Raw genomic sequence first — 43,099 nt, 5'->3', positions numbered from 1 at the left:
CCATTTTACAAGGTCTCAGGCTATGAGTCTTCTTTTATATTCTAAAACTGATGTTGCACTTCAATTGTAAATTCGTCATACATAACTAAAGGAAGGTGCAACAAATGTTAAAGAGATTACCTGCAACAAAAGATGATTATCATGAGCTATCAAATATTTGGCTCAAATCAGTAAAAGCTACTCACAACTTTTTATCCTCCAAGGATCAAAAAGATATCCAAGAAAATTTGCCAGAATACTTTAAGCAAGTTAAATTATCAAAATGGAAAATCGGGAATAATATCATCGGATTTTCAGGAACATCAGATTCAGATCTAAGTATGCTATTCTTAGATCCAGAATACTTTAGACATGGCTATGGGAAAGAAATAATTAGTGAATTAATTAAAAGTGATAACATAAAGACAGTCACGGTCAATGAACAAAACATAAATGCTCTTTCATTTTATCAACATCAAGGATTCGAAATAGTCTCCAAATCCGAGACAGACGACGATGGCCGTCCATATCCAATACTAAATTTGAAATTAAAATAAAAAAGATGATTCTAAAATTCTATTGAACTTTAGAGTCATCTTTTTGCTTTGTATTTGTTTTTTTCTTTTTTGAACGTAATTTTGCTTTTTCTTCAGAATCATTTTCTTCTGATGAATCTTGCAATAGTGGTAATTCAATCCTAAATACAGTACCTGAACCCACTACACTTTCAACTTCTAGCGTACCATGATATATCTCTATCAATCTTTTTGCGATAGAAAGCCCTAGACCGTTTCCTCCACGCTTTCTAGAACGTGCCTTATCAACTCTGTAAAAACGATTAAAAATTCGTTTAACGTCATTTTTAGCAATTCCAAGGCCATAATCCTGAACAGCTATTTCTAGTACTTCAGAATTAGTAGATGCAGATAAACTTATTTCCTTCCTATCTGCAGAATACTTAAAGGCATTATCAAGAAGAATCACCAATACTTGCTCTAAGTGATTACGGTATATTTTTACAATACTACCTTCTCTGATATCGTCATCAAAATTGATAACAAAATCAGAATGCAGCATTTTAAAATCATTATAAACCTGCGTAAACAATGGTTTTACTTCAGTTGTCTGGTCAAGATAATCACTATCAATTTGCTCAACTCTTGTAAGATCAAGCATTTCTTGAATCAAGGATTGCATACGTTTCAATTCTTGCAGTGAAGAATTGATCGAATCATTCAAAACCTCTGGATCATCTTTACCCCAGCGTTGTAACATACTCAAATGACCTTCAAGTACCGCAACTGGGGTTCTCAACTCATGTGATACGTCTTCCACAAATTCTTTTTGTTGATTAGTATAAGCCTGCATTCTATCAAGCATCTTATTGATATTAACGGTCAAATCATAAATTTCATCATTTCTCTTACGAATCTTTATTCGAGAATCTGAATCTGGCTTTTTATTCAACGCATCAATTGTTTTATTAACAACTTTTATATTGTTTAATACTTGAGTTACAGCGAAATAACTAACAGCAACTCCAACCAAAAATACCACGACACCTGCCAGAACCAATCTGGTATTGAAAGCACGAATGATCTCAGGAGTTGCTACTTTGTCGACTGTATGCATTGCAAGTGTAGCAACAACAATATATGCAGCCAAAATAACGATTGAAATCATGGCAGTCCATTTAAAACGTATAGATATCCTCATCGACGCATCACGTATCCTTTACCACGGACAGTTGAAATATAGCTAGGAGCTCCACCACGATCAATCTTATTTCTCAAATACTTAATATAAACATCAACAACATTTGTTTCCGTGCTGCTGCCTGTTCCCCAGACACGTTCAAGTAAATCATCACGGCTGAGAACAGTACCAACATTCTCCATCAATGCACTTAACAAATCATATTCACGTCTGGTTAAGTCAATAACCTCACCATTACGCTTCAAAGTTTGAGTAGTTTTATCAATAACTAAATTCTTATACTTTAAAACCTGATCATTATTACGTGTCACATCAATATCCAAATCAATACGTCTTAACAACGCACGAATGCGAGCAAGTAATTCTTCAATTGCAAAAGGTTTGACAATATAATCATCAGCACCATGATCCAATCCAGATACGCGATCAATAATTGAATCACGTGCCGTCATCATAATAATCGGTGTATTCTTCTCTTGACGGATTCGACGGCAAACTTCGATTCCATTAAGTTCTGGAAGCATAAGATCAAGCAAAATCAAATCCCATTCTTCACCCAAAGCAGCATCAAGACCTGTTCGGCCATCCCGTTCAACAGTTACGTCATAATTTTCATGTTGAAGTTCGAGTTGAACAAACTTGGCCATGTTTTCTTCGTCTTCAATAACAAGTATCTTAGCCATACTATTCTCCCATATATTAAATTTTTTTAATTATCACTTAATTCATTAAGTGGACTGTGCCCTCTCAAGGCAATGCACTAATGATTTTAACATATAGCAAAAATTAAAAGAAGACAAGTTTTTTATTTCAAATTTATAAATTATACAAATTACACTAAAAATCACTGTAAATTAAAGAACAATTTACGAAATAAATCATTCTCTAATTATGAAAAATATAAATAAAAAAATAGGACTAATGAATTAATTCAATAGTCCCATCCTAAAAATATTATTGTTCTTCATACCATGTATAGTGGAAAATACCTGGTTTATCGGTTCTCTCATATGTGTGAGCACCGAAGTAATCTCTTTGTGCTTGTACTAAGTTAGCTGGTAATACTTCTGAACGATATTGATCATAATAAGTTACAGCTGACATGAATCCTGCAACAGGTATGCCCGCTTTAACAGCATAGCTTACAACATCACGAACTGCAGATTGATATTTATCAACAATATCCTTGAAGTAGTCATTCAATAACAAATTATCAAGCTTAGCATCTTTATCATATGCATCTGTAATCTTTTGTAGAAATTGTGCACGAATGATACAACCAGCACGCCAAATTTGTGCTATTTCACCATATTGCAAATTCCAATCATAGTGATCTGATGCTGCCTTCATTTGTGCAAATCCTTGAGCGTAACTCATAATCTTACTAAAGTATAATGCTTTACGAATCTTCTCAACTAATTCTTCTACATTTGCATCCGGCTTACTTGTTGGTCCAGCCAATACTTTACTTGCCTTAACACGTTCATCTTTATATGCAGAAATATAACGTGAATATACAGCCTCAGTAATAAGTGATTGTGGAACACCAAGTTCTAGTGCACTTTGTGAACTCCACTTACCAGTACCTTTGTTACCAGCCTTATCCATAATCTTATTTACAATAAAGTCGTCACTGCCCTCATCATCTTTTCTTGTAAGAATATCAGCAGTAATTTCAATTAAATAACTTGAAAGTTCACCCTTGTTCCAATCCTCAAAGACATCGGCAACTTTATTCAAATCATTATTGTACAAATGTTTAAGTAGATTAAAACTTTCAGAAATTAATTCCATATCACCATATTCAATACCATTATGAACCATTTTTACATAGTGACCGGCACCATTAGGTCCAATATATGATACACATGGGGCACCATCTTCATCGGCCTTAGCTGAAATTTGTTCCAAAATTGGAGCAACTAAATCATAAGCTTCCTTTTGACCACCGGGCATCAAAGAAGGCCCCTTCAAAGCACCTAGTTCACCACCAGATACACCCATTCCGATGAAATTAATACCTGATTCATCTAGTCGCTTATTTCTTGCAATAGTATCCTCAAAGAATGTGTTTCCACCATCGATCAAAACATCACCCTTATCGAGCAAAGGAATAAGTTGGTTGATAACTGCATCAGTACCAGCACCGGCCTTCACCATCATAAGAATACGACGTGGTTTCTCTAATGAATCGACGAAATCGTCAATTGTATAACTTGGATATAATTTCTTATCAGGATGTTCCTTAACAACCGCTTCAGTCTTTGAGCCAGTTCTGTTAAAAATCGCAACATCATAACCACGACTCTCAATATTTAGGGCCAAATTTTTACCCATAACAGCCATTCCAATAACACCAATTTGTGGTTTTGCCATACTTTTACCTCCAACTTTTATTACATAACAATTTAATCATAACAAAAAAATAAAAAAGGAGTATATAAAAGCTACTCCTTTTCCTCATTATCTTTAAATAAATTTTTTAATTTAGCAAATTCTGGATTAACTTGTTTATCCTCTTCTTTTTGCTTCTGATAATCATCTTCTGAAATAACTTCCCAGTTTTTACCTGACGGCATATTCTTACCATTAGCTTCATCTTCAGTCAAAATTTGACTAGGAATATTTAACAATATATTATCCAAAACAGACTCATAAATATTAATTGTTGGATTTTCATCATCAATTGGAATAATAACAGTATTCTCATCCAACTCTTCAGTATCAATGTTATCAATATTGTATGCTTCATTAATTCTAATCTTCATAGGAACTTGAACAGGTTCCAAACTTCTAGTTGATGGCAGCGTGATTACTGTTTCTACTTTAATATCGGAAATAACTAAGCCATTATCATTAAACAATTGCCCATCTACCTTAGCAGCTCCAACATTAATAATATCCTCTGAGCGTTCCTTCAATTCTTTTTCTATGTTTAAACTTTCGTTAAAAGCAAAGGGTTTGTCTTTGTACTTGCGTACATCTTGAACATCCCAATTTAACATTAACTTTCCCCTTTCATAATCGGTATTCTACCGAAATCTTGTTCTTCATTATTAACTAGTTCTCTAATTCTATCAGCTTTTAGCTCCAGTGACAAAAGTTCAGATTCTTTTTTTCCTACGCGAGTTATCAATGGTATTTCAACGTTTTTTTTCAGTGTTTTTAAATATTGTTTTCCTATTTCATCGAATCCTAAAATCCGTAAATATGGATTTTGATAAACAAAATCTATTTCAGATTTCTTAACATTCATTAAGGTATACAAGGTCAACCTTCTCAATCTAGCTCTTGTATAACGCTTTGACTTTATATTATTCAAAAAATCATCAAAGTTATCACTATGATTAATTTCTTTTATAAATTTATATTCCAATCCTTCAACCATCTGATATATTTGGTGTAATTCCAAAGCAGTACTACTTTGAATTTTATACTTTAAATAGTCAAAATAATCATTCCAAAACACACTTTTAGATGTATTAAACTGACTGCTCATTATATCAGGAATAGAATTACTAATATCTTCACCATTATTAATTTTATTACGAATTTCAGTTGCGCTAGTACCATTACTATCTCGTAAGATTGTTTTAACATCAATATTGTAGTCATTTAATAAAATATCTTGTACATAGTTCAACCCCAGTAACTGGTTAGGATTATCGAAAACATCCAAACTCGTATTCTTATACAAGTTATTAAGATTACTAGCATAAGAGTGACTGTAATCTTGATCAAACTCCGAACTAGTTTGAAGTAATTGATTTGCAACGGATTTAAAATTCAAATCTGTTTCAGTACCAAACACAAGACTATTAATTCCTAGCTCATTCAATAAGCGAATGCCACCCTTAGCAAATAAATTTGCTGGTTCAACCGCATATGCAAATGGAAGTTCTACTACAAGATCCACTCCACTTGAAATTGCCGCACTAGTACGACTCCATTTGTCGACAATGGCAAAATCACCCCGCTGTACAAAGTTGCCAGATACTACAGCAATTAAGACGTCAGGGTGATATTTTTTTTTAATTTCATCAATAAAAAGTTTATGACCATTGTGAAATGGATTAAATTCAGCTATAAATCCATAAATTTTTGTCATGAGAACCTCTATTTTTCGGCTTCAAAAAACCAACGGTTAGAATTTTGTTTTGGCTCTGATTTACCAAAATCCGCGCTTACCTTAATATTCTTGAATCCAATATCTTCAAGAATTGAAACAAATGTTTTAATTGGATATGTCCTCTCGCGATGAATTTCGGTATTAGATTTATATCCACCAATATCATCATCCCAATTAAAGAAGGTTAATTCATGTTCTATACTATGTGGATTATCACCTTCGTAACTATTCCACATGAAGGCTGAATCTTCTTCCTTATAATTAAACATATATCCTGGAAATACTTCATCCATTTGATATAAAGAGTGAGCATCGAACAGGTACTTTCCGTTAGAGTTAAGATGTTGATATGCTTGATTAAATGCTATTGCCAGCTCATCTTCATCTTTCAAGTAACAGATGGAATCATCGAAACAAGTAATTAAATCATAGTTATCAAGTTCAAAAAGATCCAACATATTACTTTGAATAAATGGGATTGTTACATTAGCAGATTTTGATTTTTCTTCAGCAATTTTTAACATTTCTTCAGACAAATCAGTACCATTAACATTATATTTATTTGCTAACAGAATCGTTAGATCACCTGTACCACAGGCAACATCAAGCAACGTTTCTTTTTCCGATGAACGTTGTTCAACATAATCAGCCCAATCATTGTACAAATCATCATCCATTAATTCACTATACACGCGAGCAAATGAATTATAAATCATTCTTCAGTAACCAAATTTGAAATATCAACTTCTGGTGCATCTGACCATAATTTTTCTAGATTATAAAAATCACGTTCTTCAGAAACAAATACATGAACAACAACATCGTGTAGGTCAATTAAAATCCATTTAGAATCACGTTTACCTTCAACGTGACCGACATCAACATTGTTCTTACCCATTTCATCCAAGATTTCTTGGACAATAGCATCAACTTGTCGTTGAGAACTAGCATCCATAATGACGAAGTAATCCGCCATAATACTTACTTCACTAATATTTAAAACATTAATATCATTAGCATGTTTACTGTCTGCAGCTTTTACAGCTGTTTCCATTATTTCCTTTGAGTTCAATTAAAGTTCTCCTTTTGAAATCCAATAATTATAGCTAGCAAATGTAGCTGGATAAATTTCTCGATTTTTATCAACTAAATGTTCTATTGAGTGCTTCAATTCGTATGCAACTGCAGAATCTATCGATTTATTTGCATACTCACGTGCAGCATCTATTCCAGGAAAATCACGCTTTGGTTCAATGAAATCTGCTACAAAAACGCACTTATCAACTTGCGTCATATTTGGCGCACCAACAGTATGACGTCGAATAGCATTTAATACATCTTCATCCGCAATCTTTAATTCATCCTTGATGATTTCAGCACCGACAATACCATGCCAAATTGCATTATTATAATTCAACAAGTCTGAATCGAGATGTTTAGATTTAATCTCATCAATAAACTCTTGATCAGATCTTTCTTTAGCGTAATCATGTAAAAGTCCTGCTAGACCGGCTTTTTCAACATCTGCACCATATTTATTTGCCAAATCACGTGAAACTTGTTCCACTCGAATACAATGAGTAAAACGAAAATCACTCATTTGATCTTTCATTCTTTTAACAACCGCTTCACGATCGAATCCATATTTTACTTCGTTATAGTTAAAATTAGTCAAGAAATAGCCCCCTATCTTTTATATACTCTTCTACTTCATCGGGAACCAAATACTTAATTGATTGGCCCTTCCTGACACGACTACGAATCATACTTGAACTAATTTCTAGTTCAGGAGTATTTACCCAAAGTATAGGATACTTCGATTTTTTCTCAAAACCTTTTCGGCAAACCCCAACAAAATGAACCATATTAATTAAATCATCAATATGAGACCAATCAGGTAAATTTTCAACCATATCTCCACCAATAATAAAGTAATACTCTGTATCAGGATTATATTCCTTCAAAAGCTTAATGGTTTCATAAGTATAACTTACCCCACCGCGATTAATATCAGTCAAGTCGAGATCAAAATGTATATTATCTCGTATGGCCATCTTAATCATCTCAATACGATCATTACTACTAATTGAGGGATGCTCTTTTTTGACATTCTTATGAGGTGGAATCTTGTCAGGTAAAAACAATACCTTATTCAAGCACAATTGTTCATATACTTGTTCAGCGATAACCAAATGTCCCATATGAATAGGGTTAAATGTTCCACCTAATATTCCAACATGACGTCTAGGGCGATTAGTATTAAATTGTGGTTTTACTTTAGTTAATAATTTACTTTTTGTATTCATTATTTTTCACTGCGTTCACTAAAACTAAATTTTTTCTAACTCAATAGATATCTTACGATTTTTAATTTTTGGTGCTTTTTTATAAATTACGACTTTTGAACCTATCACTTGGATTGGGACAATTTGATCATCAAATTCAGCCAATGCTTCAATTAAATCATGAGCTTCAACCATTGTATTTTGCAACAATGAAATTTTAATAAGTTCATTTTTATTTATTTGTAACTCAATTTGATCTAAGAGATTATCACTTAATCCCTCACGTCCAATTTGAATTAGTGGTTTAATAGTTTGAGCTTTTCCTCTCAAAAAACTATTCTTTTTTCCTTTAATTATCATATGTTCTCCTTAAATAATGGCATCACGTATGGATACGCTGACACCGTCTGGTACATAAACGCGCACTTTACTATTTGCAGGAATAGTAACCCATCCCAAACCATAAACCACAATATCAGACTTGGCATGAGCCGTGAATTCATGCTTCTTTAGTTCTGGAAATTCACTGATATCGGTTGGAGGAGTTAAATCTTTACCAACGTGCCTTTCGTAAAATTCTTCAGCGTTGATAGTCTTAGTACGATGTAATAACAAATTTTGATTTACATAAAAAACAACGTTAGTTTTTTCGTCTAGAAAATCAAATCTTGCTAATCCAGAAACAAATATTGATTGTCCGTCACGTAACTGGAATGTTGCCGGACGTAACGGTTTCTTTGGTGTGATAGTTTTCAAATCTTGATCATTTAAGAAATGAGCCAATTGATATTTATGAATAATTCCCGGTGTATCAACCAAATTATGACCATCATCCAGTGGAATATCAATTCTATCTAGAGTAGTACCAGGAAAACGGGAGGTAGTGATTAAGTTCTTAACATCTGAACTTTGAGCAATAATGCGATTAATCAAAGTTGACTTACCAGTATTAGTTGTTCCAACCACATAAACATCCTTGCCTTTACGATATTTATCTATCATTGTCATCAACTTATCAATATTGATCCCCTTTTCAGCCGATACCATTAATTGATCAACTGACTTAATTCCATTTTCCTTACTCTTCTGTTGCAACCAATTCAATAAGCGATTCTGATTAACTGATCTAGGCAATAGGTCAACTTTGTTTCCTACTACCAATATATCCTTATCACCAACGAATCTTTGCAAGCCTGGAATAACACTACCTTCATAGTCGAAAATATCGATAACATTGACTATAAGCCCGTCTTTTTGTGCGATTGAATCTAATAATCTCAAAAAATCGTCATCATCAACACTTACATCAGTAATTTCATTGTAATTACGAAGTCGGAAACATCTTTTACACAATAGCTCTCTAGAATCGTCATCCGATTCCATATACTTCTTTAATGTAGAATTTTGAATAAAACCTGGCTTTGTGGAATCTTCTGTTTGGAGCTCAGCTCCACAACCAATACAATACAATTCTTCACTAGTCTCTGTCATTTAATGAATCCTTCCAATACATATTCGAATCGTGTTTCTGTATAAATTTTAAAATAGGACGCTCAAAAAATCTATTAACTCGGGTTTTCTTTGCATCTGTTTTTACTATGGGTTTCACTAACACGGTTTGAAGCTTAGCCATGTTACCTGCTAAAACATCAGTCATAACTTGGTCACCAACAAATAAAACATTTGACGGATTAATCCCTTGTTCTTTTAAATGATGTTTAATTGCAAATGGCAGTGGCTTGGCAGCACGAGCAACGATTGTTACTGGCAAATCAGTCACTGCCTTTTCAACACGTTCATAGCTATTATTGGATACTATCATAACTTCAATATTAGCTCTATTCATTTGATTAAGCCACTTGCGTAATGTCAGTTCATATCTGTTACTATTCCATGGCAAAAGTGTATTGTCCAAATCTGTCATTATGGTGGTAATATTCATTCTCTTTAAATCACTAGCATCTAAATCAGTAATTTTATTGAGCATAACATTTGGTTTAAACATTTTTAGTCCTCTTTATTTACCTTAGTAAAAAAACGCAATTTGGAATATCCAAATTACGTTTTCATCATTAAGCTAAAGCTTTTTTAGCTGTATCTACTAAACTTGTGAATGCTTTTGGATCTTCAATAGCTAATTGTGCTAACATCTTACGGTTGATATCAACATTAGCTAACTTCAAACCATGCATTAATTTGCTGTAGCTGATTTCGTTCATTCTTGCAGCAGCATTGATTCTTGCAATCCATAACTTACGGAAATCGCGTTTTCTTTGGCGACGATCACGGAATGCATAACGGTATGAAACCATTACTTGTGTATGTGCAGCTTTAAAAGTGATATGTTTTGAACCACGATATCCTTTAGCTAATTTTAATACTTTCTTACGACGTTTACGAGTTACTGTTCCACCTTTTACACGTGGCATAATGACTCCTCCTTTAAATTACAAATAAATAATTAGTATGTAGCTAGCATTTGTTTGATACGTTTCATATCACTTGCATTAACCATTCCTGGTTTAGCCAATTGACGACGTTGCTTCTTTGTCTTACCGTGGAAACGGTGACTTGTATAAGCATGGCTTCTCTTCCAACCACCATTAGCAGTTTTCTTGAATCTCTTTGCTGATGCACGGTGTGTTTTTTGTTTAGGCATTAGAAACCCCTCCACTATTTTTTCTTATTGTCTTTGGAACTAATTGGATCAAGCATCAAGAACATGTTACGGCCGTCCATCTTAGGCTTAGTTGTTACAGTTGCAACATCCTTAGTCTCTTCAGCTACACGGTCTAAAACTTCTTTACCTATCTCTTTATGAGTAATTGCTCTACCCTTAAAACGAAGAGATACTTTGACCTTATCACCTTTAGCTAAGAACTTACGAGCATTATTGACCTTAGTGTTGAAGTCATTGGCTTCAATAGTAGGACTTAGTCGAACTTCCTTTAAACTAACGGTTTTTTGTTTCTTACGTGCTTCACGATTTTTCTTTTGAAGTTCAAACTTATATTTTCCATAATCCATAATTCTGGCTACAGGTGGTTTTGCACCTGGGGACATAAGGACAAGGTCCATATTAGCTGCATCAGCCAAACGTTGGGCTTCTGCTGTTGGCTTAACACCAACTTGATCTCCTGTTTCTGAAATTAATCGTACTTCTTTAGCACGGATTTGATCGTTTATTAATAGATCTCTTGCTATGAGTAGTCACCTCCGAAAAATCTGATCCCACAAAAAAAGTGGGCGCATACGCACGCCCACTATTATCTACATAATCGTATTAACCTAGAGGCCATAAAGCTTAGGTGAGAAGCGGGCGCTTCTGCTTAATCTCAACAGTTAAATACTATAAACCATCCGTAATTGAATGTCAACTACTTATAATGGCTTTTGTCATTAACCATTACTACGACTGAAGTTGTTAATATCTGAAACAACTGAGCCGACAAACATTGGTAAGTTTTCTGATTCTGAATCTTCTTCTCCATACTTTCTAACTGAAACTGTTGCATCAGCCATCTCTTGGTCACCAACAACGGCTGTGTATGGAATCTTCATTGTTTGAGCATCACGGATCTTGTAACCCATCTTTTCATCACGTGTATCGATTTCAGCACGGATATTCTTAGCACGCAATTCCTTAAGTAAGTTTTCTGCATATGCACCATGAAGTTTTTGGTTAACAGCAATAATACGTACTTGTGTTGGAGCTAACCATGTTGGGAAGGCACCCTTGTACATTTCAATTAAGTAAGCAATAAATCTTTCCATTGTTGAAACAATACCACGGTGAATCATAACTGGTCTATGTTCTTCACCATCTGAACCTGTATATGTTAGTTGGAATTTCTCTGGTTGCATGAAGTCTAATTGAATTGTTGATAATGTTTCATCATTACCCAAAGCTGTCTTTGTTTGAACGTCTAGCTTTGGACCATAGAATGCAGCTTCTCCTTCTGCTTCATAGTAATCAAGACCTAATTCATCCATAGCACCTTTAAGCATTGATTGTGACTTGTTCCACATTTCATCGTCATCAAAGTATTTTTCTGTATTAGCAGGATCTCTATAACTTAGACGGAATGAATAGTCAGTAATATCAAAGTCTTTGTATACTTCAACCATCAATTGAAGTGTACGTTTGAATTCAGCTTGAATTTGGTCAAGAGCAACAAATGTGTGACCATCATTAAGTGTCATTTCACGAACACGTTGTAGACCAGTCAAAGCACCTGATTTTTCATATCTGTGCATCATTCCTAGTTCAGCAATACGGACTGGCAATTCACGGTATGAACGTTTGTGGTGGTTATAAATTTGAATATGTGAAGGACAGTTCATAGGACGTAATTCAAGCATTTCGCCATCACCCATGTCCATTGGTGGGAACATGTCTTCACGGTAGTGTTCCCAGTGACCTGAAGTCTTATAAGCATTTAAGTTCATAAGGATTGGTGTATAAACGTGTTGATAACCCCATGCAACTTCCTTATCAATAATATATCTCTCAATTACACGACGAATTGTTGCACCGTTTGGCATCCAATATGGAAGTCCTGCACCAACTTCTGGATCAACGAAGAATAAGTCAAGATCACGACCAATTGTTCTGTGATCACGTTCTTTAATCTCAGCACGACGTTTTGCATCGGCTTCAAGGTCAGCTTCTTTATAGAAAGCTGTACCATAAATTCTTTGTAACATTGGGTTACTTGACTTACCTTGCCAATATGCACCAGCAACTGATAGCAAGCTAAAGTGCTTTAAGTTCTTCATACTTGGAAGAATTGCATCATAACCAAAATCAACGAATCCATCCAATTTGTAAACAGGAATTTGAACTGATTCAATAGCACCAATCAATGATGACTTGTAAGGATCATCTTTGAACATTTCAACAAGTTCTGACTTGTCCATCATGACACGTTCAACTTTGTCATTGTTCTTGATAATCTTGTGCATTATAGCTGAAATTTCTTCCAACTCATCAACACTGATTTGACCTTCTTTATCATCTGTATCAACGAAGAAACCATCATCGTTTGATTCTTTTTCACCAAAGTGAAGGTTCTTCTTAAATTGACTAGCAGCAGCACCAAATACTAAGCTAGCAGTATTTCTCAAAACCTTAAGTGAATCTTCATCATCTTCACCGGCAATAATCTCAATCTTACCATCTTGGCTGATTGGACGTTCTACATCGATCAAAGTGTCGTTAAGTTTACCAGCAACAGCTTTTTTGCCTAGTGATGTACTAATTGACTTAGCAACATCTTGGACAGTTGTGCCTTCATCAAACTCTCTAACAGAATCATCTGGAAATGTTAATTTGATTTTTGACATACAGTTTCCTCCTAAAATTTGGGCAACAAAAATGCGTCCCTGAAGTATATATACATATTAAATACATACATACTTCAGGGACGCATCTCTACGCGGTTCCACCCACTTTAAAACTGCACAATAACAGTTTTCACTCTTTTGGTTATAAAGTAACCGACAATTATACAATTTTTAGTGAAAGTGGTAACTCCAGTAATAGGTAAGCTTTCAGTGACCGTACCCTCCCTGAATAGAACCGAAGTGTTGTCTTTCATGCACTTATTGAAACATTTATAAATTAATTTTGCAAGTCTAAATTGAAAATCTATCTTGAAAATCTCTTATTTGGCCCACTAACAATTACTTCTTTTGAAAGATATTTAACACGTTCCATAATACGTTGTGCCTTTACTGGCTCTTCCTCTCCACGCTGATTAATAGACAAGTGTTGTTCCAGCTCAGACATTGAAAAGTTTGATGAGAAAAATGTTGGCATATTTTCTTGCATACGATATTGCAAAATAACACCTAACACTTCATCTCGAATCCAGCTTGACATTGAATCAGCTCCAATATCATCAAGCATTAATATTTCTGCATCTTTGACTTTATTAACACGATCAAGAACATTATTTTGACCAATGGAGTTTTTCATTTCTATAGCAAATGTCGGAAAATGCATAATGGTTGTTTTTATATCGTCCTTAATTAGTTCATTAGCTATTGCACCTAAAAGGTACGTCTTACCGACTCCAAAGTCACCAGCTAAATATAGACCAGGGATAAAGTCATTACTTTTGTGCTCATAATTATCAATAAAATCAAGTGCCGACTCAAGTGCATGTTGTCTCCCATCTCCACCGTAATCAGATAAAGTAGCTTTTCGAATATCTTTTGGCATATTCAACAACACAAACTTGGATTCGTAATTATTTTCTTTTTCCTTTTTAATTGTGCGACTGTTGGGGGCATATACAACTTCTATATTGTGATTACTTACTGTCAGCTGTGGTACATAACCTTTTGATAGTTCACTCGGATGCGTTTTATGATTATAAAATTCGTAAATGCTTGCAGCACTCACATCAATAGCATCTGAATTAATAGATTCTGAATTTTCCTTCAAAAACTTCTGCACGTCTGGATCATTCAATGCTTGACTCATTAAACGACGATAATCATCAGTTAGATTTTTCGAATTTAAATATTCAGCTAGTTTTGATCCTAAATTTTCCATGATTAATTATCCTTATTTCTCATTTTTCTGAGTCTTTCTTGTAGTTCTTGTTGTTTTTTACGCGTATCTCCACTGATTGGTTGGGCAGTCACTTTGCTCCAATCTGTTCCTTGTTCCACACGACGTGGGCCTTTATTATTGTTATAACGGCGTTTCGGATTGCGTGGCTTAGTTTTGAAATCATGTAACCTTTGCAGTGCTTGCTCTGGTGTCTCAACATTATTTTGCTGCCAATCATTTGCCATGGTTTCCATCAATGGCAATGTTAACGTTGGTGAATTTTGCAAAATATAATCAACCATAATATTTAAAACAGCTGGGGACAGGTAGGTTTTCATTGCCATATCACGTAATGCACGCGATTCCACTGTACCAGTGAATCCACCACTTTTTTTCTTTTCCGCAGCCAAAAAGTCAGCTGGAGCAAGAGTCTTTGCCTGTTTCAACAGTATATCATCAGCACGATTAAAATGCGTAGCAACACCATTTTTGTTATCTTCATTTGAATTATTACTTTGATTTGTTGAATTTTTAATTGAAATATTAGCATTCTTCTCAAATCGATCTTGAACAGTTCTCTTCAAACGCACTGGATCAATTTTATTATTTACAATATCACAAGTTTGACCAATCAAATTTATAATTGCCATTTCATCAATTCCATAAAAAACATGAAGACTAATAATCAACTCTTGATTAGACAATAAATCATCATTAGTAATTTTAAACAACTGACCAATACGCTCAGAAATCAGCTCCCAGTCTAATGACAAATTTTCACTTTCTTTAATCTTTGGTTTCTTTTGTTCATCAATATCTACGAAGTCATTTTGAGTGCTTTTCACAGCTGAAGGAGTATTTATCAAATCATCATTACTTAATTGAAATACTTCAAGAAAATCTTTACTTACTTCCTTAGAATCATTAAGAATCTCAGTCGACTGTGCGTATTTTTTAACTAACTTATGATAATTCTTATCACCAATTTGTTCATATAAAAAGATACTCATTAAATCATCACTAAAAAATTCATGTGGCACTAAAGGTTCAAACAATTGGTAAACCATATAATTACCTAAATCATCATGCTTTTCATAAGAACGGATCAAACCTAATGCCTCAGCCTTTATTCGCTCATTATAAAAAGTCTTCAAATCAATATCTAACAAGCTCATCAAGTCAGCATGACTTTGACGATTGCTGATCAACTCTTTGTTAGGAATTTTTTCCCAAAGTAATAAATAAATACTATATGCCCGAGTTCCAAGCAATGGTAAATAAAGATCAGTCAATATATGATGATCATAATCATTTATTTGTCCATGTGGCAAACACCAATAACCCGTCAATGGTGTAAACTTTGTCGGATCATAATTAAATTCTTTTGCCAATTAATTGCTCCTTAATCTTTATCAGATTTATCCTTAGATCCATCATTTGCCATCATTTCTTGAACCTCTTTCATAAATCCATTCATATCTTTGAATTCACGATAAACACTGGCAAAGCGGATATAAGTAACATCATCAACATCAGCAAGAATCTTCATAACGTACTCACCAATGGTTTGTGAACCAACTTCATTTTCACCAGTTGCACGAATTTGATTCTCAACCTTATCGACAATTTCATTCATTTGATCAATTGTAACTGGACGTTTTTCAGCAGCACGAACTAAACCACGTAATAACTTTTCACGACTGAATTCTTCACGGTTACCATTTTTTTTGATTACTAGTAATGGAGATTTTTCAATCCTTTCAAAGGTTGTAAAACGTGTGCCACAATATTCGCATTCTCTTCTACGTCTAATAGCACGACCCTCATCGCTTGGACGACTGTCGACAACTTTTGATGAATCATGATGACAATGTGGACAAATCATATCATCAGCCTCTTTTCTGTATCATAATTTTTTTATTAAATTATAAATTTCAGTTTTTAAAATATTCAAGTTGCCTGAATTATCAATTACAAGATCTGCACGACTTTTCTTTTCTTCCATCGACATTTGTGAATTAATTTTGTTCAAAGCATCTTCTTTACTAATTCTATCACGTTCCATCAAGCGATCTAACTGTATTTCCTCAGGAACGTAAATACTTATAATACCATCAAAATAGTCCTGATAATTAGATTCGAATAATAATTGAATCTCAAATATCACTATTTTTTTATCACTTGATTCACTAACTTGTTTAATTATATGTAGAATCTGCTTTCTTATCAATGGGCCTGTAATATCTGTTAACCTTTTTAATTGACTTTTATCATTAAAAACAATTGATCCTAGCTTCTTACGATTCAAAGATCCATCACTAAATAAGATTTCACTGCCAAAAGTTTGTATAACCTGGCTTAGGCCATCCGTTCCTGGTTTAACAATATCTCTTGCAACTTTATCAGCATCATATACTACGCAACCATTTTGCCTAAATAAATCCAAAACGGTTGATTTTCCAGATGCTATTCCTCCGGTCAATCCATATATCTTACTCATTTTATAACCTGGCAATGTGGACAGAAATGTGTGCCTCGTCCACCAACTTTAATCTTTTCAATCTCAGTACCACAACGATCACACGGAGTTCCCTCACGATTATATGCATGCAAGAAATCCTGCATATGACCAGCATGACCAGTTGAATCGAGGTAAGATCTGACAGTTGAGCCTCCAGCATCAATTCCCATCGTCATTTCTTCATTTGAGTATTTGATAATATTCTTAATATCTTCATCATTCAAATGATTTGCTGGAGTTTCAGGATGTAGCTTGGCACTCCACAATACTTCATCAACATAAATATTCCCCAAACCACTCATAACCGACTGATCCAACAATACTGTCTTAATATCTTTTCGATGACGCATAATTCTCGGTTTCACGTTTTCAAATGTGAACTCATCAGAAAGTGGTTCCGGACCCAACTTAGAAATAGATTTGTTATTCGAAAGATCATCCGTCCTCCACAACTGCATACGTCCAAACTTGCGAACATCATTATAAATGAGTTTTTGCCCATTATCCAAAGTAAAAATTGCGTGTGAATGCTTATCTATCATTGCTGGATCAGCGGAAACACGATACTTTCCTTCCATTCGCAGATGACTAATAATCGTATATCCATTATCCAAATGTATTAATAAGAATTTTGCGCGACGACCTATATCTTCGATCGTAGTTCCAGTGACCATGTCAATGAATTGTTGTACATCCCCAGTTATCAAATTTTGATATCTAATCTCAACATTTTTGATTTTTCTACCTTTGATTTGAGAAATCAATCCTCGCTTAACGGTTTCTACTTCTGGCATTTCAGGCATATTATCCCCTCATTTCATTACTCATTTATTATTTAGCTTCATACCAACTCTCACCATGTGCGGATCCCACTTTTAATGGAACATCCAATTTAACAGCTGAATCCATTACACTTGGCACCAGCTTTTCTAAAATTGGAATTTCTGATTTTGGAGCTTCAAATATCATTTCATCATGAACTTGCAATAATAAGTTTGCTTGCAAGTTTTCTTTTTTGATCATTTTTTGCATGTTTATCATAGCAACTTTAATAATATCAGCAGCACTACCCTGAATTGGTGTGTTCATTGCTGTTCTTTGTGCGAAGTTTCTAATATTAAAATTCTTAGAATGGATATCTGGTAAATATCTACGACGATGCATAATTGTTTCAACATAACCATTTTCACGGGCAAATTTGACAATATCGTCCATATATTTTTTAACACCGGGATATTGTTCAAAGTATGAATCAATAAATTGGGCAGCCTCTTTACGAGTTATACCGATATTTTGTGATAGACCGTAGTCACTTATCCCATAAACAATACCAAAATTAGTAGCTTTAGCTTTACGTCTCATATCTGGTGTAACTTCATCAGTACTGTCCAAGCCAAATATTCTCATAGCTGTGTGCGCATGAATATCATAATCTTCTTTAAACGCCTCTTGCATATTTTCATCACCCGAAATATGTGCTAAGACACGTAACTCAACTTGTGAGTAGTCGGCTGAAAACATTTCCCAATCATCATCTTGTGGCACGAAAGCCTTTCTTATTTGACGACCCTCATCAATTCTAATCGGAATATTTTGTAAATTAGGCTCAATTGAAGACAAACGACCAGTTTGAGTCAAAGTTTGTTGGTAAATTGTATGAATACGATTATCAGGTTGAATAAACTTTTGCAATCCAATAGCATAAGTAGAATTTATCTTAGAAATTTGACGGTAGTCCAAGATTTTTTGAACTACTGGAGATTTACCTTTTAGTTTTTCAAGTACAACTACCGCTGTTGAATAACCAGTTTTAGTCTTTTTAATAACCGGTAATTTTAATTTTTCAAACAAAATAACGCCCAGTTGTTTTGGAGAATTAATATTAAACTCCTCTCCAGCTTCTGAATATATTTGTTGCTCAATACTACTTAGTCTCTTAGCAAAATCGTTTTGCATTTCTTTTAAACGACTTGCATCAACTTTAACACCCTTTATTTCCATGCTAGCTAAAACATTGGATAGTGGAAGTTCAATTTCATCATATAAACTATCCTGATCATTTTCTTTTAACTCGGCAAACATTTTATCATGTAATTCATTTATAATATGTGCCTTTTGACACATGAAATTCATTAATACTTGTTCGTCATCCGGTACGGATTTTTTTACACCTTTACCATAAAATTCTTCTTCATTTGGCAAATTGTGTCCATAATTCTGTGCAACAATACCAATATCACTCTTATTATCATTCGTATCCAGCAAGTAGGATACTAACAACATATCGAAGCTAACACCAGCAAATTCACAACCGTAGCGATGCAACAAGGCTACAGTCTTTTTATTATCAAAAACATATTTTTCTTTATTTTCATCTGCTAACCAATTTTTAAACTTATCATTTTCTAAAATTGAAACATCAGTTGTACTGTAAAATTCTCCATTACTTTCAACTGCTAAACCAATAATGGAAGAAATGTGATAGTTTTCTCCAAAGCTTTCTACGATAACTGTCTGCGGTTTATTGCAAGATACAATTTTATCCACTGCGTCAGAATTCAATTCAGTGAACTTAATATCAGCCATTTCTTCTTTGACTTCTTCAGTATCAATGTTCATTTTTTCTAAGAAAGATTTAAAATCCATTCGTTGATAAAACTTAATTAATTGTTCTTGATTATCTCCTCGATATTCTAATTCACCGAGCTTCAATTCAACTGGAGCTTCACAATTGATTGTCGCTAACTTCTTGCTTAAGAAAGCTTGGTCCTTATCATTAATAAGATGCTCCTTAAGTTTGCTCTTTTTCATTTCATCTACATGTTCATACAGTCCTTCCATAGAACCGTATTCGTTTAGCAACTTAATAGCTGTCTTTTCACCAACTTTTTCAACACCAGGATAATGATCAGAAGTATCGCCCATTAATCCCTTCATATCAATGATTTGTTCAGGAGTAATACCAAGTTTTTCTTTAACATGTTCTGGAGTATACGTTTCAGTTTCAGTCACGCCTTTGACATTAACTCTAACTGTAACTTTATCAGTCGTTAATTGTGTAAGATCCCGATCACCAGTAATTATCGTAACGTCCATTCCATCTAATTGGCCCTTACGCGACATAGTTCCAATAATGTCATCTGCTTCATAATTTTTTAACTCATAAGTTTTAATTCCACGTAAATTAAGCATCTCTTGAATCAATGGTAGTTGTTCCATTAATTCAGGTGGTGTCTTAGCACGAGTACCCTTATAATCTGAAAACATTTCTGTTCTAAAAGTTGTTTTTCCGGCATCAAATGCTACTAACGCGTGTGTAGGATTCTCGTCTTTTAAAATTAAATCTAGCATATTATTAAAGGCATATAAGGCATTTGTGTGGATACCATCGCCTGAAACAAATTTGTCTAATACATTATGCATGGCAAAAAATGCTCTAAATGAGACACTATTTCCATCAATTAAAAGTAACTTTTTGTTTTTCGTCATTTTTTCTCCCATTGAAACGAAATTAATCAATATTATTTTAACAAATAAACGGACCGTGTAACAGTTGTTGCGTTTACTGTATCAAAAAAAGCCCAGATTAAATCTAGACTTTTTTAGGATACTTAACTGCTACATAAATTACAGAAATCAAAATCAATAATGACAAAATTGTCAATACGATAAAATCAATTTTTGCACCAGTAAGTGTATTAATAAAATTACTATTAGTCCCGCTTGTAATAGCAACTGCCGAAATTACAACCGACAAGACATTAGTTCCTAATGAACCCGCATACTGCTGCATCATACTGAATAAAGAATTTTGATCAGACTTTTTACGTCCATGAACTTGCATACTGCCATCAGATAGTAATGTACCAAATCCGAAGTTAAAACCAATTCGTACAACTGAATACAAAATGATTATTAAAATAAAAGATAGCTTATCACTAAAAATAAAGAATAATGCGGTTCCAGCAGTAACTAGCAAACCACTTAAGATTGTCGGGATTTTTGGACCTTTGTTATCATATATTGAACCAGCAATTGGTCCAACTAACGCACCTAACAATGATCCTGGTAGAAGCATTATACCGGCATGACTAGTATCTAAATTTAGTACATTCTGAGCAAAAATAGGCAGTAAAAATGACAGCCCAATATTAATAAATTGTAATCCAAAATATCCAAATAATCTCAATCTTAAAATCGAATTTTTCAAAATAGAAAAGTCAATCAATTGACGTGTTGTTTTCGAATTGTACCAAATGAAAATAAAAAACAAAACCAAGGTAATAAATATCCAAGTAAAAAATTGACTAGATATCCAACCGTGGTTACCAGCTTGATCAAAAGTAAACAAAATCATCGAAAAAATAATGGCTAATCCAGTAACACTTAAATAATCAAACTTAACATCTTTAACTCCACGCACATTCCCACGGATTGTGGTCCATCCCAAAATTGCGACAATAATAATTAGCGGAATTATTCCCATAAAAATTGAACGCCAGGACCAAATCCCACTAACAACTCCTCCATAGGTTGGTCCTAATGCTGGTGCCAACGAAATTATAATGCTTGCAAACCCAGTATAAATTCCAATTTGTGTTCCTGGAACTTCTTCAAAAATTAAATCAAACATCAACGGTGTCGATAATCCTGCTGATACTGCTTGTAGCAGACGACCAATCAACAAAACCGGAAAGTTTGGAGCAAGTAAACAAATTATGGATCCAACAAAACAAAATGTAACTGCAAAAATAAATATTTTTAAAGGTCTAAATCTTTTTAATACATATGCTGTGGTACTCATAATAATAGTTGTCAGTAACAAATATCCAGTTGTTAGCCACTGAACCACGCCAAGGCTTACATTCAAATCTTTTGTCAAAGTCGGAAACGTAACATTCATCGACGTTTCAGTCAAAATACTAATAAATGACAACAATCCGACGGCCAGTATGGATAACTTAATACGTGTACTTACTTCTTTTTGCACATCAATTCCTCACTTCTACTACTATCAAACAAATAAAAAGAGATATCGCTAAATCAACGATATCTCCGTTACAGTTATCAAAATTTAAATTCAGATTTATAAATCTAAAGCAAATCCTACTTTAATCTTATTCTCGAAATTTGTCAAAATCCGCATTAATAATTATTCAACCAAAACGCCCTTCTTGTAAATCTGTTTATCAGTTTGTGCCACAGCTTCAACACTTTCTAATGGATTTTCATCTAATACTAGAAAGTCTGCAAATTTACCATTTTCTAGGCTTCCATATTCATCATCAATTCTTAATAATTCGGCAGCATATTTTGTTGTACCTAATAGCGCCTGATATGGGCTGATTCCTAAACCTGTAAATAACGATAGTTCATCAGTAGTACCATGAACAAATCCATTGAATGGTGTACCTGCGTCGGTTCCAACAACAATTTTAACTCCCTTATCAAATGCCATTTTAATATTTTTGAAGAAGTCATCTTTTACTATATTGTTCTTTTTTATCATATAATCAGGAATTTTACCGACACCATATCTATCTATACTTGCACAAGCATTCAAAGTTGGAACTAGAAAAACATTATTTTGTTTCATAAATTCTGCCTGTTGCTCATCAACATAAATACCGTGCTCGATTGAATCCACCCCGGCTTCAAGGGAAATTTGAATACCACGATTACCCTGAGCATGTGATGCAACCGTCATATGTTTTGTATGCGCCTCTTCAACAGCCACCGCCATTTCGCCTTCAGTTAACTCAGTATCGTCTACCTGGTCAGTCGAAGACATAACACCACCAGTTGCCATAACCTTTATATTTTTTGCGCCGAGCTTAAAATTTTCACGAACAGCCTTTCGCATTTCATCTTTAGAATCAATCAAATGCCCCATAGAGGTCTCTCCACTAAGGCCCTCAGTAAAATCACCATGCCCACCTGTCATAGTCATTGGACGTCCAGAAGGTAAAATTTCCGTTCCCTTTAGCTGACCCTCTAATTGTAATCTTGCAAGCTTTATATCAACGTTGAATGCACATCCGCAATCTCTAATATATGTAACACCTGCGTGCAATAAGGTATTCAAATTTTTCAAAGCAGTAAAAGTAATTTCAGCTTCTGATAAATATTCTAATTTATTAGATGTAGGATTCATCATCAAATGGGTGTGGGCATTAATCAGTCCAGGCATAACATATTTTCCTTCAAGATTAACCACACAATTATCTACTTTACCAGGTGTTCCAACACCAACATCCGTAAGTTTTCCCTTTTCATCAACAGACATATAACTGTTATCAATAATTTTGTTATCAGTACCATTAAATAACTTTAAATTTACAAATGTTGTCATTTTAAACAAACCTTTCTTTTTTTAGAATACTTTTACGCCTTTCTTGTATACTGACTTATCTGTTTGTTGAACCGCTCTAACATCTGCTACTGGATCATCATTAAGTACCAAGAAATCAGCAACTTTCCCCTTTTTCAAAGTTCCATATTTATCATCAATACCTAATAACTTGGCACTATTTTGGGATGATGCAAATAAGGCCTGAGTATTTGTAGCTCCAACTTTTGTTAGCAGTTCAAGTTCATATGGAACATCCTTGAATCCATTAAATGGTGTACCAGCATCAGTTCCTAAAGTAATCTTTACTCCTGCTTTGATAGCAACCCCAATACGTTTGAAGAATGTATCTATAAATGAATTTGCCTTATCAATCATGTATTGTGGGAGCTTTCCTTCACCATATTCTGGAATTGTATATGCTGCAATTAACGTTGGCGTGAGATATGTGCCCTGCTTTAACATCAATTGAATATCTTCATCAGTAATATATGAGCCATGTTCTACTGAATCAACTCCAGCAACAATTGCATTATGAATACCATTAGCACCTTCCGCATGTGCTGCAACCGTCATGTGCTTTGAATGTGCTTCTTCAACGGCCACCGCAATTTCTGACTCAGTCAGCTCTGTGTCATCAATTTGATCAGTGGCTGACATAACTCCGCCGGTTGCCATAACTTTTATATTTTTTGCACCTAATTTGAATTCTTGACGGACGGCTTTTCTCATCTCATCTTCAGAGTCAACTAAATTTCCCCAAGTTGTTTCGCCATTTAATCCTTCAGTGAAATCCCCATGACCACCAGTCATACTCATTGGACGCCCAGATGGAATAATCTCTGTACCATCCAATTGACCTTCAGCTTGTAATTTAGCAAGCTTTATATCTACATCGAATGCACATCCACAATCTCTAATATACGTGACACCAGTCTTTAGCAACTCCTTCAAATTTTGTAATGCCGTAAATGTAACTTCCGCTTCAGAAAGATAGTTAAGCTTATTAGAAATGGGATTCATCATAATGTGTGTGTGCGCGTTGATCAACCCAGGCATCACATACTTATCTTCCAAATCGACAACTTTGTCAGACTTTGGTGTGTCAGCACCAAATCCAAGATCTGTAATTTCTCCTTTTTCACTATCTACAACGAACCAAGCGTCGTTTTGAATTTCGGGTGTCTCACCATCAAAAAGTTTAAAATTCTTATACATTGTCTCTGTCCTAATCATGCCTCCCAAATTGTTGGTTAAAATATTAGGATTATTTCTAATTAATGTCAACGATAAATTAATTTTTATGATATACATATAAAATGGAATTCTTGTCGTTTAACGGCGTTTCTGCCATATATAAAGGTAAAATTAACATTAACTGTTGACACTAAGATTAGAAAAGATTAAATTTGTTTCTAATCTTTATCTAAGATTTATCATTAATTTACAGGGGGGATTTATTTATGGAATACATTATTGCTTTTACTATTGTCATGGTATTCATGCTCATTGGTGACTGGGTATCAGCTGCCACTAAGGCATTTATACCATCTATCTTCATCACAGCGGTTTTATTCACTATTGGATTTTGGACAATTCTTCCAAGGGATATTGTTGCAAAAGCATCGTTTAACACATCGTTTATTGGAATTGGTATTTCATTGTTACTTGTCCACCTTGGTACTCTTATGAGTCTTAAAGAACTATTGAATCAATGGAAAGCAGTATGTATTGCAATTCTTGGAGTCATCGGCACATTAATTCTCACACTCACGGTTGGAACTTTGATATTTGATTGGCATACTGTCGTTGCAGCAATACCGCCATTAACTGGTGGACTAGTTGCTGCACTACTTATGACTAATGGCCTAAAAGCGGCTGGAATCACTTCATTAGTCGCATTACCCGTATCAATGTTTATCTTACATTCTTTCATAGGTTATCCACTTACGTCTTTACTATTACGAAAAGAAGGTCATAGACTGGCTGAGGAATTTCGTAGCGGTAAAGGTAAAATTGATATAAATGCTCCTAAAATGACTAGTGTGGGAGCATCTCTTGATACCAATAAGCGCATTCTTAACCTACCAGAACAATATCAATCACCAATTTTCATTATTGTAAGAGTCTCACTAATAGCTTTGCTTGGAAATTGGATCGCAGGATTAATGAATGGCGCAATTAACGCTAATGTTATTTGTCTAATCTTAGGAGTTATTGCCCATCAAATTGGATTTTTGGAAGACAATGCATTAACGCGTGCCGGTGTGTTCAACTGGCTAATGTATGGCTTACTCGCATATATCTTTGCACAATTAAGTCTAACTACACCAAACATCATCGCAGGAATTATCGTTCAAATTCTTACATTAATTGTACTTGGAATTCTAGGAATGTTTTTAGCTTCATTTGCTTTGGCAAAACCATTCGGTATGAGCAGAGCTATGGCCTTTGCCTGTTCATTAACTGCATTATTTGGATTCCCCGCAGACTTCATTTTAACAACTGAGATTTGTCACACTGTTGCTAAAAATGACAAAGAAGAGGAATACCTAACTCAAAATATGTTGCCTAAGATGTTGGTCGGAGGGTTTGCCACCGTATCAATGGCATCTGTCATTATTGCATCTGTCTTTTTGAAATTAATTTAAACTAATTAAAAAAATAGGGAATACCGTATTTATGAAGTACCTTAAAAGGTTTAGACAAAAATCTAACACTTATGAGGCATTTCACTAACGGTATTCCCTATTTCTAATCATCTAATATTTTTTCATTAGAATTTCTCACGTACACATACATATAACCTATCAACATTATTAAACAAGTAATTAAAACAAACAATGGCAAACTCTTGATAGTTCCATTATGCATAACACTAGTAACATAAGTTAATATACTAACAATCAAATAATATCCAAAACTGAATATTCCACTGGCACTTCCAATGATACTCTCATAGCCCTTTAATGCTAAATTCAATGCAATTGGTAAGGTTGTATTCAACCCAACAAATACCATAAAGAAACCAATTACAACAAGCACAGATGTATCAAACTGTAGACTAAAAATCAACAATACACTAGCTAAAACACTGAATAGCAAGCCACCAATTGCAATTAATTCAGGTTTAAGGAAATTAACTAAGTAGTTAACTAAGATTGCTCCAATTATACTAGCCAAAGCAAGACTCATCCCTAAACTGCCATATTGAACAGAAGTATATCCAAAATGATCGATAAATATAAACGGTGCTTCTGAATAGTATCCGAATAAAATTCCATTTATTCCACCAATCAAAAACCCATATGACCAAACTACCGGATCTTTTACAAGAATTAAGGTAACTTTAATTAATGAAATATTTTCAGTTGAATCAACAACTCGTGTTTCAGGCAATCTGTAAAATGAGTACAAAAATACCAAAATGGCGACAACAATCAAAACACTGAACACACTTCTATAGCCAAAATAAGTTTCGACCAATCCACCGATCAATGGACCGAATGCTGGAGACAGTGCCATCGCTGCTCCAACCTTTGAAAACACCTTAGAGCCTGTTATACCACTGAAACTTTCTCTCATAATTGTTTGAGTTACAACTGAACCAACACTTGCCCCAAACGCTTGAATAAATCGCGACAACAATAAAAAATTAATCTCAGGACTTATTAGTAAGCTGACATTTCCTATCAAATAAACGACAATACCCCACAACATTGCGGGTCGGCGTCCAATTTTATCCGAAAGTTGACCCCAAAACAAAACTCCTATTGCAAATGCTACAAAATAGATACTCATTGTTAATTGTGCGGTTGATGCATTAACTCTCAAATTGCTACTAATACTTGGTAATACTGGCGTAAAAATAGACTCACTTATTTGTGGGAATCCTACTAATACGATAATTAATAATATTGATGGTACTTTTTTACGGACGTTCTTCATTTTTCTCTCCTAAAATATTAATCTGCAGAAAAACGTCCTTTTCCGTTTGCTGGGACACAAACCATGATGTTACAAATGTCCACAGTATTCACCTAATTTCTTTGTATTCTGAGTTGTATGATACTTGAATACTTTATTTTTAGCAAATTTAGATAAAAAATAGCGACCATCAAATTAGTGACAGTCGCTACTATTTATTAATTATTGTTGATTAGGGTTCAAGGTACTCAATACTTGTTCATAGGCATTTTCATACTTTTGAACATCTCCGGCACCCATAAAGATAATAACAGCATTATGGTAATCCAATAATGGTGACATATCTTCAAGTGCTAGAACCTGTCCACCCTTATGAATCTTGTCACCTAAGTCTTTACTTGTAATATCTCCATGCTTCTCACGAATTGAGCCAAAGATATTAGTTAAATAAACTTTGTCAGCAAGATCTAATGATTTAGCAAAATCATCCATTAGAGCCAATGTTCTAGTGTATGTATGTGGTTGGAAAACAGCTATAACTTCACGGTCAGGATATTTTTGTCTGGCAGCATCAATAGTTGCTTTAATCTCTTGTGGATGATGAGCATAGTCATCAATAATGACCATATCAGAAACTTTCTTCTCACTGAAACGTCTCTTAACACCACCGAATGTTTGTAATTCTTTGTTGATCAATGCGTGATCAAGGTTCTCCATATGACCAACACCAATTACTGCTAATGAATTAAGAACGTTGTGTTCACCATACAATGGAATTTCAAAATTACCAATGTTTTCGCCCTTTATAGAAACATCAAATGATGATCCTTTAACAGTTCTCTTAATGTTTGTAGCACGAATATCATCAGATTCATCCAAACCATAATAATAGATTGGCACATCAGCCTTGATAGACTTGGCATGCTTATCTTCACCCCAGATGAAGATACCCTTCTTAGTTTTACGTGATTCTGATTCAAAGGCATCAACAACATCATTAATACCTCCGAAGAAATAATCAGGGTGATCAAAGTCAATGTTTGTAATAATCAAGTAATCTGGTGAATAATCTAAGAAGTGACGACGATATTCATCGGCTTCAAAAACAAAGAATTTTGCATCTTTTTCACCTTTACCAGTACCATCACCGATTAAGTATGATGTCTTAGCGATACCACTTAATGTATGTGCCAATAAACCGGTTGTACTAGTTTTACCATGTGATCCAGCAATACCAATAGATGTATATTGTGAAACCAACTTACCAACCATTTGTGGATAAGTTACAACTGGTAAATGCAAATCATTAGCTTTTTTAATTTCTACTTGATCATCATCAAAGGCATTACCTTTGATAATTGTTAAACCTTCGTGAATATTATTTTCATCAAAAGGTAAAATTTTAATACCTGCTTGCTCAAGGCCTCTTTGAGTAAATGTATATTTATCAATATCTGAACCTTGAACTTCATATCCTAAATCTTTTAAGATGAGTGCCAATGCACTCATTCCTGTACCTTTAATACCAACAAAATGATAGACTGTTTTTTCCATAATTACTCCTAATTGAACATCTTTTCTGCTTTTTCAAAATTGAATGCCTGTCCAGCAGCACCTTCGTCAAGAACTAAAATACCACGTTTCTTTGGTGCATTTGGAATTCCCAGCTCTTTAGCTGAACAAATCATTCCATAGCTATCAACTCCACGTAGTTCACCTGGCCAGATTTCACTACCTGTGGGCATAACTGCACCTGGTAATGCTACTACAACTAACTGTCCTTGTTCAATGTTTGGTGCACCACAAACGATTTGGACTGGCTTATCTAAGCCAACATTAGTTTGTGTGATATGCAAATGGTCTGAATCAGGATGTTCTGTCATTTCATCAACATGTCCAATTACAAATTTTGGCTTATCGTCAACTTCTAGTGTATCCGAAAAACCTGCTGCAGAAATCTTTTGGTTAAGAATTGCAACTTGATCCGCATTAAGGAATACTTGTCCCTTAGCGTTTAATTCAAGCTCTTTAGCTAAACCAAAAAAATTGAAACCAATGGCTTCATTAGTTTCATCATTATAAATTCTTACAACACTATCTTTTTTGTCTGTTGCTTGTGTAACACCAGCATCATCAGCCAGCTCTACGATTAAGACGTCACCTAAGACATCTGGATTATAAAAACTTAATAGCATTATTTCCTCACTCAAATTATTTATTTACTACAGAATTAATAAAGGTCTCAACTTCTTCTTTAGTTTTACGATCTTTATTTACTAGTCTACCAATTTCTTTTCCATTTTCAATGATAACAAAGCTTGGAATTCCCATAATGTCCAATTCTTGAGCAATTTCCATATTATTATCACGATTAAAGCTAATCCACTCAAAGTCTGAATATTCAGATTCTAGCCCTGGTAATTTAGGTTCAATAAACTTACAATCTGGGCACCAATCTGCATGGAAGAATAAAATAAACTTACCTTCCTTAGTCACTTCGTGCCAATCTTTTGTTTCATAATCTTCAAAATTTTTCATAATTTATATCACCTCTCATTATTAAGATACTTTTTCTTACTCAACGGGTCAATTTAAATGTTCTTAGCTAGGGAATTAATATATAATAGTGTTAATATATGATTAAAACAAACATCAAGGAGTGATTTTATTATGAGTAAAAAAGGTATCGGTTCAGTACTAGTTGCTGGTACAGCACTTGTTGCAGGAGCAGCTGCTACAGTTTTAGTAAAGCATCACCTAGATAGTGAAAAGATCATTGCTAAAGTTAAATCCGTTCTTGGCGAAGACAGTAAGGTTATCGGCTCATGGGTTGAGCCTTTCTATCAACGCGTAAATGTTAATGGTCAAGCTTCATGGGGTATCGTCGGTGGCGTTACAACAATGGACGACTTCGACGTAGCTCAATATCACTTTATCGCCGATGCAGTTACTGGCGAATTGCTTAACATCAAAAAGGTACAATAACAATCAATCAATATTAATTGAAATGGGCTTTCAGGTAATTAATCCTGAAGCCTTTTTTTGAGAATTTTTGTTCATATTCAGTTTCGATGTTACTTGAATTCAATTCTTCATCATTGTGAAGATCCAGAGAAATCTCATCAAACTTCATTCCAAAGTTATTCATACTTATAAGTGAGTACTCAAACAAACCTTGATTGTCAGTCTTAAATTGAATTTCACCATCATCTTTTAATACATACTTGTACTGTTCCAAAAATGACTTATAAGTAAGACGACGTTTTTCATGACGAGTCTTTGGCCATGGATCAGAGAAGTTCAAGTACATACCGGTTATTTCGCCTTCAGCGAACAAATCAGTTAAATTAGCACCGTTAGCTAATAATAATTGCAAGTTGGGAAGTTTATTCTCAACTTGTTTTTTTAGTAATAAGGCAATAGCCCCCTCTTGGACTTCCATTGCAATATAATTATTTTGTGGATTTTGTTTGGCCAATTCAGTTATGAATCCACCTTTGCCAGAACCCAATTCAAGAAATAATGGTTGTGGCTTTTCAAATCTATCTTGCCATTTACCAGCCATATTCTCAGGTTGAACAGCAATCAAATCCAAATTGTCATTGATCATGTCTTTTGCCCAAGGTTTGTTTCTAAGTCTCATAAATTCTAATACACTCCGTTATCTAAATATTTTTTAAGTTGTCTAGGCATATAAAAGTAACCGACAAATAATAATACCGCAAGTCCAGCAACAATAATAATTAAACTATTAACACTTATTCCAAATTTATAAGCAATTGCGATAGCACTAATAATCCATTGGACGCAAAGTACAAGTACACTCAACTTTGTAAAATCATTAATCTTATCACTGCCACTGACAGGATAAAGTCTTTGCATCATGTTCAACATTACATCTTTAAAGTATGGCTTCAATTGGAAACCGACTAAGTATATAAACAACATTTCTACAATCAAAGAAATATAGAAATTATCAATCAAGGCTAACATAATAGCTTGAATAATAGTTAAACGCATAAATAATCCAATATATTCATTATTTCTAACAAAACCACGAGCAAATAAGTATAAATAAGTATTATTCTGAACAGGTTTAATTGGGTTGAACAAAAAATCTAACCACTTGCGACGTTTAATTTTGCTATTAACACCAGGTACATCCGTAAACAAATTATAAAATCTTTTTACCCTAAACATTCTTTGGTTTTCATCAGCAATAGCCTGTTGCCATTGCAGTTGTCCGGATTCACAAATTTGTTTATTCTTTATTTGCATACTGACAAATACTATTAGACCAATCAATAAACTGGCCCAACTAAACCAATATACAGATACGATCAATGTAACTATTAATAATATATTTAATATTAATTTCAAATTTAGCCCTGATACTTGCTCCCTGCCATACATCTTAAACATTTCACCGTTGAGAAATGCTAACTTAAAAAATACTAACCCTATGGCAATCAAACAAATATCAAGAATGCTCAAACCCGCGCCGGTAAAAGCAAATGGCGATAACAAGAAGCTAACAACAACTATTGCTACTACTGGCAACATAATGCTGTAATTAAACGCCGATTTGAAATACTGATAAAATTCTTTTTCTTTTACCAATAAAAATGTACTATCTGGTTCCTCTAACAAAGTAGCTATTTTACCGATTTGAGTTACCAACAGTAAAATTAAAATAACTGCCGGTTTACCCAATAACAATTCGTGCCTTATAGTACCTAAGAAATTGGAATACCAAAAACCTAGTGCACCTATCAAAACAATAAATGCCAACACAAAATTGTCGTTAAAGATTAATCTTAAATACTTAAATTGATTTATCTGATGTCTTCTTAATCTATCTTTCCAAAGTTTTTTCATTAGAGATCCTCATTTGACATCTTAATGTAGATATCATCAAGATTGGCATCTTTCATATCAAACTTATCCTTTAATTGATCTAACGTACCATCTGCACGAACTTGACCGTGATTAATTAAAACAAACTTATCAGCATGATCTTGCACTGTGGATAGGATGTGAGTCGACATCAAAACTGAACATCCAGCTTGTTTCTTAGCCTCCACTATATTCAATAAATCATTGACGGCAAGAGGGTCCAAACCTGTAAATGGTTCATCAATAATAAATAATCTTGCATCGGTCATGAAGGCACAAACAATCATAACTTTCTGTTTCATCCCTTTTGAAAAGTTTTGTGGAAACCAGTCTAATTTATTATCAAGTCTAAACGTTTTTAATAATTTATTTGCGTTTTTCCAAGTTTCCTCTCGATCAAGCCCATAGGCCATAATCGTCATTTCAATGTGTTCTTTTAAAGTCAATTCAGGATATAAAATTGGCATTTCGGGAACATATGCAATTTTTTTGCGGTATGCCTCAACGTTATCGTGAAGACTCATACCATCAATCAAAATTTGCCCACCACGAGGTGTCAATAGGCCAATAATATGTTTAATAGTCGTTGATTTACCAGCACCATTAAGACCAATTAGACCAACTACTTGACCATCTTCAACCGTAAATGTTTCTTTTTTTAATACCGAAACCTGACCGTATCCTCCGGTCAATTCTTTTATTTCTAAAGTCATGGATAAACCACCTATTATTCTGTTTTTACTATCTTAGATATGATAGCATGTTAATTAATATTAGTGTTTTTTGAAAGGAGATTTTTATATGGACGATTGCATTTTTTGCAAAATAATTAATAATGAAATTCCTAGTACCACAATTTACGAAGATGATGACATTAAGGCATTCTTCGATATTTCTCAGGTGACTCCTGGCCACACATTGGTGGTACCTAAGAAACATGTTAAAAATATTTTCGAATACGACGAGGAATTAGCTCAAAAGGTATTCAAAAAAATTCCTATGATTGCTCGTGCCATCAAAGACTCTAATCCTGATATTATCGGCATGAATATTTGCCAAAACAATGGCGAGATTGCATATCAAAGCGTTATGCACTCACATTTCCATCTCGTACCTCGTTACTCAAAAGACGATGATTTCTCAATGATTTGGGGAGACAACACTGGAAAAGCTTCTAGCGACGAACTACAAGCCCGTGCTGACAAGATTAAACAACACTTGGAGGACTAATAATGAAATTTTTTAGCGGTTTTATCATTGGTGCAATGTCAGGTGTTGCATTGGAAATATTTCAATCACAAAAAAATACATCTACAGATAATAGTACCAACTTATTCCACAATATAAAAGATTTAAAAGATACATTAGTTGAACTAAAAGACAATGCGTCTATCGTTCCCGAAGTAGTGTCTGGACTTCAATCTGATATAACAAATTATGCTCAAGATATAGCTCCAGATGTTGAAAATTTGAAATCTTCAGTTTCAGAAATGAAAGATAATTTAGAAAAATTCCAAGAAATAAGTGACTAAAATATGAATTTTTTATGATTTTTTCATCAATAATTTAACTATTTCAGTTATTTTATGGTAATCTTTTCAATTGAAGACATATTAAATAAGGATGTGTAAAGGATGAACAAACGTTTGACAAAATGGGTCTTGGCTTTAGCCGGCCTATTGATGGTAACAGTTGTTGCTGGTTGTTCTGGTAATAAAACTGTTGCTACATTAAAGGGTGGAAGAATTACTGAAGAAGAATATTACAAGGAAATGAAGAGTTCTTCAACAGGTAAACAAACACTTCAAACTATGATCATTACCAAAGCTCTAGAAAACCAATATGGTAAAGATGTTTCTAGTAAACAAGTTGACAAGGAATACAACAAGTACAAGAGCCAATATGGTTCTTCATTCAGTTCTATTCTTCAACAAAATGGTATGACTACAGCTCAATTTAAGAAGAACATTCGTACTAACCTTCTAACAAAGGTTGCTTTGAAGAAGAACAAGTCAGTTTCAAATGCTCAACTTAAAAAAGAATGGAAATCATATCAACCTAAGATCACTGTTTCTCAAATCTTAGTTGCTAAGAAAGATACAGCTACAGATATTATTTCAAAACTTCAAAATGGTGAAGACTTCGCAAAACTTGCTAAGAAGTATTCAACAGACAATGCTACAAAGAACAATGGTGGTAAGATGGAAGCCTTTGACAATGACAGTACAAGTGTTGATTCAGACTTCAAGACAGCCGCATACAAGCTAGAAAAAGTCGGAGACTACTCTTCAGAACCAGTTAAAACTAGTTATGGTTACAGCATCATCAAGCTTGATAAGAAGCCTTCTAAGGGTAAGATGAGTGACCACACTGCAGAACTTAAATCTAAGATTTATGCTAGTTGGATGCAAGATTCAACAGTAATGCAAAAGGTTATTTCTAAAGTATTGAAGAAGTCAGATGTATCTATCAAAGATAGCGATTTGAAAGATGTTCTTTCAGGTTACGTTTCATCAAATTCTTCATCAAAAAAGTAAATAATAATTAAAAAGGATTCGATTTTTAAAATCGGATCCTTTTTTTGTATACAAATTTAACTATGTTTATAAAACGAACGATTATCTAACCCAAAAATACGCTCAGAAAACTTACCATTCTCGGTTTTATCTAAAGCTTTAGTGATCATATTGATACTTGCATCCATCTCATCAATATTATGAAGTACTTCAGCTTCAAGTAACTTAGGCCTTTCTGGTGAACCATATTCAAGCAACCCATGATGTGATAGAACCATGTGTCTGAGCAAAATCATATCCTCAGATTCCAAGTTAATATTCATATCTTGAGCCGCTTTTACGATTTCTTCGTCAATAATTGTAATATGACCTAACATATTTCCCTCAAAAGTATATTCAATATCAAGTCCACCAGATAATTCAATTGTTTTACCTAGATCATGCAAACAAGCCCCTGCAATAAGTAAGGCACGGTTTATTTGTGGATATTGATCTGAAATCTTTTGTGCTAAACGTACCATGCTTAAAGTATGATATGCCAGCCCACCTTGGAAATCGTGGTGATTGCTCTTTGCTGCTGCACTAACAAAAAATCTATCATGATACTTTTTAAATAAATATCTAACAATTCGATTCCAAGCACCATTAGTTATCTCCAAAAAGATATCCTCAAACTCATTTTCCATATCTACACGTTTGATTGGTGCCGTCTGTACAAATTGCGACATATCTACCGTTGATGCATCCAAAACACCAAGACGGTTAATAATCACCTGAGGCTTACCTTGGTAAACATCTCTTTTACCATCTAATTGGACCACCGTCCCGACCTTATAAGTTTCAGCATCCTCTTCCTTGGCATCCCAATACTTACCAGGAATCTGTCCTGACTTATCTTCGAAAACCAATGATAAAAAGTTTTTACCATTCTTTGCTAATCGAAAATCTGATTTTTTAATAATCGCTTCAAGACTCATCGGTTCACCATTTTTATAGTCTATGATTTTTTGAGCCATAACTTACCTCCTCCAAATTAATAATATGATCATCAGGTAAATCTGAATTTAAGTTAGCTGTAACATAAATCACTTGATTATCAGCAGCAACTTCCTTTATTAATTCAAAAATACTATTTGTTCTTATTCTATCAAAGTCCACAAAGGCATCGTCAATTAATATTGGCAAATCTATTAAATCTGATATTTCAATTACAAATGCTAATCTTAACGAAATATATAATTGAACTGTAGTTGCCTTAGAAAGTTCGTGAACATCAAATTTCATTCTATCCCGTCTAGTTAATACTAATTTATTCTCATTAAATAAAATATCTACATAGTTTCCATCGGTCAGCACATTGAAGTAATGGGTCGCTCGTTTTAGCATCTTTGGATAACGATTTTCAGTTGCTAAATCCAACATCGAATGAATCCATCTACTGGCCAATTTATCTGCTAACCATTCATCATATAACTCAATCATATCATTTTCATTTTGAGCTAAATCATCTGTGACTTTTTGATACGCAGTATTATCAAAAATTTGATTCTGTCTAGTTTTTAAGGAACCGACTTGACGATTTAATTCATCATTTTTCTTATACAACAAATTCAATTGATAGATAACCTGATCTAATTGATTTTGTAAATCATCGTTATTATCATAATTTTTTAAGTCTTCAATATCGTCGCCAAGTATAGATTTATCCTGTTCCAGTTTATTGATGACACCTTGCTTTTGTAGTTGTTCACTATGTATTTGCATAAAATCATCTAATGCATCAACTTCATATTTAGACAAAATAATATTTAAACTTTCCTGCAAATGATCTATCTTAGAAAAATTATCTTGTTGCAACTTTTTATGTTCTAAATTACTTTTACGTATTAATGCAGATTTAGTATTAATAGAATCTAATTTAGAAAAATACTGTTCAATATTTGTTGCTAAGTCATCAGGAATTTCCAATAAGTGAAATGCATTAATTTGTTCCTTCCACTGGTCTAAATTAATTTCTGTATTATTTAATAAATCTTCTAGGCGACTCTGATCATTTTGCAAATCCTTAAGTTGTCTAATTGTATTTTGAAGTGCCTGTATTCTGCTTATGGATAAACCACTGTACCCTTTTAAATCAATAAATGATGGAGAATTATTATCAACAACTGGTCTTTCTTTTTGTTGATGCCATGCATATAAAATTCCCACTACAAAAACTAATCCTGCACCGATCCTCATCGGCCCAGACATAAATGTTGCTAATACAAGTGCCACTATGGACACTCCAATAACGGGCCAATTTAGATTTTGATCATCTTTATTTTCAGAATCATTATTTGCTAATTGGCTTAATTCAGAATCCGTCAACAATTGCATGTGATCATTTAAATCACGGTTTGATGCATATAGACTATCTATTTTTGCATCATTATCACTTAATTGCTGATTAATATTTCCTTTTTGAAACTGTAAATTACGTATTGTCTCTTTTTGTGCATTCAAATAATCCAAATCATCTTTGTTATTATGATAGAAATCCAAAAATTCTTGATCATCGTCAGACAAAGTGACAGAAGTGGATCTTACCGTATTTTGCTGCAATGTTTTCAATTCCTGATCAAGTTTCAAACTCTTATCCCAATCATCACGAGAAATAACCTTGTTTAAACTGACATCTACTTGCGATAAATCTCGGTAAGAAGCATAACGAGGCCATTTTTCACTTAAACTATTCAATCTATCACGTTGTTTTGATAGTACTCTTTCTCTTTTAATATTTTCTTTATATTCATTTTGTGTATTTTCTAAATCTGAGTCGATACTTTTGTAGGCAATTTGTTGATTTTCAAACTCTGATTTACGTTTTAATAGCTTATTTCTAGAATCTATGCATTCTATCAATGGTTGTTTGCGCCCACGTGGCTTATAAATCTCCTCACTGGCCTGTTCTAGAGTATCTGCACTAGTTAACCACTCTTTACTTCCAACAGCTCCTACGGCCATAATCTCGGTTTCTAATTGTTCTTCATTAAGTTTATAAACTGACATAATACTACTGTCATCTAAAACATGGCTATTTTCAAAATCCTCTTTGGAAAATCCCTTAGTTATCTCGGTAATCAACGAACTGGGCATTTCCTGATTACCTCTAAAGATTGTTACTTCTCCTCCATTTTTACCATCAACTCGTCTTAGGGTCCAAATAATGTCATGTTTGTCAATAAAATGTAATTCTCCGCCATAATTACCACCATTTTTTGGTTTATATTGTTGAAATTTTTCATCCCCACGAGCAGATGCAAAACCAAACAATATACTTTTTATAAATGTTAATAACGTTGTTTTACCGGCTTCATTGTATCCATATATAATCTGATAATCTTTATTAAATTCCCACTCGACATCGGACCACTTACCGAAGCCATATATTTTAACTTTAGTTAATTTCACGATCAGTCTCCGATGTATTTTTTATTAATTGTATTTTGAGTTATTTCCTTAATATGATTTAAAAAATCTGGATCATTTATGTGATCTCGAATTACTTGTTCACCAAATAATCTAGTATCCATATCTTTAATATCATCTAATTTAAAGACTGAATTTGCACTTTCATCCCAGTATTTTTGATCTATTTCAACCAACTTAGACTCACGATTGAATTTCAAATAAACTTTATACAAGACAACATTGGTATTTCCTTTAGAAAAATGATTTAAAATTTCATTACGTTCAATCGATTTTATCATGTCCTTATTCAGACTTTGAGCATTATTAATTGTCAAAGTAATCAAGTATCTATCATGATACTTAGCAAATGAATCCATCAAATTAGTTATTTTATTGAACAAATCTTCCAATCTATCATCCTTGCTTGCGTCTATCATTTCTGATTTCCAGACAAAGACTGAACTATGAATAAACTTACAATTAGTTATTTTGTTTTCATAGCTTACAAGATAAAATCCTTTTGTTTCCAACTCATTTTGATTACGACCTTGAGTATCTCCAGGATAAATAATCATCGGATTTCCATGTAGTATTTCACGTTTATGAATATGTCCTAATGCCCAGTAATCATATCCCTTAGTCAATAATTCATTAACGGTGAATGGAGCATAATTCCCATCACCAATTCCAGCATGAAGAATACCAATTTGGTAATCAAAATCACCTCGAGTTGGGTAAGTAGCTACCATATCAGTATTAATATGATTTTGATAATAGCTAAAACCTGATATACCAACATTTAATCCATCTCTGGTTTGTATTCTTACGGTAGATACTTCTTTTGAAAATACAGTGACATTGTTTGGAAAATCCATTACAGAAAAATTATTGCGATAATAGTCGTGATTTCCATACACCATATAAACTTGAATATTATTTTGATTGAGCTTTTCGAACCAATTTTTTAAGTACATCTGTGCTGATAAGGTACGTTCAGTATTATCAAATGTATCACCAGCAAGAATAACAAAATCAACTTTTTCTTTAATTGCGGTATCAAAAACTCTATCTGCTGCTGTATAAGTTGATTTTTTTAGCTTATTTTGCAACTCTTCTGAAAAATCACTAATACTAACAAATGGTGTATCTAGGTGCAGGTCAGCTGCATGTATAAATTTCATTAAGTCTCCTCTTTACAAAAAGGAGCCGGGACATTAACTGTCTCAGCTACTTTTTAATAATTAACAATTATTTATTATCTTGATAGATTTCTGCAATTGGTTTAGAAATGATTTTATTCAATTCTTCCATCATAGAATTCATCTTTTGTTCCTTATCCATCAAGTTCTTGATTTCATCATAGTTTTGAAGTTGATCTGTCAATTGACGCATTCCTTCGATATCGTCATCAGTAATTTCTTGACCTTGCATTTGTTTTTGTTGAAGTTCAAATTGTTTATTTTGAACTTTATCAAAAAGTTTAAATGCTAAGTCATTAGCCTTAACAGCTTCAAAAGCAAGCTTGAGATCAGCTACTTCTGTTGTCTTTCTCAAATCTTGTTCTAGTTGGTTGGCGCTATCATAAATATTCATACAGTCCTCCTACTGACCAAAAAAATTCTTAACATCATTATACCATTCCGAGGCCTTGTCTTTAATGCTATTTACACCATCTTGGAAAGATTTAACAATATCGTTGTTTCCACTGCTACCATCATCGTCATTATCTTCATTAGCAATTGTGGCTGCATCCTTAACACCAAAATCCGTTTGATCTGTATATGGTAATATACCGGTCATTTCACTCTTAAATAATGATGCAACTCCATTCTCACTAACTCCATATAAGAAGTGATTCTTGTCAGTCCTATCAAAACCGATCCAACTAGCAACAACAACATCAGGAGTGTAACCTATCATCCACTGATCCTTAGTTCCTGCATAACCATATGAATCTGGAACTTCAGTACTACCGGTCTTACCGGCAATTTTATAACCACTAGGTTTAGCAGTTTTACCAGTTCCTTCGTTATAGACCCCAAGCATCATGCTAGTCATTTCTTTAGCTGTATCTTTACTGATAATTTGTTTAGTTGAATTACTTGTATTATCTACAACAACTGTACCCGTAGAGTCGACAATTTTACGAATGAAATGAGTATCGGATAGCTTACCTTCATTTGCAAAAGCCGTATATGCACGAGCCATCTGCATTGGCGAGACACCTGTTTCCAAGCCACCTAATGCTAAGGCTAGGTTTTGATCGTTCTTATGAACTTTTATACCAAAATTCTCAACTGATGAAACACCTTTTTTAACTCCAATTTTATCTAACAAAGCAACAGCTGGAACATTCTCACTCTGTGCCAAAGCTTTATACATAGGAATTTCGTCTTGATACAAACCATCAGCATTCGTTGGCGTATATTTGTTTTTACCAAAACTGGTAATTTGATCAGGCAATGGTGAGTCATAACTATATCCATTTTCTATTGCCGGAGTATAAACAGCTAATGGCTTGATAGTTGATCCGGGTTGGCGATTCATTTGCGTAGCACGATTAAATCCTCTAAAGGTATGCTCTCCACGACCACCAACAACGGCTAGAACTCCACCATTGGATGGATTAACAGCAATTGAAGCACCTTGAACTTCAGTGCCATCAGCTGCATTATTAGGGAATAAGTAATTATTATCAAATGAGTTTTCCATTGATCTCTGAATACTTTGATCCAGAGTAGTATAAATCTTATATCCTTTATTCAAAATATCATCTTCACTGATACCATACTTGTCAACTGCTTCAGCAATTACAGAATCAAAGAAATATGGATACTTATATGAATTACCACCATCATAATTATTACTTAATGTAATCGGCTGATTCTTGTAGTAACTAGCCTGAGAAGATGTTAATTTATTGTTATCAACCATCAACCCTAAGACCAAGTTACGACGTGCTTTAGCATTATCCATATTATCAATCGGATTATACATCGTTGAACCCTTCAAAGTACCTGCCAAAACGGCTGCTTCCCCAGCGTTCAATTCACTGGCACTTTTACCGAAGTATCTTTCTGAAGCATCTTGGACACCCCAGACACCATTTCCAAAATAAGCATTGTTTAAATACATGGCTAGAATCGTCTTTTTAGAGTAAACACGATTTATTTCAATTGATAAGAACAATTCTTCACCTTTACGCCATAGAGTCTGCTTTTGCGTCAATAAGGCATTCTTAGCCAATTGTTGTGTTAAAGTACTACCTCCACCAGTAATTCTGTGGTAAACCAAATATCCTAATGCTGATCTAGCATATCCCTTTATACTAAATCCTGGATTCGTCCAAAAAGTCCTATCTTCCGTAGATATGACCGCATTTTGAATGTTTTCCGAAATCTTATCTAAACTTACATATGTTCCCTTACTGGCATACAATTCACCAGCATCATCATTATCCTTATCTAACACCGTAGTTTTTGTTTGCAACGATGACTTAAGATCCTCAACATTTGCTGTTTTAGCTTGATAAGTCCAATACGTACTTAAAACTAAAACTAACATTAGGAATAACAAGAGTAGCCAACGTGTAAGTTGGAACCTTCGCCAGTATTTCCTAATAAAAGCCCAAGCAATTTGTAATTTTGGTTTTAACCAATCCCAAAAACCATTATTATTATTCATTGTTAATACCTCTGCTATAAAGGTAAATTTTATCACATTATTGCTATGTTTTTGAAATACAATAACAAACTTAAGGAGACATTAAATAATGTATCGCCGTCAAATCAAGTATCTGAATCAAAATAAACAAGATATTACAATTCGAGAATTGTTAAAAAAGTGGCTAATTCCTAAAAAATGGCAACATTTTTTTAGGATTCAAAAGGATGTTCTAATTAATGGTAAATATCATCCCTTCAATACAATAGTCAAGAATGATGATGTAATAACCTTAAATTTTGATTTTCCACCTAGATCAAAAAATCAAACATATTTGCCAGGTAATCGCAATATTAACGTTTGTTATGAAGACAAAGACATTATCGTGGTTAATAAACAAGCGGGTATAAAATCACACCCCAATTTACCAACTGAAAATGATTCTTTAATGAATGACGTCGAATCATATCTTGCACCTAACGAACATCCTTATATGGTTCATCGTATCGATAAAGATACCAGCGGGTTAATGCTCATAGCTAAAACTCCATATCTAGTTCCGATTTTAGATAGACAGTTAAGTACTAAACTATTGCATCGAGAATACCTTGCAATAGTCAAATTGAACCAACCATTGACCGAATCTTCTGGAACTATCGATATCCCTATTGGAAACGATCCTGAAGATAAACGTAAACGTATGACTCGCCCAGATGGGCAAAATGCTATCACAAAATATAATGTCATAAAACAAAATAAAAAATATGCTTTATTAAGACTAAACCTATTAACGGGACGTACACATCAGCTAAGAGTGCATCTAAGTAGTAAAAATTGGCCAATAGTTAACGATTTACTCTACAATCCTGAGCCAAAAAATGGTAATCTATTGTTGTTCGCTCATGAATTAAATTTTATTACGCCATTTTCAGATGACATTCTGACGGTTGAAGCCGATCTTCCCGACTTTATGACCGACTTCATCACTAATGAGTTTTGAGCGACAAGAAGTTTTAGGAGTGATTTTTTGGCTCTTTGTCAAATAGTATTGATGAATGATTTTTGGCCTATGGGCATCCTCAATGAGGATGCCTATTTTTATGCAC

Annotated in this window: 44 protein-coding genes and 1 other annotated feature; of the genes, 7 read left to right on the top strand and 37 right to left on the bottom strand. The window is 33.9% G+C overall.

The genetic code is table 11. The annotated features are described in order from the left end of the window. Window positions 1-104 precede the first annotated feature (104 nt). Window positions 105-536: a GNAT family N-acetyltransferase gene (locus EKM79_RS07860; protein WP_125567611.1), complete on the top strand. Its 432-nt coding sequence runs from the start codon at window positions 105-107 to the stop codon at window positions 534-536. A 19-nt stretch (window positions 537-555) separates the two neighbouring features. Here the strand turns inward: EKM79_RS07860 and EKM79_RS07855 are convergent, their stop codons facing one another. The 25 genes from EKM79_RS07855 to EKM79_RS07735 form a co-directional block, all read right to left on the bottom strand. Further along, window positions 556-1,695, bottom strand: a complete 1,140-nt coding sequence (locus tag EKM79_RS07855) for a sensor histidine kinase (protein WP_125567609.1) — start codon at window positions 1,693-1,695, stop codon at window positions 556-558. Beyond that, window positions 1,692-2,378, bottom strand: a complete 687-nt coding sequence (locus tag EKM79_RS07850) for a response regulator transcription factor (protein WP_125567607.1) — start codon at window positions 2,376-2,378, stop codon at window positions 1,692-1,694. Before EKM79_RS07850 ends, EKM79_RS07855 begins: the two co-directional genes overlap by 4 nt. A 271-nt stretch (window positions 2,379-2,649) precedes the next feature. After that, window positions 2,650-4,071 carry an NADP-dependent phosphogluconate dehydrogenase gene (gene gndA / locus EKM79_RS07845; RefSeq protein WP_125567605.1) on the bottom strand — a complete coding sequence of 474 codons (1,422 nt, stop codon included), beginning with the start codon at window positions 4,069-4,071 and terminating at the stop codon, window positions 2,650-2,652. Window positions 4,072-4,142: 71 nt separating this feature from the next. Next, window positions 4,143-4,700, bottom strand: coding sequence for a YceD family protein (locus EKM79_RS07840; protein ID WP_125567603.1), 558 nt, complete (start codon window positions 4,698-4,700; stop codon window positions 4,143-4,145). Further along, window positions 4,700-5,803 carry a nucleotidyltransferase gene (locus EKM79_RS07835; RefSeq protein ID WP_125567601.1) on the bottom strand — a complete coding sequence of 368 codons (1,104 nt, stop codon included), beginning with the start codon at window positions 5,801-5,803 and terminating at the stop codon, window positions 4,700-4,702. The genes EKM79_RS07840 and EKM79_RS07835 overlap by 1 nt, the downstream gene beginning before the upstream one ends. Window positions 5,804-5,811: 8 nt before the next feature. Further along, on the bottom strand, window positions 5,812-6,540 hold the full coding sequence (locus tag EKM79_RS07830) for a class I SAM-dependent DNA methyltransferase (RefSeq protein ID WP_125567599.1): 729 nt from the start codon (window positions 6,538-6,540) through the stop codon (window positions 5,812-5,814). Next, window positions 6,537-6,896, bottom strand: a complete 360-nt coding sequence (gene rsfS / locus EKM79_RS07825; RefSeq protein WP_125567598.1) for a ribosome silencing factor — start codon at window positions 6,894-6,896, stop codon at window positions 6,537-6,539. The genes EKM79_RS07830 and rsfS overlap by 4 nt, the downstream gene beginning before the upstream one ends. After that, window positions 6,897-7,499 carry a bis(5'-nucleosyl)-tetraphosphatase (symmetrical) YqeK gene (gene yqeK / locus EKM79_RS07820; RefSeq protein ID WP_125567596.1) on the bottom strand — a complete coding sequence of 201 codons (603 nt, stop codon included), beginning with the start codon at window positions 7,497-7,499 and terminating at the stop codon, window positions 6,897-6,899. It lies immediately after the preceding gene. Continuing rightward, window positions 7,492-8,130: a nicotinate-nucleotide adenylyltransferase gene (locus tag EKM79_RS07815; RefSeq protein WP_211331280.1), complete on the bottom strand. Its 639-nt coding sequence runs from the start codon at window positions 8,128-8,130 to the stop codon at window positions 7,492-7,494. The genes yqeK and EKM79_RS07815 overlap by 8 nt, the downstream gene beginning before the upstream one ends. A 24-nt stretch (window positions 8,131-8,154) precedes the next feature. Further along, complete coding sequence (locus EKM79_RS07810; protein ID WP_125567592.1) at window positions 8,155-8,469, bottom strand: YhbY family RNA-binding protein; 315 nt, start codon at window positions 8,467-8,469, stop codon at window positions 8,155-8,157. Window positions 8,470-8,478: 9 nt separating this feature from the next. After that, on the bottom strand, window positions 8,479-9,600 hold the full coding sequence (gene yqeH, locus EKM79_RS07805; protein WP_125567590.1) for a ribosome biogenesis GTPase YqeH: 1,122 nt from the start codon (window positions 9,598-9,600) through the stop codon (window positions 8,479-8,481). Further along, window positions 9,587-10,114, bottom strand: coding sequence for a YqeG family HAD IIIA-type phosphatase (locus EKM79_RS07800; protein ID WP_125567588.1), 528 nt, complete (start codon window positions 10,112-10,114; stop codon window positions 9,587-9,589). The genes yqeH and EKM79_RS07800 overlap by 14 nt, the downstream gene beginning before the upstream one ends. A gap of 67 nt (window positions 10,115-10,181) precedes the next feature. Further along, a complete protein-coding gene (gene rplT / locus EKM79_RS07795; protein ID WP_125567587.1) occupies window positions 10,182-10,538 on the bottom strand; it encodes a 50S ribosomal protein L20 in 357 nt (118 codons plus the stop codon). A 32-nt stretch (window positions 10,539-10,570) separates the two neighbouring features. Further along, window positions 10,571-10,768 (bottom strand): 50S ribosomal protein L35, encoded by a 198-nt coding sequence (gene rpmI, locus EKM79_RS07790; RefSeq protein WP_025024860.1) that lies wholly within the window; start codon window positions 10,766-10,768, stop codon window positions 10,571-10,573. A 14-nt stretch (window positions 10,769-10,782) separates the two neighbouring features. Beyond that, window positions 10,783-11,313: a translation initiation factor IF-3 gene (gene infC / locus EKM79_RS07785; protein WP_125567584.1), complete on the bottom strand. Its 531-nt coding sequence runs from the start codon at window positions 11,311-11,313 to the stop codon at window positions 10,783-10,785. Window positions 11,314-11,337: 24 nt separating this feature from the next. Next, window positions 11,338-11,446 (bottom strand) — a sequence feature (ribosomal protein L20 leader region). 62 nt (window positions 11,447-11,508) lie between these two features. Next, on the bottom strand, window positions 11,509-13,455 hold the full coding sequence (gene thrS / locus EKM79_RS07780; protein WP_125567582.1) for a threonine--tRNA ligase: 1,947 nt from the start codon (window positions 13,453-13,455) through the stop codon (window positions 11,509-11,511). A 304-nt stretch (window positions 13,456-13,759) separates the two neighbouring features. Beyond that, on the bottom strand, window positions 13,760-14,671 hold the full coding sequence (dnaI, locus tag EKM79_RS07775; protein ID WP_125567580.1) for a primosomal protein DnaI: 912 nt from the start codon (window positions 14,669-14,671) through the stop codon (window positions 13,760-13,762). A 2-nt stretch (window positions 14,672-14,673) separates the two neighbouring features. After that, window positions 14,674-16,062, bottom strand: a complete 1,389-nt coding sequence (locus EKM79_RS07770) for a DnaD domain protein (protein ID WP_125567578.1) — start codon at window positions 16,060-16,062, stop codon at window positions 14,674-14,676. 11 nt (window positions 16,063-16,073) lie between these two features. Next, window positions 16,074-16,556 (bottom strand): transcriptional regulator NrdR, encoded by a 483-nt coding sequence (gene nrdR, locus EKM79_RS07765; RefSeq protein ID WP_125567576.1) that lies wholly within the window; start codon window positions 16,554-16,556, stop codon window positions 16,074-16,076. A 21-nt stretch (window positions 16,557-16,577) separates the two neighbouring features. Continuing rightward, complete coding sequence (gene coaE / locus EKM79_RS07760; protein WP_125567575.1) at window positions 16,578-17,171, bottom strand: dephospho-CoA kinase; 594 nt, start codon at window positions 17,169-17,171, stop codon at window positions 16,578-16,580. After that, a complete protein-coding gene (gene mutM, locus EKM79_RS07755; protein WP_125567573.1) occupies window positions 17,168-17,995 on the bottom strand; it encodes a bifunctional DNA-formamidopyrimidine glycosylase/DNA-(apurinic or apyrimidinic site) lyase in 828 nt (275 codons plus the stop codon). Before mutM ends, coaE begins: the two co-directional genes overlap by 4 nt. A gap of 28 nt (window positions 17,996-18,023) precedes the next feature. After that, on the bottom strand, window positions 18,024-20,681 hold the full coding sequence (gene polA / locus EKM79_RS07750; protein WP_125567571.1) for a DNA polymerase I: 2,658 nt from the start codon (window positions 20,679-20,681) through the stop codon (window positions 18,024-18,026). Between the two features lie 103 nt (window positions 20,682-20,784). Beyond that, window positions 20,785-22,188 (bottom strand): MFS transporter, encoded by a 1,404-nt coding sequence (locus EKM79_RS07745; RefSeq protein ID WP_164506043.1) that lies wholly within the window; start codon window positions 22,186-22,188, stop codon window positions 20,785-20,787. A gap of 156 nt (window positions 22,189-22,344) precedes the next feature. Continuing rightward, complete coding sequence (locus EKM79_RS07740) at window positions 22,345-23,544, bottom strand: metal-dependent hydrolase family protein (protein WP_125567567.1); 1,200 nt, start codon at window positions 23,542-23,544, stop codon at window positions 22,345-22,347. 21 nt (window positions 23,545-23,565) lie between these two features. Then, complete coding sequence (locus tag EKM79_RS07735; RefSeq protein ID WP_125567565.1) at window positions 23,566-24,777, bottom strand: metal-dependent hydrolase family protein; 1,212 nt, start codon at window positions 24,775-24,777, stop codon at window positions 23,566-23,568. Window positions 24,778-25,004: 227 nt separating this feature from the next. Here EKM79_RS07735 and EKM79_RS07730 point away from each other — a divergent pair, with 227 nt between their 5' ends. Further along, a complete protein-coding gene (locus EKM79_RS07730) occupies window positions 25,005-26,192 on the top strand; it encodes a hypothetical protein (RefSeq protein WP_125567563.1) in 1,188 nt (395 codons plus the stop codon). A 103-nt stretch (window positions 26,193-26,295) separates the two neighbouring features. Here the strand turns inward: EKM79_RS07730 and EKM79_RS07725 are convergent, their stop codons facing one another. The 4 genes from EKM79_RS07725 to EKM79_RS07710 form a co-directional block, all read right to left on the bottom strand. Further along, window positions 26,296-27,489 (bottom strand): multidrug effflux MFS transporter, encoded by a 1,194-nt coding sequence (locus EKM79_RS07725; RefSeq protein WP_125567561.1) that lies wholly within the window; start codon window positions 27,487-27,489, stop codon window positions 26,296-26,298. Between the two features lie 201 nt (window positions 27,490-27,690). Further along, window positions 27,691-29,022 carry a UDP-N-acetylmuramate--L-alanine ligase gene (gene murC / locus EKM79_RS07720; protein WP_125567559.1) on the bottom strand — a complete coding sequence of 444 codons (1,332 nt, stop codon included), beginning with the start codon at window positions 29,020-29,022 and terminating at the stop codon, window positions 27,691-27,693. 8 nt (window positions 29,023-29,030) lie between these two features. Beyond that, window positions 29,031-29,663: a YtpR family tRNA-binding protein gene (ytpR, locus tag EKM79_RS07715; protein WP_125567557.1), complete on the bottom strand. Its 633-nt coding sequence runs from the start codon at window positions 29,661-29,663 to the stop codon at window positions 29,031-29,033. A 16-nt stretch (window positions 29,664-29,679) separates the two neighbouring features. Beyond that, entirely contained in the window at window positions 29,680-30,006 is a 327-nt protein-coding gene (locus tag EKM79_RS07710) for a thioredoxin family protein (protein WP_125567555.1), read from the bottom strand. A 132-nt stretch (window positions 30,007-30,138) separates the two neighbouring features. Here EKM79_RS07710 and EKM79_RS07705 point away from each other — a divergent pair, with 132 nt between their 5' ends. After that, window positions 30,139-30,453 (top strand): hypothetical protein, encoded by a 315-nt coding sequence (locus tag EKM79_RS07705; protein ID WP_025024871.1) that lies wholly within the window; start codon window positions 30,139-30,141, stop codon window positions 30,451-30,453. 13 nt (window positions 30,454-30,466) lie between these two features. On the opposite strand, the gene trmB is transcribed toward EKM79_RS07705, so the two are convergent. The 3 genes from trmB to EKM79_RS07690 are packed head-to-tail and all read right to left on the bottom strand — an operon-like array spanning window position 30,467 to window position 33,077. Next, window positions 30,467-31,111 carry a tRNA (guanosine(46)-N7)-methyltransferase TrmB gene (gene trmB / locus EKM79_RS07700; RefSeq protein WP_125567553.1) on the bottom strand — a complete coding sequence of 215 codons (645 nt, stop codon included), beginning with the start codon at window positions 31,109-31,111 and terminating at the stop codon, window positions 30,467-30,469. A 5-nt stretch (window positions 31,112-31,116) separates the two neighbouring features. Further along, window positions 31,117-32,346 carry an ABC transporter permease gene (locus EKM79_RS07695; RefSeq protein WP_125567551.1) on the bottom strand — a complete coding sequence of 410 codons (1,230 nt, stop codon included), beginning with the start codon at window positions 32,344-32,346 and terminating at the stop codon, window positions 31,117-31,119. Beyond that, window positions 32,346-33,077, bottom strand: a complete 732-nt coding sequence (locus EKM79_RS07690; protein ID WP_125567549.1) for an ABC transporter ATP-binding protein — start codon at window positions 33,075-33,077, stop codon at window positions 32,346-32,348. Before EKM79_RS07690 ends, EKM79_RS07695 begins: the two co-directional genes overlap by 1 nt. A gap of 88 nt (window positions 33,078-33,165) precedes the next feature. Between EKM79_RS07690 and EKM79_RS07685 the strand changes: the two genes are divergently transcribed. The 3 genes from EKM79_RS07685 to EKM79_RS07675 all read left to right on the top strand — a co-directional run bounded on the left by EKM79_RS07685 (window position 33,166) and on the right by EKM79_RS07675 (window position 34,901). After that, window positions 33,166-33,594, top strand: coding sequence for an HIT family protein (locus tag EKM79_RS07685; RefSeq protein WP_125567547.1), 429 nt, complete (start codon window positions 33,166-33,168; stop codon window positions 33,592-33,594). A gap of 2 nt (window positions 33,595-33,596) precedes the next feature. Beyond that, window positions 33,597-33,896, top strand: coding sequence for a YtxH domain-containing protein (locus EKM79_RS07680; protein ID WP_125567545.1), 300 nt, complete (start codon window positions 33,597-33,599; stop codon window positions 33,894-33,896). A 102-nt stretch (window positions 33,897-33,998) separates the two neighbouring features. Next, entirely contained in the window at window positions 33,999-34,901 is a 903-nt protein-coding gene (locus EKM79_RS07675) for a peptidylprolyl isomerase PrsA (protein ID WP_125567543.1), read from the top strand. Window positions 34,902-34,957: 56 nt separating this feature from the next. Here the strand turns inward: EKM79_RS07675 and EKM79_RS07670 are convergent, their stop codons facing one another. The 5 genes from EKM79_RS07670 to EKM79_RS07650 all read right to left on the bottom strand — a co-directional run bounded on the left by EKM79_RS07670 (window position 34,958) and on the right by EKM79_RS07650 (window position 42,014). After that, window positions 34,958-35,896, bottom strand: a complete 939-nt coding sequence (locus EKM79_RS07670) for a 3'-5' exoribonuclease YhaM family protein (RefSeq protein WP_125567541.1) — start codon at window positions 35,894-35,896, stop codon at window positions 34,958-34,960. Continuing rightward, complete coding sequence (locus EKM79_RS07665) at window positions 35,871-38,330, bottom strand: ATP-binding protein (protein WP_164506042.1); 2,460 nt, start codon at window positions 38,328-38,330, stop codon at window positions 35,871-35,873. Before EKM79_RS07665 ends, EKM79_RS07670 begins: the two co-directional genes overlap by 26 nt. A 2-nt stretch (window positions 38,331-38,332) precedes the next feature. Next, entirely contained in the window at window positions 38,333-39,511 is a 1,179-nt protein-coding gene (locus tag EKM79_RS07660) for a metallophosphoesterase family protein (RefSeq protein ID WP_125567537.1), read from the bottom strand. Between the two features lie 67 nt (window positions 39,512-39,578). Further along, the gene (locus EKM79_RS07655) at window positions 39,579-39,923 is read right to left on the bottom strand and encodes a YlbF family regulator (protein WP_125567535.1); all 345 of its coding nucleotides are present in this window, start codon (window positions 39,921-39,923) and stop codon (window positions 39,579-39,581) included. A gap of 9 nt (window positions 39,924-39,932) precedes the next feature. Then, window positions 39,933-42,014, bottom strand: coding sequence for a PBP1A family penicillin-binding protein (locus tag EKM79_RS07650; RefSeq protein ID WP_125567533.1), 2,082 nt, complete (start codon window positions 42,012-42,014; stop codon window positions 39,933-39,935). An 88-nt stretch (window positions 42,015-42,102) separates the two neighbouring features. Here EKM79_RS07650 and EKM79_RS07645 point away from each other — a divergent pair, with 88 nt between their 5' ends. Then, the gene (locus EKM79_RS07645) at window positions 42,103-42,993 is read left to right on the top strand and encodes an RluA family pseudouridine synthase (protein WP_125567531.1); all 891 of its coding nucleotides are present in this window, start codon (window positions 42,103-42,105) and stop codon (window positions 42,991-42,993) included. Window positions 42,994-43,099 lie beyond the last annotated feature (106 nt).

The organism is Companilactobacillus insicii (genome assembly GCF_003946015.1).
Taxonomy (GTDB): Bacteria; Bacillota; Bacilli; order Lactobacillales; family Lactobacillaceae; genus Companilactobacillus; species Companilactobacillus insicii.
Note: the sequence above shows the minus strand (reverse complement) of the source record. Positions and strands in the feature narration are given on the sequence as shown.

Coding starts and splice junctions, on each gene's coding strand:
- EKM79_RS07685 (WP_125567547.1), top strand. CDS start 33,166: ATGGACGATTGCATTTTTTGCAAAATAATTAATAATGAAATTCCTAGT.
- EKM79_RS07855 (WP_125567609.1), bottom strand. CDS start 1,695: ATGAGGATATCTATACGTTTTAAATGGACTGCCATGATTTCAATCGTT.
- EKM79_RS07835 (WP_125567601.1), bottom strand. CDS start 5,803: ATGACAAAAATTTATGGATTTATAGCTGAATTTAATCCATTTCACAAT.
- EKM79_RS07650 (WP_125567533.1), bottom strand. CDS start 42,014: ATGAATAATAATAATGGTTTTTGGGATTGGTTAAAACCAAAATTACAA.
- polA (WP_125567571.1), bottom strand. CDS start 20,681: ATGACGAAAAACAAAAAGTTACTTTTAATTGATGGAAATAGTGTCTCA.
- EKM79_RS07840 (WP_125567603.1), bottom strand. CDS start 4,700: ATGTTAAATTGGGATGTTCAAGATGTACGCAAGTACAAAGACAAACCC.
- EKM79_RS07645 (WP_125567531.1), top strand. CDS start 42,103: ATGTATCGCCGTCAAATCAAGTATCTGAATCAAAATAAACAAGATATT.
- EKM79_RS07800 (WP_125567588.1), bottom strand. CDS start 10,114: ATGTTTAAACCAAATGTTATGCTCAATAAAATTACTGATTTAGATGCT.
- EKM79_RS07735 (WP_125567565.1), bottom strand. CDS start 24,777: ATGATTAGGACAGAGACAATGTATAAGAATTTTAAACTTTTTGATGGT.
- EKM79_RS07810 (WP_125567592.1), bottom strand. CDS start 8,469: ATGATAATTAAAGGAAAAAAGAATAGTTTTTTGAGAGGAAAAGCTCAA.
- EKM79_RS07695 (WP_125567551.1), bottom strand. CDS start 32,346: ATGAAAAAACTTTGGAAAGATAGATTAAGAAGACATCAGATAAATCAA.
- EKM79_RS07740 (WP_125567567.1), bottom strand. CDS start 23,544: ATGACAACATTTGTAAATTTAAAGTTATTTAATGGTACTGATAACAAA.
- rpmI (WP_025024860.1), bottom strand. CDS start 10,768: ATGCCTAAACAAAAAACACACCGTGCATCAGCAAAGAGATTCAAGAAA.
- trmB (WP_125567553.1), bottom strand. CDS start 31,111: ATGAGACTTAGAAACAAACCTTGGGCAAAAGACATGATCAATGACAAT.
- EKM79_RS07710 (WP_125567555.1), bottom strand. CDS start 30,006: ATGAAAAATTTTGAAGATTATGAAACAAAAGATTGGCACGAAGTGACT.
- coaE (WP_125567575.1), bottom strand. CDS start 17,171: ATGAGTAAGATATATGGATTGACCGGAGGAATAGCATCTGGAAAATCA.
- EKM79_RS07675 (WP_125567543.1), top strand. CDS start 33,999: ATGAACAAACGTTTGACAAAATGGGTCTTGGCTTTAGCCGGCCTATTG.
- EKM79_RS07705 (WP_025024871.1), top strand. CDS start 30,139: ATGAGTAAAAAAGGTATCGGTTCAGTACTAGTTGCTGGTACAGCACTT.
- gndA (WP_125567605.1), bottom strand. CDS start 4,071: ATGGCAAAACCACAAATTGGTGTTATTGGAATGGCTGTTATGGGTAAA.
- EKM79_RS07815 (WP_211331280.1), bottom strand. CDS start 8,130: ATGAATACAAAAAGTAAATTATTAACTAAAGTAAAACCACAATTTAAT.
- EKM79_RS07680 (WP_125567545.1), top strand. CDS start 33,597: ATGAAATTTTTTAGCGGTTTTATCATTGGTGCAATGTCAGGTGTTGCA.
- EKM79_RS07690 (WP_125567549.1), bottom strand. CDS start 33,077: ATGACTTTAGAAATAAAAGAATTGACCGGAGGATACGGTCAGGTTTCG.
- EKM79_RS07655 (WP_125567535.1), bottom strand. CDS start 39,923: ATGAATATTTATGATAGCGCCAACCAACTAGAACAAGATTTGAGAAAG.
- EKM79_RS07850 (WP_125567607.1), bottom strand. CDS start 2,378: ATGGCTAAGATACTTGTTATTGAAGACGAAGAAAACATGGCCAAGTTT.
- thrS (WP_125567582.1), bottom strand. CDS start 13,455: ATGTCAAAAATCAAATTAACATTTCCAGATGATTCTGTTAGAGAGTTT.
- nrdR (WP_125567576.1), bottom strand. CDS start 16,556: ATGATTTGTCCACATTGTCATCATGATTCATCAAAAGTTGTCGACAGT.
- EKM79_RS07725 (WP_125567561.1), bottom strand. CDS start 27,489: ATGAAGAACGTCCGTAAAAAAGTACCATCAATATTATTAATTATCGTA.
- EKM79_RS07730 (WP_125567563.1), top strand. CDS start 25,005: ATGGAATACATTATTGCTTTTACTATTGTCATGGTATTCATGCTCATT.
- rplT (WP_125567587.1), bottom strand. CDS start 10,538: ATGCCACGTGTAAAAGGTGGAACAGTAACTCGTAAACGTCGTAAGAAA.
- dnaI (WP_125567580.1), bottom strand. CDS start 14,671: ATGGAAAATTTAGGATCAAAACTAGCTGAATATTTAAATTCGAAAAAT.
- mutM (WP_125567573.1), bottom strand. CDS start 17,995: ATGCCTGAAATGCCAGAAGTAGAAACCGTTAAGCGAGGATTGATTTCT.
- EKM79_RS07830 (WP_125567599.1), bottom strand. CDS start 6,540: ATGATTTATAATTCATTTGCTCGCGTGTATAGTGAATTAATGGATGAT.
- murC (WP_125567559.1), bottom strand. CDS start 29,022: ATGGAAAAAACAGTCTATCATTTTGTTGGTATTAAAGGTACAGGAATG.
- EKM79_RS07670 (WP_125567541.1), bottom strand. CDS start 35,896: ATGGCTCAAAAAATCATAGACTATAAAAATGGTGAACCGATGAGTCTT.
- ytpR (WP_125567557.1), bottom strand. CDS start 29,663: ATGCTATTAAGTTTTTATAATCCAGATGTCTTAGGTGACGTCTTAATC.
- EKM79_RS07860 (WP_125567611.1), top strand. CDS start 105: ATGTTAAAGAGATTACCTGCAACAAAAGATGATTATCATGAGCTATCA.
- EKM79_RS07660 (WP_125567537.1), bottom strand. CDS start 39,511: ATGAAATTTATACATGCAGCTGACCTGCACCTAGATACACCATTTGTT.
- yqeH (WP_125567590.1), bottom strand. CDS start 9,600: ATGACAGAGACTAGTGAAGAATTGTATTGTATTGGTTGTGGAGCTGAG.